The following is a 46,212-nucleotide window of genomic DNA, read 5'->3' as shown; positions in this document are numbered from 1 at the left end:
CTCGCCAAACTTACGACTGAGGCGATTCGTCAATTCTTCCGTAAGTGCATTGGTGTAGCCAACCGGAAAACTCTTCGCGTTCAGCTTGTCTATCGTCACTTCGATACGCAGCATAAATCCCCCTCAGTTAAATATCGATAACCAGCCAGTATTCAGCCTCATCAAACATCTCTTCAACCAGTCGATTGAGGGTGGCCTTCTCACTTTTACTCGCGTCCGTGTTGATGCCGTTCGCTTGCATAGGCTTAACTTTGACCTCAGCTTTAGGGAAGATGCGATGCACGCGCTTGGTTAGTTCAGCCAGGATCAAGTCATTGGCACCCGGTATATCTTTTACATTTCGCTTATCGTAAACCAGTTCAACTTTCATGATTTTGCACCTCATTAACTAACTGGTTATTTATACAGTATTTTGATTGGGGAGTTCAATCTGTTTTTACGAACACCGATCGATAAGATACCAAATATTTACTTCTTCACTTCAACTCCTATCCTTTTATAATGATCTGCACTGGTGGATACACTCAAACCTTAGCAGTGAACAATAAACCGGATAACGAACCGGATAAAAAATACAACATACAAACAAAAATAACATAAAATTCAATGGGTTAATTACACTTATGGCTATTCTGAGCGAGTATGAGTGGCAGGCAATTATTCTTAGTCTGAAGGTTTCCTCGGTGGCGGTGGTGTGCAGTTTGCCATTAGGCATTTTAATGGCATGGATTTTAGTGCGTTGCCGTTTCCCTGGGAAATCGTTGTTAGACAGTATTATTCACTTGCCACTGGTGCTGCCGCCGGTGGTGATTGGCTATTTGTTGCTGGTCAGTATGGGCCGGCGTGGTTTTATCGGTGAGTGGCTTTATAGCTGGTTTGGTATCAATTTCAGTTTTAGTTGGCGCGGCGCGGCGTTGGCCTCGGCGGTGGTTGCCTTCCCGCTGATGGTCAGGGCGATCCGGCTGGCGCTGGAAGCGGTCGATACCCGTCTGGAACTGGCGGCTCGGACGCTGGGCGCGAACCCGTGGCGAGTGTTCTTCACCATTACGCTGCCGCTTTCTTTACCCGGCGTGATTGCCGGTACGGTTCTGTCGTTTGCCCGTTCTTTGGGGGAATTCGGTGCGACTATCACCTTCGTTTCCAACATCCCCGGCCAAACCCGCACTATTCCACTGGCAATGTACACATTGATTGAAACTCCCGGCGCTGAAGCCGCTGCTGCGCGCTTGTGCGTCATCGCCATTATTCTGTCGTTGGTTTCATTGCTGCTATCCGAGTGGCTGGCCCGCTGGGGTAAAAAGCGCATGGGGGTCCCATGCTAGAGCTGGATTTCAGTCAACAACTGGGCGATTTACATCTGCACGTTGCCACGGATTTACCGGCGCAGGGTATTACCGCGATTTTTGGTTTGTCGGGTGCCGGTAAAACCTCGTTGATCAATGTGATTGGTGGCCTGACCCGCCCGCAGCAAGGCCGAGTGGTGCTCAATGGCCGGGTGCTAGTGGATGCAGAGCGTAAAATCTATCTACCGCCGGAAAAACGCAAAGTCGGCTATGTGTTTCAAGATGCGCGCTTATTCCCCCATTATCGGGTGCGGGGTAACTTGCAGTACGGCATGGCCCAATCAATGTGCGGGCAGTTCGATACTATTGTCGGCCTGCTTGGCATCGAGCCGTTATTAAGCCGTTTTCCACTGACCCTGTCTGGTGGTGAGAAACAGCGTGTTGCTATTGGTCGTGCCTTATTGACCGCCCCTGAATTGCTGTTGATGGATGAGCCATTGGCCTCACTGGATTTGCCGCGTAAACGTGAACTGCTGCCTTATCTGGAGCGGTTGGCGCAAGATGTCAACACCCCGATATTGTATGTCAGCCACAGCATGGACGAGATTTTGCGTCTGGCGGATCACGTGGTGGTGATGGATGCCGGTAAAGTTCGGGCCGTCGGTGGGCTGGAGGACGTGTGGGCCAGCAGTGCACTGCGTCCGTGGTTACAGCGGGAAGAACCAAGCAGCATATTGCGGGTGAGTGTGATTGGTCACCATGACCGTTATGCGATGACGGCATTGGCGTTAGGTGATCAGCGGTTGTGGGTGGGTAAGCTGGATGGGCAAGAGGGTAACTCAATGCGTATCCGGATTAACGCGGCGGATGTCTCTCTGGTATTGCAGCCGCCGCAAAGCAGCAGTATCCGCAATATTTTGCCGGTAAAAATAAGCGAATGCCTTGAAATTGATGGGCAGATTGATGTCAAACTGGCGGTTGGCGATCAATGGCTATGGGCGCGGATTACCCCCTGGGCGCGAGATGAGCTAGGTCTGAAACCCGGTCAGTGGGTTTACGCGCAGATAAAAAGCGTGTCGTTTAATCGTAAAAATTAAGTATTATCAATAGGTTAATCTGCCAGTCATCGAGGCGTTTGAGGTTAATGACAAAGCTATTTATCGCCCTGTGAGTGAAGGATTTACCGCACCTAGGGGCACTCCGGTGGCTTACGCCACTACGACCCCAACGGCACGATCCTCCTTCATTTAACTTTGTCAGCAGTCTGAAGCGCCCGCCACCAAGGCGTTTTTTTCGGCTTAACTATCAAGCCAATACATGCTGACGGATAACTGCGGCAATGCCCGGCTGTTCGTTATCGGCAATGACCAGATCAGCCCGTTGCTTGATGGCATCAGCGCTGTTGCCCATCGCCACCCCTTGAGATTCAACCCATTGCTGTAGGCGCTTCCCTTTGCTGTTGCCCGTCTGCGCGATATCCACCTGATCATGCCATGACCATTCGCAGGCCAGTCCCATCTCATCTTCAACCCGGGTTGCAAATGCTTTTAGTTGCTCGATATCTGCGTGGGAAGTCGCAAATTTCCAAATGGCGCTAGCACGGTGGGCGGCATCGAACAAGCTATCGACCTGGAGCAGTGTTGGGCGCTGGGCCGGGGGTAATGACTCGGCCCAACCGAGGGAGCGAACTACATGCCCGCTGGTTTGCTGGTAAAGCATGGCGTCATCGACATACATCAGCCCGTGGATACCGCTTTGTTCCAGCAACTGCAACACCTGAACAGCTTGCTGAGGTTGCAATGGGTTTGAATCCAGCACTTTTTTAGCATGATAATCATAGAGATAGGTGCCGTTACAGCAAATGGCGGGAGTATCCAGTTCTAATACCTGATAAAACGGGTGAATAGCAACATGATGGCGGCCAGTGACCACCACCACTTGAATGCCTTCAGCACGTGCTTGTGCCAGTGCGGACAAGGATTCAGGCAGAATACGTTTCTTGTGGTCCAGTAGTGTTCCGTCCAGATCCAGTGCAATTATGCGATATGTCATGGCAGCCCCAGTTTTATTAAAAGGTATAAATAGTATGTTTGAATATTATTTTCTGATGGTACACCGGATAGTGGATTGATTAAACCAGGCTTGGGAGTGGGTAGCATAATCAGCTAACAATAAGCAGGATAAGATGTAAACCGCGCGAGGTCTGCCAGTTGTTATGTCAGCATTGTCAGGTAAGCTAAGCTAAAATAGCCCGTTACTAATTGATATTTGGTTGAGGTCGAATTTGGTGAGTCAGACAAACTCGGCGAAACAGTATTGCCCAACAGGTTCGACTAAGGAGTAGAGATGAAGCAAGTGGTTTACGTAGCAAGCCCAGACAGTCAACAAATTCATGTCTGGCAATTAGATCCCGCCGGTGCATTAACGTTACTGCAAACGGTGGCAGTACCGGGTCAGGTGCAGCCGATGACAATCAACCCAAATCAGCGCCATCTGTATGTCGGGGTGCGCCCTGAATTTGGTATTATCAGCTACAACATTAGCGACGATGGCACATTGACTGCTGCCGGTATGGCCCCCCTACCGGGTAGCCCAACCCATATTGGCACTGATTTACAAGGCCGTTTCCTGTTCTCTGCTTCTTACAGTTTCAATTGTGTCAGCGTCAGCCCAATTGATGAGCATGGTGTCGTACAGGCCCCTATTCAGCAACTGAATGATTTGCCCGCACCCCACTCGGCGAATATTGACCCGACTAACCAGATCTTATTGGTGCCGTGCCTGAAAGAAGACAACGTGCGGTTATTTGATTTGAGTATTGAGGGAAAATTGACACCACATGCGCAGGCAGATGTTCGGGTTGCCGCAGGGGCGGGGCCGCGTCATATGGCGTTCCACCCGAATCAGCGAGTCGCTTATTGCGTGAACGAGCTGAATAGTTCAGTAGATGTGTATCAAATCAGCAATAACGGGCAGGAATACCAATTAGTGCAGACATTGGATGCCATGCCTGCTGATTTTACCGGTACCTGTTGGGCGGCTGATATCCATATCACGCCAAATGGTCGCCATTTGTATATCAGTGATCGCACTGCCAATCTGCTGGGTATTTTCAGTGTATCTGAAGATGGACGTGAAATTGCGTTGGTAGGGCATCATCTGACGGAAGCGCAACCGCGCGGTTTTAATATTGACCACAGCGGCAACTTCCTGATTTCCTCCGGCCAGAAATCTGATCATATTGAAGTGTATCGTATCGATCAGAATAGCGGCGAACTGACAGCGCTAAATCGTTATCCGGTAGGGAAAGGCCCAATGTGGGTCAGTATCGGTATGCCAAGCGCATAAATGATTCAGTAAACGGCCCGAAAGGGCCGTTTTCATATCAAGTAGCAATCAAAGTTCTGGCCTGCAAGTCTTGGCGTAAAGCTAAAGGCGGCTCACCACCGCAGACGCGACGGCATCGGTCAGTTGGGCCAATGCTGGTGGCGAGATAATATAAGGTGGCATCAGGTAAATCAGTTTACCAAAGGGCCTGATCCACACCCCGTGTTCGACAAAACTACGTTGTAAATCAGCAACATTAACCGGTTCTTTCATTTCCACCACCCCGATGGCCCCCAACACCCGTACATCAGCCACTGTGCTGTGCTCTATCAGTGGCAGCAAAGCGTGTTTCAATTGATTTTCTATAGCAGCAACCTGTTGTTGCCAATAATTTTCTGCCAATAAACTCAGGTTGGCTGCAGCCACCGCGCAGGCTAATGGATTTGCCATAAAGGTCGGGCCATGCATAAAGCACTTGGCATCACCGTTACTGATGGTTTCTGCGACTTTGCGGGTGGTCAGTGTGGCAGATAAGGTCAGATAACCGCCGGTGAGCGCCTTACCCAGGCAGAGAATATCGGGCACGACTTGCGCGTGTTCGCAGGCAAAAAGTTTTCCGGTGCGGCCAAAACCGGTGGCGATTTCATCGGCAATCAACAAAATTTGATGCTGAGAGCACAGCGCTCTGACCTCACGTAGATAGGCGGGGTGATAAATTCTCATCCCGCCAGCGCCTTGTACTATCGGCTCGAGGATCACGGCCGCAATCTCACCTGAGTGTTGCGCCATCAGCGCGGCAAAATCAGCGATATCTTCAGGATCCCACGCGCTGTCGAAGCGGCATTGTGGTGCAGTGGCAAACAGATTTTCGGCTAAATAACCCTGATACAAATTGTGCATTGAATTCTGAGGATCACAAACTGACATCGCGCCGAAAGTATCACCATGGTAGCCATGGCGTAACGTCAGTATTCGTTGCCGGGGTTGCCCTTTAGCTTGCCAGTATTGCAGTGCCATTTTCAGCGCAACTTCTACCGCCACCGAGCCTGAATCCGCTAAAAATACACATTCTAAGGCGGGTGGCGTCATGGCGATGAGCTGTTTGCAGAGATCCACTGCGGGGGGATGGGTAATTCCGCCAAACATCACATGTGACATTTTATCCAACTGCTGATGCACCGCCTGATTCAGTGCCGGATGGTTATAACCATGAATAGCCGCCCACCACGATGACATCCCGTCGATCAGACGCCGACCATCTGCCAGTTGTAGTTCAACACCGGCGGCGGCAACCACCGGATAACAGGGAAGAGGGGCCGTCATCGAGGTGTAGGGGTGCCAGATATGGTGTTGATCAAAAGTCAGGTCAGAAGGTGTCATTAGAATCTATGGTAAACCAATTCATTACAAGAATGGTTGACAGTATAGCGAGTTTATTTACACTGACGAAACTTTTTTCTCTTCATTGGAGAAGCCACAATGGCAAATTATATTCGCTGGACAGTCGGGCAAGCCCTGGCCCTGTTTGAAAAACCACTGCTGGATTTATTGTTTGAAGCACAGTGTATTCATCGCCAGAATTTTGATCCGCTTCAGGTGCAAGTGAGTACCTTGTTATCGATTAAAACCGGTGCCTGCCCGGAGGACTGCAAATATTGCCCGCAGAGTTCGCGTTACAAAACCGGGTTAGACAGTGAGCGCCTAATGCAGGTTGAGCAGGTGTTGGAATCAGCAAAAAAAGCCAAAACAGCCGGTTCAACCCGTTTTTGTATGGGAGCCGCGTGGAAGAATCCTCATGAGCGGGACATGCCCTATTTGGAGAAAATGGTCGAGGGTGTTAAGGCCATGGGCCTGGAAACCTGTATGACGCTAGGGATGCTGGATAAACAGCAAGCTCACCGGCTGGCAGAGGCGGGGCTGGATTATTACAACCACAATCTGGATACCTCGCCGGAATTCTACGGCAGCATTATTACCACGCGCAGCTATCAAGAGCGGCTGGACACTTTAAGCGAAGTGCGTGATGCCGGTATCAAAGTGTGTTCCGGCGGGATTGTCGGGCTGGGGGAAACCGTGCGTGACAGGGCCGGATTACTGGTACAACTGGCGAATTTACCCAAGCCACCTGAAAGTGTGCCGATCAATATGTTGGTTAAGGTGAAAGGTACCCCATTGGAAAATAACGAAGATGTGGATGCTTTTGAGTTTATCCGCACCATTGCGGTGGCCCGTATCATGATGCCGACTTCTTACGTGCGGTTATCTGCCGGTCGCGAGCAAATGAATGAGCAAACGCAGGCGATGTGCTTTATGGCGGGGGCTAATTCCATTTTCTACGGCTGTAAATTGCTGACGACGCCTAATCCGGAAGAGGATCACGATCTGCAACTGTTCCGCAAGTTGGGGCTGAATCCACAGCAGACGGCCACCGAACACGGGGATCGTCAGCGGCAGCAAGTATTAGCCGATCAATTGCTGGCCGATCAACTATTACACGGTGATTCATTGCCTGGCGAGCGTGTTCAATTTTATAACGCGGTAGTCTGATGAGCTGGCAACGTAGGATAGCACTGGGGCTGCAACAGCGGCGCGACGCCTCGGCCTACCGGACCCGTCAGGTGAATGAGGGGGCCTGCGGGCGCTGGTTGCAGTCCGGCGAACGCCAATATCTCAACTTCTCCAGTAATGATTATTTGGGGCTAAGTCAGGATCCTGATGTGATTGCCGCCTGGCAGCAGGGGGCGCAACGCTATGGTGTCGGCAGTGGTGGTTCTGGTCATGTTACTGGCTATAGCCAACCCCACGCCCGATTAGAACAACAATTGGCTGACTGGCTAGGCTACCCGCGCGCATTGTTGTTTATCTCCGGCTACGCTGCCAATCAGGCGGTGTTGGCGGCGTTAACCGAGGCAGATGACCGGATATTGGCCGATAAACTCAGCCATGCCTCTTTGCTGGAAGCGGCAGCGCACTCGCCGGCTCAGCTACGACGTTTTGCCCATAATCAACCTGATTCGCTACAAAATCTGCTGGATAAGCCTTGCTCGGGCCAGACCTTGGTGGTGACCGAGGGGGTGTTTAGCATGGATGGTGACAGTGCTCCTCTGGTTGCGTTACAGCAAAAGACCGCGGCTGCCGGTGGCTGGTTGCTGGTAGATGATGCACACGGCATTGGTGTTTGCGGCGAGGAAGGGCGTGGCAGTTGTGAGCAGCAAGGGGTGAAACCCGAACTACTGGTGGTCACTTTTGGCAAAGCATTTGGCTTAAGCGGTGCTGCGGTATTGTGTCAGGAGCCAGCTGCCGAGTACTTGCTGCAATACGCCCGCCACCTGATTTACAGCACGTCGATGCCTCCGGCGCAGGCTTGTGCTCTGCAAGTCGCATTAGTCCGTATTCAGCAAGGTGATGATTTACGTCAGCGGCTTCAGCAACGTATTGCGCAATTTCGTTGTGGTGCGGCAGATTTATCGCTGCAATTAGGTGTTTCTGAAACGGCTATTCAGCCGCTGTTGGTGGGGGGCAACCAGCAAACATTGGTTTTGGCGGAGCAATTGCGTGCTGCGGGTTTATGGGTAACCGCCATGCGCCCACCGACCGTGCCACCGAGGGGGGCCAGATTGCGTATTACCTTGAGTGCCGCTCATCAGAGTGATGATATTGACCGGTTGTTGGAGGGGCTTTATGGCGTTTGCCACTGAAAATCCGCAGTTACTTTTGGTTGAAAAACAGATCGTTGCTAGTAAACCGAGTTTCGTTAATAAATCGGCTATTGCCGCTGCATTCAGTCGGGCTGCTGGCAGTTACGACATGGCGGCAGATTTACAGCGTAAAACCGGTGATACCTTACTGGCGCTTGGCTATCAACATTCCGGCGTTGCGCTGCTGGATGCCGGATGCGGTACCGGCTATTTCAGTCGCCGTTGGCGGGAGTTGGGCAAGCAGGTGATGGCACTGGATTTTGCCGCCGGTATGTTGGATCACGCTCGTCAACAGCGGGCAGCCGACGACTATCTGCTGGCTGATATTGAAAATATTCCGCTGGCTGATCAATCCGTTGATATTTGCTTCAGCAATCTGGCGGTGCAGTGGTGTGCGGATTTATCTGTGGCACTGGCGGAGCTATATCGGGTGACTCGCGCTGGTGGAATTATTCTGTTTTCTACCTTAGCTGGCGGTTCGCTTGACGAGTTGGGGCAGGCGTGGCAGCAGGTGGATGGCAAACGCCATGTGAATGATTTTCTTCCCTTTCAGCATATCAGTGCGGCCTGTCAGGGCTATCGCCACTCCCTGACACCGCAGTGGTATCAACAGCAGTTTCCGGACGTAATTACCCTTATGCGCTCGCTGCAAAGCATTGGTGCCACGCATTTACATCATGGACGCCAGGCCGGATTAAGTGGCCGTCAGCGTCTGTCGGCACTGCAACGGGCTTACAACACCCAGTCTGGTTATTATCCGCTGAGTTATCATTTGGTCTACGGAGTTATCTATCGTGATTAAACGTTGGTTTATCACCGGCACTGACACCGATGTCGGCAAGACCGTCGCCAGTTGTGCATTATTGCAAGCCGCAGCCCAGGAGGGGTATCGTACTGCGGGTTATAAGCCGGTCGCTTCTGGCAGCCAAATGACGGCTGACGGAATGCGTAACAGCGATGCTTTGGCCTTACAGGCAAACAGCAGTGAGGCGCTTGATTATTCACAGGTGAATCCGCTCACGTTTCTCGAAGCCACCTCACCGCACATCGCCAGCGAAAGTGTAGGGCGAGAAATTCATCTGTCTGTTTTGTCGCAAGGTCTACGTCAGCTTGAGCATTTAGCTGAGTGGATACTCATTGAAGGGGCTGGCGGCTGGTTTACCCCACTGTCATCACGGGTGACTTTCGCGGATTGGGTCCGGCAGGAGCAATTACCGGTAATTATGGTGGTCGGCATCAAATTAGGCTGTATTAATCACGCATTGCTGACCGCTTTAGCTATCCGGCAAGCCGGGCTAACGCTGGCGGGGTGGGTGGCTAATGAGGTGATACCGGCGGGCGGGCGACAAGCTGAATATAGGGCCACATTAATACGGATGATCAACGCGCCGTTGTTGGGGGTGATTCCTCATCTTACCGATCTTACGGCATATCCGCTGAGCGAACGCCGCTGTCTCGGCAGCTATCTGGATTTGAGTTTATTGAGCGCAGCAGAGATAAATCTAACGCTAAGCTAATTAAAAGGGCTAATAGACATTATTAGCCCGGTACTTTGCGGCGTAAGCGGCCAGCCGGTATGGGGAGCGAGCCTAAGCCATATCAACGGGTTAAATGCTCAATAATCATGTTTTCATCCAACTGTTCTAATGTCCCTTGAGCCACATTTCGACCGTTCGCCATTAAATAAAATCGATCGGCAACATGTTGAATAAAGGGTAAACGATGCTCAACCAATAATACCGTCAGGCCAAGGCTTCGGCTGAGTTGATGCAGGATATTGCCGATATCCTCACTCAGTAGCGGTAAAACACCTCTTCCCGGTTCATCAAGAATCAATAGTTCCGGCTCTGCAACCAGTGCTCTGGCAATGGCCAACTGCTGCTGTTGATTGCGGGTTAACTCCCCGCCCCGCAGGTTACGTTTATCATGTAACTGCGGGAACAAGTCAAAAACCCAGCCTGGAATAAGGTGCGATTTATGGCGGCCAGCCAACACGGCGATCAGCATATTCTCTTCAACACTGAGTTGAGAGAAAATCTGTTGTCCTTGTGGCACATAGCTTATGCCTAGGGCAGTGCGCCCCTCGACCGGTTGCTGTAATAGGTTCTGCGGTGGCTGGTGGTTAGGCTGCCAGATTATGGTGCCACTCTTAATCGGTAGGTGCCCCATAATGCAATTAATTAACGTGGTTTTGCCTACGCCATTGCGGCCAATCAGGCAGGTACATTGGCCGCGGGGCAATTCCAGATTTATATCCCAAAGAATATGATTCTGGCCGTAGTATTGATTTACAGCGGTTAAACTTAGCATCAGTGCTTCTCCTCAGCTGATTCCTCGTCCATCTGGATGTTTCACAGAGAGATAAAGCAACTCTCGGGCCAAGTGGCCATACTAAGACGTAAAATCCGTATGTTAATGGGCTGTAAATGGTTTTAGCGTTGAATGGTGAACTAAAACTACCGGGGTAGCAGAGAAAAGGGGGGTACGCGGTAGATACCTTGCACTCAAGCGGTGCTACGACGCAGGTAATGGTGCAGAAAAAACACCTTGATCAGCAGCGATTGAGCCACAGTGTGAATTAGAGAAAATTATGGAGTTAGCAAGAGGAACGGTTAGCTCTAATTGAAATATGCAGCGAAATAAAAAGGAAAAAAAAAACACTAAAAAAGCCAATTTGTCCCTATTCCATCCCTAAGCTTTGCTTTTCGCCAGCTCCCAGCCTCTATGGGGTTGAATGAGTTATCCACCATTCCTGTGGATAACCTTGTGCATTAGCCATAGAAAACTAATGACAGGCGAGAGCGGGCGCGGCTTGGGCTCCGGTTGTCTGGATTCTCTGCTTTTTACTAATTTCGTTTATTTTCAATAGATTAATTAAAATCAAGCGCTCAAAAATTATAGCTGTCGTTGATGAGTAATCTTTAATCAATTATCTATCCCTAATGTGTTTATGTTAATGGTTGGGGATAAAAATACTTTTACAGTGCAACGGTCCTTTAGCTATCACTGTAACGAGGCAAACAATACTCTGGTTAAAGAAATTCCTCCATTTTGCTGCTTGAAGCTGGTTTTATATCCAGTATCATAGAGGTGGCAAAATTCTATGGGGCTTGCATAATTAGCCTCCTGATAGCGTGTGTTTCTCCGACGGGTAACAAACTCATGAGTAAATCATTCAAACTACATTCTGAGTTTAAGCCAGCCGGTGATCAACCTGAAGCCATCCGTAAACTGGAGGAGGGGCTGGAAAATGGTCTGGCCCACCAGACGCTGTTAGGGGTAACGGGGTCAGGTAAAACCTTTACGGTCGCCAATGTCATTGCTGATTTGAATCGGCCGACCATGGTGTTAGCGCCGAATAAAACCTTGGCAGCACAGCTTTATGGTGAGATGAAGGATTTCTTTCCCGATAACGCGGTCGAGTATTTTGTCTCCTATTATGACTATTATCAGCCCGAAGCCTATGTTCCAAGCTCCGATACCTTTATCGAAAAAGACGCTTCGGTAAACGAACATATCGAGCAAATGCGGCTATCGGCCACCAAAGCCTTGTTGGAGCGGCGGGATGTGATCGTGGTTGCCTCGGTCTCCGCCATTTATGGCTTGGGTGACCCCGATTTATACCTGAAAATGATGCTGCATTTGACCAAGGGCATGATTATTGATCAGCGCTCTATTTTGCGTCGCTTGTCGGAACTACAGTACAGCCGCAATGATCAGGTGTTTCAGCGTGGTACCTTCCGGGTGCGCGGTGAGGTCATCGATATCTTCCCGGCAGAATCGGATGAATGGGCGCTGCGGGTCGAATTGTTTGATGAAGAGGTTGAGCGGCTGTCGATATTTGATCCGCTAACAGGTCAGTTACAACATGAGGTTCCACGTTTTACGGTTTACCCTAAAACGCACTACGTGACCCCCAGGGAGCGTATTTTACAGGCCATGGAAGAGATTAAAATCGAACTGGCCGATCGGCGTCGGGTGCTGTTAGCCAATAACAAACTGCTGGAAGAACAGCGGATTGCGCAGCGGACCCAGTTTGATCTTGAAATGATGAATGAGCTGGGTTATTGCTCCGGTATTGAAAACTACTCGCGCTACCTTTCGGGCCGTGGGCCGGGTGAAGCTCCGCCAACACTGTTTGACTATCTACCGGCTGATGGTTTGCTTATCGTCGATGAGTCCCACGTCACTATTCCGCAAATCGGCGGCATGTACAAAGGTGACCGCTCACGCAAAGAAACACTGGTGGAATATGGCTTCCGCTTACCATCAGCATTGGATAACCGCCCAATGCGCTTTGAAGAGTTCGAAGCGCTGGCACCACAAACCATCTATGTTTCGGCCACACCGGGTAAATATGAACTGGAGAAGTCAGGTGGCGATATCATTGAGCAAGTGGTGCGGCCAACCGGCCTACTTGATCCATTAATTGAAGTACGGCCGGTTGCTACACAGGTCGATGATCTGTTGTCAGAGATCCGTATCCGTGCTGCGATTAACGAGCGGGTACTGGTGACCACGCTAACCAAACGTATGGCCGAAGACCTGACCGACTATCTCGCAGAGCATGGCGCTCGCGTACGTTACCTGCATTCGGATATTGATACCGTGGAACGGGTCGAGATTATTCGCGATTTACGTTTGGGTGAGTTTGATGTACTGGTGGGGATCAACTTGTTGCGCGAAGGTTTGGATATGCCAGAGGTTTCACTGGTCGCCATCCTTGATGCCGATAAAGAAGGTTTCTTACGTTCGGAACGTTCCTTGATCCAGACCATTGGGCGTGCGGCGCGTAACCTTAATGGTAAAGCGATTCTCTATGGTGACCGGATCACCGCCTCGATGGAAAAGGCCATTGGTGAAACGGAACGGCGTCGCGCCAAACAGCAAGCTTACAACGAAGAGCGTGGCATTATCCCACAAGGGCTGAATAAGAAAGTTGGCGATATTCTACAACTGGGTAAGCCTTCTACTCGCGGCAAAGGGAAAGGGCGGGGCGGGAAAGTGGCGGATACCAGTGACTACCTACTCTTGCCACCGAAAGCGCTTGATCAGAAAATCCGTGAGCTGGAAGCTAAAATGTACACCCATGCGCAAAATCTGGAGTTTGAGCAGGCAGCAGAATTGCGCGATCAAGTCCATAAGTTGCGCCAGCAGTTTATCGCCATATCTTAATCATCAACGGCTCACTTGGTGGCCGTTGATGATGGATGTGACAAATTGGGAATTTCTGCTTGTCGCATCAGCCAATCCTGATTAATGTGTGCGGCTGATAAAGTCATCACCTAATAAAGCGCGAGACAAATAATGAGCGACCACTTATCCAAAGATCCGCTACACGGTATTACCCTGGAGCAATTACTGACTAAGCTGGTAGAGCACTATGGCTGGGAGGAACTGGCATACCGTATTCAGATCAACTGTTTCACCAGTGATCCCAGCATTAAATCTAGCCTGAAATTTTTACGCCGTACCCCATGGGCACGAACTAAAGTAGAGGCGCTTTATATCCACATGAAAGACAATGCGGCTTGGCAACAACAATCCCGAGAGTAATTCCCCGTTGATCAGCCTGCGCCCCCTAATTGTTGCAGGGTATCTTCCAGTGCCTGGCGTAATAGCTCACGGTCATGGCGGTAAGGAATATCTTTGGCTTCCAGTGGTTGCTGGACAATAATTCGGTCCGTTACGCCGCTGATATCAATTTGTGGGCTTACAATTGCTGCATCAATAATTTTGCGGCCAATCTTGCTTTCCATTATCGCCATTTTTTCTTGCAGTGATAGCGCGGCGGCGGCCACACTGACCTCACGCCCCAGATTACCAATGTAAATCATGCTGGCAGAACTACGACGCAAGGCTTGGGTTAAGTCATCCAGCAGCAGTAATGGCATCAGGCTGGTTAAAAAACTGCCTGGGCCTATCAAAATGACATCGGCCTGGCTGATAGCTTCAACCGCTTCCCGTGTCGCAGGTACGTGGGGGGAGAGCAGCATCTCTTGTGGCATTTGCGCCAACTGATCAATATTCACTTCACCATAAACCGGGTGACCTTCACTATCGATAGCCAGCAAATCGACCGGTTGCTCGGACATAGGAATCAGCCAGGCATCCACTTTCAGTAAGCTACGCACCAGATTGATGGCTTCTATGGGCCGGATACTGAGATGGTCCAAGGCTTTGAGCATTAAATTGCCCAGGTTGTGGCCCGCCAATTCACCATTACCGGTAAAGCGGTATTCAAACATCGCGGAAGCCACACTCGGCTCAGTGATCAATTGATTGAGGCAATTACGGGTATCACCCCAGGCGATCCCGCCTTCTGAACGGCGAATACGTCCGGTCGAACCGCCGTTATCGGTAGTGGTAACAATACCGGTTAAGCGTGAACCCAGCGGGGAGAGCGCTGACATCACTCGCCCCAGGCCATGGCCTCCGCCTAAAGCAACCACCCGATCGAGATCCGCTAAGGTGCGATTTCGCATATTTTTCCTGTCTAACTATTGTTGCCTGGCTCTAATAGCGTAGCTAATGGTGAAATTGCTGCATAAGTTAACGGATTTACCGTGAAAACGCGATAAAAGCCATGATTTTCGTGATTTTAAACAAAGTATTAGCCACAGATTAAATTAGGCTAAATAACAGGGGTTTTTATTACATAAGTCGTTGCATATAAATATATATAGCGGAAAAGGGTGATTGGCTATCCTGTCGTTTTAGCGTTAGAATCTTTAGGAAAAGTGGGGCTTTTAGCTAGTCAGTTGCTGTTAAGCACCTTACTTTTAAAAACGTTTTTTAAACCATCGTTCGCGAGACAGCTTGTAAACTGTTACCGGACACAAACTCCTAGCCTTGGCGTCTAAGTTGTCTCGTTTACGAACAATATGATGCTCTGGCCGTGGCCTTAAGCCACCAGGGTGCAAGGTAGAAATGCCCGCATCTCCCGTATTTGGAAAGGTGTTATGGTACAACTCACTGACTCTTTTGCGCGCAAATTTTATTATTTGCGACTATCGATCACCGATGTGTGTAATTTTCGGTGCACCTATTGCTTGCCGGATGGTTATCGCCCCGACGGATTAAAAAGTTTTCTGAGCCTGGACGAGATAAGCCGCGTCAGCCGCGCCTTTGCTCTGTTGGGAACGGAAAAAATTCGTCTCACCGGCGGCGAACCCTCTATGCGGCGCGATTTCACCGATATCATTGGCACCATCCGGCAAAATCCGGCCATTCGAACCCTAGCGGTGACTACCAATGGCTACCGCTTAGCCCGTGATGCCGCCCAATGGCGGGAAGCGGGGCTGACCGCGATTAACGTGAGTGTTGATAGCCTGGATCCTCGGCAATTTCATGCCATTACCGGGCAAGATAAATTCCATCAGGTCATGCAAGGTATTGACGCCGCTTTCGATGCCGGTTTTGAGAAAGTCAAAATCAATGCGGTACTGATGCGGGATGTCAACGATCGTAATCTGAGCGCATTCCTTAACTGGATAAAGCCCCGACCGATTCAACTGCGGTTTATCGAATTAATGGAAACCGGCGAGGGCGGCAATCTATTCCGCAAACACCATGTTTCTGGTGAAGTCATTCGCCAGCAATTACTCCAGCAAGGTTGGCAACAGCAAGAGCGCGCGCGCAGTGATGGCCCGGCTCAGGTATTTTATCACCCGGACTATCTGGGGGAGATCGGCCTCATCATGCCATATGAGAAAGACTTCTGCGCCAGTTGTAACCGCTTGCGCATTTCAGCGCTGGGCAATCTGCATTTATGTTTATTTGGTGAGCAGGGCATTACGCTGCGTGATTTGCTGGGCAGTGATGACCAACAAGATGAATTAATGGTGCGCATCCAGAGTGCGTTGCAAACCAAAAAGCAGACTCATTTTTTGCACCAGGGTAACAGCGGCATGACGCAGAACTTATCGTTTATTGGTGGTTGATCCCCTATAGGTAAGTGATTCGGGTGAGCGAGGGCAGCTAACAGCCCTACAACGTCAAGAACGAAGGGAATATTTATGACTCAACTGACCCACATCAATGCTGCAGGGGAAGCCCACATGGTGGATGTTTCCGCTAAGGCTGAAACCGTACGTGAAGCACGAGCGGAGGCTTTTGTTGAAATGCAGGCAGCAACGCTGACGATGATTATCGAGGGTAGCCATCACAAAGGCGATGTGTTTGCCACCGCCCGTATTGCCGGGATCCAGGCGGCCAAGCGGACGTGGGAATTAATCCCATTATGCCATCCGTTGCTGCTAACCAAAGTGGAAGTTCAACTGCAAGCGCAACCGGAGCATAACCGGGTGCGGATTGAGTCCTGTTGTCGTCTGACCGGTAAAACCGGCGTGGAAATGGAAGCCCTGACGGCGGCTTCAGTTGCCGCCCTGACGATTTACGATATGTGCAAAGCGGTACAAAAAGACATGATAATTGGCCCGATTCGCCTGCTGGCAAAAAGTGGCGGGAAATCCGGTGATTTTAAGGTGAGCCCATGATTCAGATTCTATTTTTTGCTCAGGTTCGTGAACTGGTGGGGACTGACCGCTTACAATTGGCTGCGGAGTTTCCAACGGTAGAGGCTCTGCGCCAATCCCTGTGTCAACGGGGCGAGCGCTGGCAGTTGGCCCTTGAAGAAGGCAAATTGCTCACTGCAGTGAATCAATCGCTGGTCAACGCCCAGCATCCACTGGTTGCGGGTGATGAAGTCGCTTTCTTCCCGCCGGTCACCGGGGGTTGATGATGGACCATACTCGCATTCGCGTCGGATCTGAAACATTCAATGTCGGCGATGAATATAACTGGTTGTCACAGTGTGACGAAGACGGCGCGGTGGTGACTTTTACCGGCAAAGTGCGTAACCATAACCTGGGTGCGAGTGTCAGAGTGCTGACACTGGAACACTACCCTGGTATGACAGAAAAGGCATTGGCTGAAATTATTACCGAAGCGCGCAGCCGTTGGCCATTACAGCGGGTCGCGGTTATCCATCGGGTGGGGCCATTATTCCCCGGTGATGAAATTGTCTTTGTCGGTGTGACCAGCGCTCACCGTAGTATGGCGTTCGATGCGGCTGAATTTATTATGGACTACCTGAAAACTCGCGCCCCCTTCTGGAAGCGAGAAGCCACTGCTGAGGGTGAACGTTGGGTTGAATCACGTGACAGTGATCATACGGCGGCCAAGCGCTGGTAAACTGTACGTAAACCCGTGTAAAGATCAACGCTAAATACCTATTTTTACTCCCTTGTTTAGGCTGCTTCTGTGGTACCCTTAAAAGGTCGGTGGGCTGTCAACTGATAGCCTGTATCATCATTTATATGCATAAGGTAACCACCATGGATCGCTATCCACGCTCTAATGGTTCAATTGTCGAACGTGCCAACTCGGGCATTCAGGCATATATGGCGCAGGTATACGGTTGGATGACCTGTGGTCTGTTATTAACGGCGGTTGTCGCGTGGTACGCAGCGAATACCCCTGCGATAATGAATTTTATCTTCTCAAGCCAGATCACCTTCTTTGGGCTGATTATTGTTCAGTTGGGTCTGGTGTTTGTTATTTCGGGCATGGTTAACCGTCTAAGTGGTTCGATGGCAACCAGTTTGTTCATGCTGTATTCGGCCCTAACCGGTCTGACACTTTCCAGCATATTGATAATGTATACCGGTGCTTCGATTGCCAGTACCTTTATCATTTGTGCTGGTATGTTTGGTGCCATGAGTTTCTACGGCTACACCACCAAGCGTGATTTAAGTGGTATGGGCAGCATGCTGTTTATGGGCCTGATCGGTATCGTACTGGCATCTGTTGTTAACATCTGGCTGAAAAGCCCGGCGTTAATGTGGGCTGTGACTTATATCGGTGTATTGGTGTTTGTCGGTTTGACGGCTTACGATACCCAAAAACTGAAAAATATGGGCGCGCAGTTGGATGCCAATGATAAGGATAGCTTCCGCAAGTATTCTATCGTGGGCGCACTGACCTTGTATCTTGATTTCATCAACTTGTTCTTGATGCTACTGCGGATTTTCGGCAACCGTCGTTAAGCAGGTGGTTTGATATTTTGAAGAAGGGCACCGGTTTGGTGCCCTGAGGTTAATGACAAAGTGCTCGGAGCGGTGACAACAAGCAGATCGTAAAGACGCCGTGAATACATCCATGTAGGCTCGAGCCGCGCCATCCCTGACGCGGACGCTTTACTTCTCTACCCGTCCTCACCTCGTAAGATCGAATCGTCGAGGTTTGTCAGCAGTCTGAGGGCACCGGTTTGGTGCCCTTTTTGTTTTTTTTGGCTAAGGCTCCGCCCCTCAATTCCAATTCACGCCTTTAGGCTATTCTCCGCCTAAACATCCCGTAGGCCGCACTCCCCGTCGTGGCGGTTATCACTAACAACGGCCACAAACTGTGCCAGATAATATCGAAACTGGCATCCTTGAGATAAATCTGTTTGGTGATATCAGTAAAGTGGCGGATAGGATTGATCCAGGTGATATTTTGCAGCCAGACTGGCATATTCTCCACCGGAGAGACATAACCAGAAAGCAGGATTGCGGGCATCATAAACACAAATACGCCGATAAAAGCTTGCTGCTGAGTGGAACATAACGATGAAATCAGCAAGCCAAAACCGACCAGCGATAAACCATAAAGCAGCATGGTGCCGTAAAATAACGCCAGTGAGCCGGCAAACGGAATTTGGTAAAAAAAGATGCCGATAAACAACACGATACTGGCCTGGAAGGTGGCGACAATCAGTGCTGGTACTGCTTTGCCGATAAAAATCTGCCAGGTAGTTAGCGGGGAGACCAATAGCTGCTCCAGTGTGCCTTGCTCGCGCTCACGCGCCACGGACAGTGACGTCACAATCAGCACGCCGATGGTCGTAATCATCGCAATCAATGATGGAACCACGAACCATTTGTAGTCCAGATTCGGGTTATACCAATTTCTAATCACTAACTCGCTGTTATTGGGTTTGACCTGGCCGTGGGTTAATTCTAATTGGTAGTCTTGCACGATTTGCTGAATATAGTTTGCCGCTATCTGGGCGCTGTTAGAATTGCGCCCATCTAATACCAACTGTAGCTGAGTGGTCTTGCCGTTCGCCAAATCAGCACTGAATTGTTCCGGGAAGCGGATCAGCAGCAGTGCTTTCTGGTTATCAATCACAGGCTGAATCTCTTGCGGGCTGTGCAGCAGTAACACATGAGAAAACGCCTCTGCTTTGGCAAAGCGTTGGGTGAGTTCTACCGAGGCCTTGCCGCTGTCTTCACTGTAAATAGCGATAGTGGCATTGGTTACTTCCAATGTGGCGGCGAATGGGAACAAAATTACTTGCAATATCACCGGCATAATTAATATCGCACGGGTTTGTGGCTCCCGTAGTAGCGACTGTAACTCTTTAATAATCAATGTATAAAGGCGATGAAACATATTTTACTCCCTTCCTTTAATCTAACCGACGATGAGTTTTCCATGCGGTCAGGCCGATAAACACGGCAGCGGAGGCTATCAGGAACAACACATTAATTATCAGTACGGTACCGATATTCCCGGCCAGAAACAGGGTTTGTAAGCTACTGACAAAATAGCGAGCAGGAATGATATAGGTCACTGCGCGGACAATCGCGGGCATGCTATCAATTTGGAAAATAAAGCCCGACAGCATTACTGCCGGCAGGAATGCGGCATTCAACGCTATCATTGCGGCATTGAACTGATTGCGAGTGATAGTCGAAATCAGCAGCCCCATCCCCAGTGTGCTGGCTAAAAATAGACTGGTAATGACAAATAATATCCCCAGTGAGCCACGGTAAGGCACACCAAGAATGAATACCGACACCACCATGCACAGTATCATGGCAATCATACCGAGGACGTAATAGGGAATAAGTTTCGACAATAGCAACTCACTGCGCGTGACCTGAGTAGACAGCAGCGCCTCCATGGTGCCGCGTTCCCATTCACGGGCGATCACCAGCGAGGTGAGGATCGCACCAATTACCGTCATGATAATGGTAATGGCGCCGGGAATAATAAAGTGTCGGCTGATGGCGGCGGGGTTAAACCAATAACGCATTTGAATTTCAATCAGTGGATCATTTTTTTGCCCCAGATTTTGCGCCTGCTGCTGTTGCCAGATTTGCCACACACCCTGTGCGTAACCTTGTACAAAGTTGGCGGTATTAGGTTCACTGCCATCAGTAATGACTTGAATCGGCGCTTTGCTCTCTGGCCGTGCCAGTTGCTCGGAAAAATCATTGGGAATAACAATTAACCCGCGAATTTTACCGGCTTGCATGGCCCGGATCAGCGCCTGCCTGTCATGACTGATTTGCGGTGAAATATAAGGCGAACTGGCGAACGCGTTAGCCAGATCCTGTGCCGGTTTGCTCTGTTGTTCCATTAAAATGCCGACATGCAGTTTGCTGGAGTCCAGATTGATGCCATAGCCAAAAATAAACAGCAGCAGCAGTGGGATAACGAATGCAATCAATCCGCTACTCGGGTCACGCAGAATTTGCCGAGTTTCTTTACGACATAAGGCACGCAGGCGACGCCAGGAAAACCCAGTGTCATGATAAGTTTCACTCTTATCTGTCGGCGATTTATTGACCGGCAACAGAGGCGACTCGCTCATGGCTGTTGCTCCTTATCATTTTGCTGGTCATAGCGCTGAACCAACCCGATAAACGCCTCTTCCATGGAGGGGTTAAGATTTTCATCACTGGCCACTTGCTGCTTGAGTTCATCCGGTGTGCCAGCCGCAATAATTTTGCCGCGATAAACCAGGCCGATACGGTCACAGTATTCGGCTTCATCCATAAAATGGGTGGTCACCATCACGGTAACCCCTTTATCTACCATGCCATTAATATGCAACCAGAACTCACGGCGAGTTAGAGGATCGACACCGGAGGTCGGCTCATCAAGAAACAGAATGTCCGGCTCATGCATTAAGGCACAGGCCAGCGCCAGCCGTTGTTTAAAACCAAGCGGCAGGGAATCCGGCGTCTGTTTGAGGATCGGGGTAAAGTTAAAGGCTGAGGTCATATCTGCTATTTTGTCGCGCTGTATTTTACCTTGCAGGCCATAAACACCGGAGAAAAACTTCAGATTTTGTTCAACGGTCAGATTACCGTACAGCGAGAATTTCTGCGCCATATAACCCAAATGTTGCCGTGCTTTACCCGAACTGGTTTTTAGATCCATCCCCAGTACCAACGCCTTACCCCCGCTTGGTACCAGCAAGCCACACATCATTTTAAAGGTGGTCGATTTACCGGCACCGTTCGGCCCGAGCAAGCCAAATATCTCACCGCGTTTCACCTTAAAATTGACATGGTCAGTTGCGGCAAAATCACCAAATTTTTTGGTTAATTCTTGCGCTTCAATAACCGTTTCATCATGGTTGCCGGCAACTTGAGGCATGATTTTCGCGAGTGCCGACTCACTGGCGGGGCCGCCGCCCAGCAAATCGATAAAGGCGTCTTCAAAGCGCGGCTCGGCCTCCATTATCTCTGCATTGGGTTGATTTAGCTGTGACAGTATTTGACTGTGTTCGACATCCGGCTTGAGGATCAGCCGCACATATTTCCCTTGAATGACCCCATCACTGACTTGCGGTAATGTCAGGGCATGTTGTAGCAGTTTTCGATGGGTTCCGGTCTGAGCTGCGACCAAAATTGTCCGGCCACTCATCCGTTGTGTTAGGTTCTGTGGCGCGCCGTTATACAGTAATTTCCCTTCATTAAGCAGTAATACTTCGCGGCATTGCTCGGCCTCATCCAGATATGAGGTACTCCACAGGATGAGCATGCCATCACTCGCCAGCTCGTGAACCATCTGCCATAACTCGCGGCGAGAAATAGGATCAACGCCCACCCCCGGCTCATCCAGCAATAGGACTTTTGGCTGACCGACCAAGGTGCAGGCCAATCCCAGCTTCTGTTTCATCCCACCGGATAGCTTACCCGCTAACCGTTTTGTAAAGCGGGTCAAATCGGTAAACGTCAGCAGGCGCTCAAAAGTCTGGCGGCGCAGTTCACCGGTGACACCACGCAGATCGGCATACAGTATCAGGTTCTCCATCACCGTAAGATCTTCATATAAACCAAACTTCTGCGGCATATATCCGAGAATGGAATGTAACTGGCGATCGTTTTCCAACGGGTCCAGCCCGACCACCGTTATCTTGCCTTGACTGGGTTTTAGCAACCCAGCCAGCATACGCAGCAAGGTCGTTTTACCGGCACCGTCCGGCCCGACCAACCCCGTGACTGCGCCACTGCGGATCTCGGTCGTCAGGCTGGCAACTGCGGGACTGACCAATCCGGGGAAGCGTTTTTCAACGCCATCCAGTGTAATAAGGTGCTGGATCCCATTCATAGCTCATGCCACCTTAAGGTTGTGCAAAACGGACGGTAACCGGCATACCTTGTCGTAGCGACTGATCAGCATCTGTGATGATAATGCGCAAGCGATAAACCAGATCGGTACGTAGGTCCGGAGTTTCCACACTTTTAGGGGTGAATTCAGCCGTCGGTGAGACAAAACCTATTTTACCGTGATAAGGCTTGTCCGGGCGGCCATCGGTGAAGACTTCAACCTCCGTACCGGGGATGGCCTGATCCAAATGAGGCTCACTGACATAGGCTCTTACCCAAACTGGATCGGTCAGTGACAGCGTAAATACGGTATTACTGGCGGATAAAATTGTCCCCGGTTCAACCGCGCGGGTCAGCACAGTACCGGCTGATGGAGCGAGTAGGGTGGTATCTTGCAGATTGAGCTGGGCTTGCGCCAGTTCGGCTTCACTCTGGGCCAGCTTCGCTTCAGCCTGAGCAATTTCCTGTGGGCGGTTGCCGCTCAGATATTGTGCGAGTTTATCTTTCGACGCTTGTAGATTAGCCTGTGCCTGATTACGTGCGGTACGGGCGTTCTCCAGCTCGTTTGCTGATGTGGCTTTGCTGGCCCACAGCCCTTGTTGCCGTTTCAGGAAGCTGTCGGCATAATTAAATGCGGCTTCTCGCTGAGAGACTTCAGATTTTACCTGTGCAATTTCTTCGTCCCGATATCCTGCTTTCAGTAACGCCAACTGTGCTTGTGCACTTTGCACATTGGCTTGAGCCTGTTTAAGTGCATTGAGATACGGGCCATCATCCAGTTTTCCCAGCGTTTGCCCCGGTTGGATTTTATCCCCTTCATCGACCGCCAGAGAGGCCAGACGACCGCCAACCCGGAAGCCCAGATTCACCGTGCGAATATCCACATTCCCGTACAACGTCAATGACGCGTCTTGTTGTTGACGGTAATAATTCCACCCGTAACCTATCGCCGCCAGCAGGGCGACCATGACAATGGCCACTATAATCTTCTTGCGATTCATAATGCTCCCTATCTGCTACTGATTTTTACTACCACCATTAGATTTTATAACAACAATGACAGTACTGATAAATATGTAAAGCAATCGGCTATGAAAGCCCGATATTTATGAGGCGAAGAACGTTAATGATAAGCAATAAATCAATTTCGTTAAGGTTTCTGTTACTAAAAATCTTAAGAAACGTGTAAATATCCCTTTTCTTGCTAAACATCTGTTACAATCAACGGTAATGGTGCACTGCAGTTTGTGCCAATCCTCGTGGTAATGCCTCAATTCATGCCTCGTCTGATAATCTTCCCTTGAAACTGCACCTGACGTTATCGCCAGGATTGGGGAGATCTGGAGCTTCTTGTAATATGTCATTTGATTCTCTCGGCTTAAATGCCGACATCCTGCGTGCTGTTGAAGAGCAGGGCTACCTTGTGCCGACACCGATCCAACGTCAGGCAATCCCTGTGGTACTGGAAGGCCGTGATTTAATGGCCAGTGCGCAAACCGGTACCGGTAAAACCGCGGGTTTCACCTTACCGCTGTTGCAACTGCTGAGTCAGGATCAACAGCCAATTAAAGGCCGTCGCCCGGTACGGGCGTTGATTTTAACCCCGACCCGTGAACTGGCTGCGCAGATTGATGAAAGCGTACAGAGCTACAGCAAGTACCTGAAGCTACGTTCGCTGGTGGTATTTGGTGGCGTTAGCATTAACCCACAGATGATGAAATTGCGTGGTGGTGTCGATATTTTGGTCGCTACCCCTGGCCGTTTACTGGATCTGGAACATCAGCACGCGGTTGATCTGTCCAAGATTGAAATTTTGGTATTGGATGAAGCCGACCGCATGTTGGATATGGGCTTTATTCACGATATCCGTCGTGTATTGTCAAAACTGCCTGCTAAGCGCCAGAACCTGCTGTTCTCCGCGACCTTCTCTGATGAGATCAAAGGTTTGGCCAGCAAACTGCTGAACAATCCAGCTTCAGTTGAAGTGGCTCGCCGTAATACGGCTTCCGAACAAATTACGCAAAGCGTTCATTTTGTGGATAAAAACCGCAAACGTGAATTGCTGTCTCAGATGATTGGCGAAGGTAATTGGCAGCAAGTATTGGTGTTTAACCGCACCAAACACGGCGCTAACCATTTGGCCGAACAACTGAATAAAGACGGTATTACTGCAGCCGCAATTCACGGTAATAAGAGCCAGGGAGCGCGTACTCGTGCACTGGCTGATTTTAAAGACGGTAAAGTCCGGGTGCTGGTGGCAACTGATATTGCCGCTCGTGGACTGGATATCGACCAGTTACCCCATGTGGTTAACTATGAGCTGCCGAACGTACCAGAAGATTACGTGCACCGTATTGGCCGTACTGGCCGCGCGGAACGTACTGGCGAAGCGATTTCACTGGTTTGCGTTGATGAACACAAACTGCTGCGTGATATCGAACGTTTGCTGAAACGTGAAATTCCGCGCATCGCGCTGGAGGGTTATGAACCGGACCCCAGCATTAAAGCTGATCCGATTCAAAATGGCCGTCAGGGTCGTGGCGCGCAACGTCCTGGAATGGGCCGTGGTGGTAGTAGTGCAGGCCGTCCACAGAACAGTGGTGGCGGTGCAGCAGGTCGCGGCGACAGTCGTAACAGCCGTCCACGCAGTCAGGCTGATGGTCAACGTCGTCCGGCGGGGCCAGCTTCACGTGGTCGTAGCAGTAAACCCAGTGAATAAGCTGTAAACACTATTCGCCGATGAAACCGCTTCTTTGAGGCGGTTTTTTTTCATCTAAATCGGTGCAGTTACAGGGTTATTCCTTGTTTTATGCCCCGATCCCCCCGTATTATTGCCGGTCTTTTTTACGGTTATACTGTGTGAGATTTGCAATCAGAGGGCAGGTAAGTGTGATGGTATGGATAATGGATCAAGGTAATTAGCATGCGGGTAATACTGGCACCGATGGAAGGTGTACTAGATTCACTGGTGCGCGAATTACTCAGCGAAGTGAATGATTATGACCTTTGTATCACTGAGTTTTTACGGGTGGTCGATCAGCTATTGCCTGCAAAATCCTTCTATCGGCTGTGTCCTGAATTACACCATCAAAGCCGTACTCAGTCCGGCACGCGGGTACGTATCCAATTATTAGGCCAATATCCACAATGGCTGGCAGAAAATGCTGCCCGTGCGGTAGAACTTGGCTCCTATGGCGTGGATTTAAACTGCGGCTGCCCCTCCAAGTTAGTTAATGGCAGCGGCGGCGGTGCCACCTTGCTGAAAGATCCTGAACTGATTTATCAGGGTGCAAAAGCGATGCGTGAAGCCGTGCCTGTGCATTTACCGGTCACAGTCAAAATCCGCTTAGGTTGGGATTCTGGTGACCACCAGTTTGAAATTGCCGATGCGGTGCAACAAGCAGGTGCAACTGAATTAGCGGTACATGGCCGGACTAAAGAAGATGGTTATCAAGCCGAGCGCATTAACTGGCAGGCGATTGGCGAGATCCGTCAGCGGCTAAGCATCCCGGTGATCGCCAACGGTGAGATTTGGGATTATCAAAGTGCGCAGGAATGCATGAAGGTCACCGGCTGTGATGCCGTGATGCTAGGCCGTGGTGCGCTAAATGTGCCAAATCTGAGCCGAGTTGTGAAGTATAACGAACCGCGAATGCCGTGGCCGGAAGTGGTAAAACTGCTGCAAAAATACGTGCAGTTACAAAAACAGGGTGATACGGGGTTATATCATGTGGCGCGAATAAAACAGTGGTTAGGTTATCTACGTAAAGAATATATTGAAGCTACAGATTTATTCAGCGAAATCCGTGGGTTAAAAACATCAAAAGATATTGCGCTGGCGATTCAACGTATTTGATTTTTAAGTATTTTCTGGCACTCCCTCCAGATCAACATAACACAGTCGGTTTATTGGCGAAAAGCGATCAGGATATTGCTCCAATATTACCCACGGTAAATTAATGAGAGTATTACGGGATAAAATATCACCCGGCTATTTCTTCTTACGCCCGATAAATTTTGCTATACCCAACAGGAAGATGGCACCCACAAGGACGAGCAACGCATCGACCCAAAATGTCAGTGATGCCAGATTTTCATCGTGAATATCAGCTAAACCTGCTGCTATCAAAAATACACCAAAGAGAATACCAAAAATTGTTGTTCCCATATTAATACCTGTGAATCAATTATACTTAAAATTTATGCTGGCAATTATAGGGCAATAATTAAACCATCAGGTGTTTTTTTATCATTATTGATATTCTGTTTAGATTAATACACTAATATTGGCATTAATTAAAACCGCATTCTGGGAAAACCACCAAAATTGAATTATCGTAGTGAAGGCACCTCAGTCATAACATAGTGAGTGTTTTACAAAAAATCATTGTTTTTCAACATAATCCTGGTAATGACTATCAGCGCATTTTTCGTTGAAAAATGTTTACTACTGAAGAGTGATTAGACAGCTTTATTCTTTGTAACAATCATTTGAAAAATGTGTGGTGCTTGGAGCATTACTGTAATTTATAATGCGCCGGAACAACCACCATTATTCCCGATAACCTATCTAAGCTGACGAATATGCATGTGAAAATCCGTTTTGCACTAATAAGTTTTTTACTTTTATCTGGCGGTATCAACGTTGTTCCGTTAGCCATTGCCAGTGCTGGAACGGCTGAAACTAAAGGGAAAGCGCCTTTGGAGCTAGCATCCGGCAGTGCGATGGTTGTTGATTTACAAACAAATAAAGTGATTTACGCCAACAATGCGGATGAAGTGGTACCCATTGCTTCAATAACCAAGTTGATGACCGCAATGGTGGTATTGGATGCCAGATTACCTCTTGATGAAATTATCTCAGTAGACATTCATCAAACTAAAGAAATGAAAGGGGTATTTTCTCGGGTACGGGTAAACAGTGAGATCAGCCGTAAAGATATGTTGCTGCTGGCATTGATGTCGTCGGAAAACCGGGCGGCAGCCAGTCTGGCTCATCACTATCCAGGTGGATATAACGCATTTATTAACGCAATGAACGCCAAAGCTAAATCTTTGGGAATGACGAAAACCCGTTATGTCGAACCCACCGGCCTGTCGATTGATAATGTATCGACGGCGCGCGATTTGACTAAGTTGTTGATAGCGACCAAGCAGTATCCATTGATTGGTCAGTTAAGCACCACGACAGAGAAAATGGCCACTTTCCGTGACCCTAATTACACACTGCCGTTCCGTAACACTAACCATTTGGTTTATAACGACAAGTGGAATATCCAGTTAACTAAAACCGGTTTCACTAATCAGGCCGGACACTGTTTGGCAATGCGTACCGTCATTGGTAATCGTCCTGTCGCACTGGTGGTATTAGATGCGTTTGGCAAATATACGCATTTTGCCGATGCAAATCGTCTGCGCAGTTGGATGGAGACCGGCAAGGCAGCACCGATACCAGGGGCTGCGAAAAGTTATCGTCAGCAAAAAGATGCTCAAGGGCGTTTAGCTCAGGTGTCAGAATAAGTATAGCTAACGGTGGTTGAAGGGCTGAATTCCGGCGATAGCTGACCGGAATTCAGATAATGCCTTATCTTGTTCAATCGTCGTCGCCTTATTTTCGGTCCGTTATTTTTTTTGCCAGTATTTAAGTTTTGACGTTTTACCAATCCCCGGATTAAAACTGTTGGTCGGGTCTATCTGTTGGTAAAATTTCTTCAATGCCGGTTTTGCTATATAGAGATGGCCTACATTGTGTTCAGCCGGATATTCCGCGCCTTTATCATTCAGCAGTGTCAGCATTTTTTGTTTTAATGCTTGAGTATCGACACCTTTTTTCACGATATAATCCTGATGGAAGACATGGCACAGGAAGTGACCATAATAGAGCTTAGCAACCAGACATTGATCGATTTCTGCCGGTAACGTCTCAAACCACTGTTCTTCGTTACGCCGTAAGGCAATATCCAGTGCCAGGATATCTTCCACTTTGTCAGTGTGAACGGCGTGGTAGCGAACCGCAGCACCTGCCGCAGCAAAGCGGTGTAAAAAGGCTTTTTTACCTTCGTCAGCAGTACAGGTAATAAAGTTACCCTCAGCAGTCGCAAAAAAGTCTTTCAAAAATTGCTGTGCCTCAGAAATTCCTTCTCCTGACATTTTCAGCATTAAATGATGCTCGTATTGATGACGGTATGTTTTAAGGCGTTTAGGTAAATGGCTGGGGAGGATTTGGCTGAAGCCTTGCATGACTCGATCCGTTAAATGGTCGATTAGAAAAGGAACTTTACTAAGGCGAGCATCAATTTTGCCTTTTATGGTAAAAAATCGGGGCATATTATTGGTGCCCATACTGTTGATCATGACAAATGTATCTTTGCCGTACACTTCGGCAATATCAAAAATATCACGATGCATGTATTCACCGGCAACCGGTAAATTCTTAAAGTCCCGCAAAATCGCCCGACGTAATCTTGTCAATACTTCCGTCTGGTTGGTACCGATATAAAAGACTTGCTGCTGTTTTTCGCAAGGAAAGGTATCCAACCGTACGGCAAATACAGCCAATTTACCGGCACATCCAGAGGCTTCAAATAATCGTCTTGGATCGGCATTAAAACGAGAAGGGGTGGGTGCATCAATATCCCTCACTCGTGTGGCATATTCATGGTCTGAGGTTTGTTGCCCGTCCTGTTCAATATCACTGGCGCGATATTCACTTCTTTCGAGCCGTTGCAAAATCTCTTCTGGTGTATTGCCTAAGTTAATCCCTAAATGATTAATTAATTGCAATTCACCTTGTTCATCAATTTGTGCGTACAGTGCCATTTCGGTGTACGCTGGGCCTCGTTGAACCAATGATCCTCCCGAGTTATTACAAATACCGCCGACCACCGAAGCGCCGATGCAAGATGATCCTATTACTGAATGGGGTTCACGATCATAAGGTTTGAGGCGCTTCTCTAGTTGATTCAGGGTACTACCAGGAAAACCAATGACTTGTTTTCCATCATCCAGTAACTGGATTTGATTAAGACGCAAAGTATTCAATATAACAATTGGGCGGTCGTAATCATTACCACTGGGTGTTGAACCTTCAGTTAGTCCGGTATTTGCTGCCTGCATGATAACAATGGTATCGGCGGCTACACAGGCTTGCAGCAATTGCCATTGTTGCCATAAGGTTGAAGGGAACACCACTGCGAGGGCGGCTCCTGCGCCAGAACGGAAACCAGTACGATAACGCTCAGTTTGCCGTTCGCCGGTTAGCAAGTAGTGCACCCCTACAATCTGCTGTAATTGATTCAGCAAGGTTTGCATTTTTTCATCATTGGATTGATTCATTGGTGCGACTCCCTGTAATTGCATTCACTTGTCATAGCGCCGAGTTTTACCATTGTTTTCAGATCGCCATAGAACAAATATTTTTGTGTTATGAAGTAAACATGAGAGAGAGGTGGCTTTCCGGATAAATCATTTTATTTGTGAGTACCCTCACATTATAGTACTGAAATTCCTTTCAGCCTTCGCGGTTTAAACATGATCCACATTAATGATTAAATCAGCGTCCTATTCAGTGAAGGCGAAGGTTAATCCGTTTGATCTATCAATATGAATTTTGATCATTTCGCGATGAGGTATAGGATCGGATTTAATAATTACACGGATTAGTAAGGTATTTTATGAGTGCCCATTTTGTTGGTAAATATGAAGTTGAGTTGAAATTCCATGTATTGAGTCTCAGCCAATTGCATGAACAGTTAGCAATACATCAGGCAACCCCATTTACCCTTAATAATCACGAAAAAGATATCTATCTGGAAGCTAACGGCGCTGATTTGGCGGCAAAACAGATAAGTATGGTTTTACGGGAGATGAATCCCTCGGGTATTCGTTTGTGGATAGTCAAAGGGCCGGGAACAGAGCGTTGTGAAGCCAGTAATGTTGAAGATATCGCCAAAGTACAAAGTATGCTGGCAACGTTAGGGTATCAACCAGCATTTACACTGGAAAAACAGCGCAGTATCTATTTTATCGGGAAGTTTCACGTCACAGTTGATAGCCTGGCGGGGCTCGGCAATTTTGCCGAAATAGCCATTATGACGGATGATACCGCAGCCTTGGATGGCCTAAAGGCTGAATGTCGGCATTTAGCCGATACCCTAGGATTATTGCCAGAACAACAAGAAAACCGGTCATACCGGCAGTTGCTGGGTTTTTAGCCGTGGTAAGGTGGGTTATTCGACAATGCAGGCCGTGATACATACCACGGCCAAACAGGTTTATTTCTTCATCAAAGACTTTAGATTGGCGAATGGATTGTGGGTGGCGGCTTCTTGATCATTCTGCGCATCATCACCGGCAATCACGGTCGAACCATATTGATCCGCTTCGGTGTATTTAGAGTGTTCATGGTCATGGCAAAAAAGACATAACATCTCCCAATTGCTGCCATCTTCGGGATTATTGCTATGATCATGGTCCATATGATGGACCGTCAGCTCTCGCAGATTGGAGTAAACAAACTCCCGCGAACATTTACCGCAAACCCACGGAAAAATCTTCAGTGCTTTCTCCCGATAACCACTTTCCAGACGGGTGTAATTCTTCGGTATATATGCCATGTAAACCTTCAATCCTGCGGGAAATAATAGGGTTATTTTAGCCTGAAATCAGGCAGCAGACTATCAACTATTGGTTATAAATATTGAGATGACAGCCTATCATTACAGTAAGTTTCCATAGGAACATATTGAATCGATTATAAAAATACAGGGTTTAGATAATAATCGCATTTGGCAGATTTTTGAGACTTTTGTTGATGATTTATAGCGATAAGACGTTTTACACTATCATCATGCTTTACCCGCAACATGTTTACTACCGGCATGTTTTACATTATCAGTATAAAGTTATTAGCATGAGATTATCCGTAACCCGCTAATAGGCTTATTTTACGGCAGGCAATAGCAATATAGCGCGTTTAGTCTGAAACCCCTTGCCGATACAGTTGAGGCGATATGAAAGAATCTGAGGTACTGGCCGAAGTTAGTAATGAAAACCAGACATTAGTTGCTGTGGTGCAGCAGGACCAGCGGGTGGTGTACTTCTATATTTATCCGCAGGAGGCGTTTGAAGAACGTTTCCCAGTTCGTGCCTGCTGGGTGAGGAATCTGGTAGCCGCGCCACAATCGGCTGATAATGCCGCCGTTGAACAAGGATTGGCACCCCGATTAGCTGCCGAGTTTTGCCGTAATGTGGCTGGAGAGGCTGAACTTGACGCACAATTTATTACCGTAGTCTGGTCAGAAAGTGACGATGGTGCGGCACTATGGTATCAAGGCCAATTGCTGGCGATTATTCCCGGCTGGAGTTTATATATTGATCACTCGGTTTGTTATTCTGCCAGCTGCATTAAAGATAACCCACTGACATTACCTTTGGGGTCAGCTTCAACCAATACTCAATATGCCAATGCGCAAAATACACGTCAATTTTGGCGGACCTGGCAGCAGGAAGACGGGAATCCGTGGCCCGCGTTACAGGCTGAATATATTCAGTGCTATACACAACACTTTGGCCCATCAGTGAAATACTATGCTATCGACCAAGGACAGTGGCCGCCGATGGCTATCTCCCAGCACGAAAAAGAGGGGATATATTACTTTCTAACCTTGGGGGTGAGTATTCGTCCTCAGCCGTGGGTCGAGATATTATTCAATGATGATGCGGCTAAATATCGGCGTTTAGAAATGGCAATAGCGATTGATGGCCAATATCTTGATGAGGACAACGCTATTCATATGGCCAGCGCACTGGCTGGATTTGCCCAGGTTCCCTGGAGCAAGATAACCTGGCTGGGTGAAGGACACACGCTGGGATCCGCTGTCGCCCCTCAGGGTTATGAAGGATATATTTTATCCTCAGATTTATATGCTGACACAAACACCCTTACATTGCCTCTCCAGCAAGGTGACCCGGTCAATATATATTGGGCCAGCCCTGTTTTCACCAGTGAAAGGGAGTTCGCACATAGTGTGCCAAATGGCGGTTATGATTTACTGAAAAAATTACAACAACAGGGCATTAACCATATTTTCGCGCCACGCCAGCCAGTTATTTAATTTGTGTCGGGTATGGCTGATCTGATTTGCAGATTTTGTTATTCGGGTCTTAACTTAATCGTGATGACGGCTGTTTTGGTACGCTAATCTTACGGAGTCATCAAATCAGCTATCAGCAAAAAATTAATTTTATGGAGGCAGTTATGGGCATACTATCATGGGTTATTTTTGGTCTGATCGCCGGTATTTTGGCTAAATGGATTATGCCCGGAGAGGATGGCGGTGGCTTTATTATGACGGTAATCCTCGGGGTGGTCGGTGCATTGGTAGGGGGTTATATCAGTACCTTCTTCGGTATGGGAAGAGTCGATGGGTTTAATTTAGGTAGCTTTGTCGTCGCCGTTGTCGGCTCGCTGGTTGTATTGTTTATCTACCGAAAATTAAGGAGTTAATTCCTACGGTAATCCCCATGACGGTGATTTCGAGTCACGGTAATCACTGAGCATATAAAGAGAAAGGTGGCTATTTTGTCACCTTTCTCTCATAACTCAACTTCTGGTTTCCTACTCCTCAATCAACGGGTTGAACAGAAATTGGGGGACATCGGATAATAAATATAATGATTTCTTCTTTTTAATTTATCTGAATCGTTCAAATGTCCATGTTATGCCTTATCAGTAATTTACTGTGAATAAAGGTACTGGTAATGGCCTATTATCCCTGGTTTTTTATTTATTTTGCAGTACGGCATACTTTGGTTATTAATCAGATTTACATTGAGAAAATCGATGTTGATCTATACAATATGGCCCGCTAGACGTGAAAGAAGCCTTTTGTTTTTCTTGCGATATTCGCGCACGTCTACTCTAAATAATAGGAATAGGGCAGTAATATGATGAACAACGATGTGCTCCGTAGTGTTCGCTACATGCTTAACGTCAACGATACCAAGATAGCAGAAATCATTAAGCTGGCTGATTTTGAAGTGAACAATGCGGATGTCGTTAATTTTCTTAAAAAAGAAGACGAAGCCGGTTATCAGGATTGCCCTGATCTGGTAATGGCACATTTCCTTAATGGCCTGATTTTCTTTAGGCGCGGTAAAGATGATAAGTTCCCTGCACCAGCGATAGAGCCAGTCATCACCAACAATATCGCGCTAAAAAAGCTGCGTGTGGCATTTGAGCTAAAAGATACGGATATGCATGATGTCTTCAATGCGGTTGAGTTCCCAGTGTCCAAACCTGAGTTAAATGCACTGTTCCGTAAACAAGATAGTAAGAATTTCCGCCCTTGCGGTGATCAAGTTTTACGTTATTTTCTGAAAGGTTTGACATTACGCATACGTGGTCCTAAAAAGTAAAATTAATTATATTAATATAGATGACTCATAACAAAACAGGAGTGGCAATTCGTCATTCCTGTTTTTAGTTTTATTTACCGTATACTCCATTTAATCGATAATTCCCCAACAATCTCTAAATTAACTCACATCTGTTTCCTTCTGCTTTTTAATTGCTCGATCTAATTGCACTCTTGGTCTGTTGCACTATCTATGCCCGCGCGTTGCGCATTATTGGTGCAGACAATTGGGTTATATATCAGGTTATTTGACCATAATATCTATAATATTCAATTAAATTATCAAGATATAAAACTGGCATGGCGTTTGCGCAGAGTAATTCAATCTTGTGTGTTTTTACTCAACGACCAGAGGTTAACGCTATGCAACATCGTAACTTGATTAAGGTTTTCGCACTCTCAGCTTCGGTTATCAGTCTGGGGGTGGCATTTGGCACGCTAGCAGCCGACACCATTAAAGTGGGTATTATGCACTCGTTGTCCGGCACGATGGCTATCTCTGAAACACCACTGAAAGATATGGCTCTGATGAGTATCGATGATATCAACGCTCATGGCGGTGTATTAGGTAAACAACTGGAGCCGGTTATTGTTGACCCCGCATCTAACTGGCCGTTATTTGCTGAGAAAGCGCGGCAATTGTTAACGCAAGATAAAGTTGCGGTAGTGTTTGGTGCCTGGACCTCAGTTTCCCGCAAGTCTGTATTACCGGTATTTGAAGAGTTGAATGGCTTACTGTTTTATCCGGTGCAGTATGAGGGGGAGGAAATGTCGCCAAACGTCTTCTATACCGGAGCTGCGCCAAACCAGCAGGCTATCCCCGCCGTGGAATACTTATTAAGTGACGATGGTGGTGCGGCGAAACGCTTTATTCTGTTGGGTACTGATTATGTTTATCCGCGTACCACCAATAAAATCTTACGTGCCTTCCTGCACACTAAAGGCATTCAAGATAACGATATTGAGGAGATTTATACCCCCTTTGGTTACAGCGATTACCAAACTATTGTGAGTAATATTAAGAAATTTTCTGCTGATGGCAAAACAGCGGTTATTTCCACCATCAACGGTGATTCTAATGTTCCCTTTTACAAAGAGTTAGCTAATCAGGGAATTAAGGCGACAGATGTGCCGGTTATTGCTTTCTCTGTGGGGGAGGAGGAGTTACGTGGCATTGATACTAAACCACTGGTGGGTAACTTGGCGGCCTGGAACTACTTCCAATCAGTGGATAACCCGACTAACAAGAAGTTTGTCGAGCAGTGGAAGGCTTATGCCAAAGCACACACGCTGCCGAATGCGGATACTGCCGTCACCAATGACCCCATGGAGGCGACTTGGGTAGGCATGCATATGTGGGCGCAGGCGGTAGAAAAAGCCAAATCAACCGATGTGGATAAGGTCCGCGCGGCTATGGCTGGGCAAACCTATCCGGCACCTTCAGGTTTCACTCTCACGATGGATAAGACCAATCACCATCTACATAAACCGGTGATGATCGGCGAGATTGAGGCTAACGGGCAGTTCAATGTGGTATGGCAGACCGATGCCCCTATCCGCGCTCAACCGTGGAGTCCATTTATCGTCGGAAATGACAAAAAACCGGACCATCCAGTGAAAAGTACTCAGTAACGGTGACTCTTCGGAGTCAGCTTGTATTGACGACGACAGACTGACTCCGGATCTCTTTTGCCACCTATCAGTGATGAGTGAGCCTATGAAATTGTTAATTCCTGTTTGGAGTAGAGCCGCCAATGGTTTACTCAGGCCGATAATTGGCTTGTTACTGAGCATTTCAACCTTGGCAATCGCCGGGCCGGCCCATGATTTTGCTGCGGCCAACCGCTCACAACAAGCCACGATGTTACAGCAGTGGGCGGCAGCGCCAGATGTCAGCCGATTACCCTTATTGCAAGCACTGAAACAAGAAACCTTGATGATAGATAGCGCAGGGCAGGCCTTTGTCCAAACTAACCTGGGTTTCACCCCGCTAGAAGGGGCGTCGCAACCGGCAAGTGCTCCCAAGAAAATCTGGCTCAATAACCGGTTACGTATCCTGATTGCCAATGCGCTGACAGCTCAACGGCTGGTCAGTGAAGATGGCACAGTGCGCCTGCAAGCGGCACTGGAATTACAACAACAGGCGCAAAGTAGCCAGTTGCCATTACTCAATCAACGTCTGAAATTGGAGACTGATAGCCATGTTAAACAGGCACTGGGCATGGCATTGGCCAATTTACAACTGACTGACCACAATTCGCTGGTGCGTCTGCGTGCGGTACAACTGTTGGGACAATCCGGTTCGCCACAGGCTCAGTCACGGTTACAAAGCTTAACTGATGTCAACCTTGAGCCTGATGCGCAAGTTCGCGCTGCTGCGGCCAGTAGTTTAAAACAGGTGCAAAACCGTCTATGGGTCGGGGATATCATCGGGCAAGTGTTCAGTGGGTTATCACTGGGATCCATCTTATTGCTGGCGGCGTTGGGGTTGGCTATTACTTACGGTTTATTGGGGGTTATCAATATGGCTCATGGTGAAATGCTGATGCTAGGGGCCTATTCCGCTTATCTGGTGCAATCATTGTTTCAACAATTTGCCCCGCATTGGCTGGCACTGTATCCGTTGGTCGCTTTACCCGTCGCCTTTTTTATGACTGCTGGGATCGGCATGGCATTAGAACGTACGGTCATTCGGCATCTTTATGGTCGTCCGTTGGAAACGCTGTTGGCAACTTGGGGGATCAGCTTGATGCTGATTCAGAGTGTGCGGATGATCTTTGGCGCGCAAAATTTGGCAGTGGCCAACCCTGCGTGGCTATCTGGCGGGGTACAGTTGTTACCTAATCTGGTTTTACCGTGGAATCGCATTGCGGTGATTGTATTTGTAGTGATTGTTCTGCTGCTGACTTGGCTATTGCTGAATAAAACCCGCCTTGGCTTACAAGTGCGGGCGGTGACGCAAAATCGAGCAATGGCCGCCTGTTGCGGAGTGGCGACCGGGCGGGTTGATATGATGGCATTTGGCCTGGGTTCTGGTATTGCCGGGCTGGGTGGCGTTGCATTATCGCAATTGGGTAATGTCGGCCCGGAATTAGGGCAAGGTTACATCATCGACTCTTTCCTGGTGGTGGTGCTCGGTGGTGTTGGGCAATTAGCCGGCAGTGTTGTGGCGGCGCTGGGGCTGGGCATGCTGAATAAAATTCTGGAACCACAGATTGGCGCAGTACTAGGTAAGATTTTGATTTTAGTGCTGATCATTTTGTTTATTCAAAAACGACCACAGGGTCTGTTTGCCCTTAAGGGCAGGGTGAGTGACTAATGAATCAACCTTTGGCTATTACTCTGACGCAAAAAGCACCGGTTATCAGCCTGTCATTAGGTGCCGTGGTGGTAATTATGCTGATTATCCTGCCTTTTCTGGCGTTGTTGCCTGCGGATAATCCACTGGCTATATCAACCTATACCTTAACGCTTATTGGCAAAATTCTATGCTATGCGGTGGTGGCTATCGCGCTTGATCTGGTGTGGGGATATGCCGGATTACTGTCATTGGGGCATGGTTTGTTTTTCGCTCTTGGGGGTTATGGCATGGGGATGTACCTGATGCGTCAGGCATCAGGTGAGGGTTTGCCTGCATTTATGTCTTTTTTGTCATGGTCTGAATTGCCGTGGTTTTGGCGTGGTAGCCAATACTTTATTTGGGCATTGTGCTTGATTGTATTGGTACCCGGTTTACTGGCTTTTATTTTTGGCTATTTTGCCTTTCGCTCCAAAATAAAAGGCGTCTATTTTTCCATCATGACTCAGGCATTGACGTACGCGGGGATGTTACTGTTTTTTCGCAATGAAACGGGTTTTGGTGGTAACAACGGTTTCACCGGTTTCACCACCATGCTGGGTTTTCCGGTATCAGCAACCTCGACCCGTATTGCTCTGTTTCTGGCGACATTGACCCTGTTAATTGCCAGTCTGGCGCTGGGCTTTGCATTGGCACGTACCAAGTTTGGCCGGGTACTGACCGCAGTGCGCGATGCCGAAAACCGTCTGACATTTTGTGGTTATGATCCAACGGGTTTCAAGTTATTTATCTGGACATTATCTGCCGTACTCTGTGCTTTGGCAGGGGCGCTATATGTGCCACAGGTCGGTATCATCAATCCCAGTGAAATGTCGCCGACTAACTCGATTGAAGCTGCTATCTGGGTCGCACTGGGGGGGCGTGGAACGCTAATCGGCCCGGTACTGGGGGCGGGGATCGTCAATGGTGCAAAAAGTGGGTTCACGATGGCGATGCCGGAATATTGGCAATTCTTCCTCGGGTTAATATTTATTTTGGTCACGTTGTTCTTGCCGAAGGGTGTTATCGGATTACTGCGACGGGGGAAAGACAAATGAGCCGGTTTCAAATTACGGAACAACTGATTTATCCCGAAATAATTACTCAGGAGCCTGGTGCTCTAGCACATGCGGCTGATAAGTACCGCCAGCAACGTGATCCGGTGCTGACATTGGAAAATATTAATGTCAGTTTTGACGGTTTTCATGCGTTGCGTGACTTGTCATTGCAAATCGGTGTCGGGGAGTTGCGCTGTATTATTGGCCCTAATGGTGCGGGTAAAACCACGCTAATGGATGTGATAACCGGTAAAACGCGCCCACAGACTGGCAAGATGATGTATGACCAACATCATGATCTTTCAACTATGAATACTATTGAGATTGCCCAGGCAGGGATTGGACGAAAATTCCAAAAACCCACGGTGTTTGAAGCGCTAAGTGTTTTTGACAATTTAGAATTGGCGCAAAAAAGTACCAAAACCGTTTGGGCAAGTTTGCGTGCCAAGCTAAACAGCGAGCAGCGGGATCGCATTGACGAAACGCTGGCTATGTTGCGCCTAAGTGATATGCGGCAGCGGCAGGCTGGTTTGTTATCTCATGGTCAAAAGCAGTTTCTTGAAATAGGCATGTTATTGGTACAAGACCCCCACTTGCTGCTATTAGATGAGCCAGCAGCCGGGATGACAGATGCAGAAACGGCTTATACCGCCGAGTTATTTAATCAATTGGCAGGGAAGCATTCACTGATGGTAGTGGAGCACGATATGGGGTTCGTCGAGACCATTGCCGATCATGTCACGGTGTTGCATCAAGGGCAGGTTTTGGCCGAGGGTTCATTGGCAGAGGTGCAGGCTAACGAGCAAGTGATAGAGGTTTACTTGGGGCGCTGAGTCGCTCTGACTCTGTGTAGCTTCTCCCTCATTTGGGTTGACCAAACGTCGGGGGATCGCGCCTTGATTCACTGCGGCTGAGTGGTTCTGGCTTTGGGTTGTTCCTCCTCATATCACATTAATTGAGTATTTAAGGGCGATATATGCTGCAAGTGAATGAACTGGATCAATATTATGGTGGTAGCCATATTTTGCGTGGCTTGTCATTCGAGGCTGCGGTAGGAGAGGTGACTTGCCTGTTGGGCCGTAATGGCGTCGGCAAAACGACGCTACTCAAATGCCTGATGGGGCTGGTGCCGCTCAAAAACGGTAACATTTGCTGGGAAGGTAAAAACATTAGCCATCAGTCGCCACATCAGCGGGTAAAAGGCGGTATTGCTTATGTGCCGCAAGGGCGAGAAATTTTCCCGCGATTAACGGTAGAAGAGAACATTTTGTTGGGGCTTTCGCGTTTCCCCGCAAAACAGAGCACAGCCGTACCCCATCATATTTATCAACTCTTTCCCGTATTACACGAAATGAAACATCGCCGTGGCGGGGATTTATCAGGTGGGCAGCAGCAGCAACTGGCAATTGGCCGGGCATTGGCTTGCCAACCCCGTTTGCTCATTTTGGATGAACCAACCGAGGGAATTCAGCCCTCGGTTATCAAGGAAATCGGCGTGGTTATTAAACAATTGGCCGCTCAAGGGGATATGGCCATCCTATTGGTTGAGCAGTTTTATGATTTTGCCGCAGAACTGGCGGATAACTATTTAGTAATGTCCCGTGGCAAAATTATCCAGCGAGGGCGCGGCATCGATATGGAACGGGATAGCGTCCGTGGGCTGGTAGCCATTTAACTGACGGTTACGGCAGACGCGTTTCGTCGATTGGCAGTGAATCAGATGCGCCCCATTCAGCCCAAGAGCCGTCATACAGTGATACTGATGGTGCGTTGACGGCCGCTAACCCCAAAGCAACCACTGCGGCGGTGACTCCGGAGCCGCAACTGGTAATAATGGGTTTGTTTACATCAACCCCTTGGGCGGCAAAAATGCTCGCCAGCGCGGAGGGTGATTTCAGATTGCCATTTTCCACCATGCTCCCCCAGGTCACATTAATACTGCCGGGGATACGGCCAAGGCGCAGGCCGGGACGAGGTTCTGGCTCCTGTGCTTTAAATCGGCCCGCCGGGCGAGCATCTAAAATCTGTATCTCATTATTTCCCAGTGCCGCAACAACCTCATCAACGTTTTTGACTGCTGCGCTATTGAAGATTGCATTGAACGTCTGGCGGGTAGGTTTAGCTGGGCCAGTTGCTAATGGATAACCTGCCTGTTGCCAACCACTGATGCCAGCGGCCAATATGTGCACATTTTTTACACCAAATGTGCGGAATGTCCACCAAACCCGTGGCGCAGAAAACAGGTTGCCATCGTCATAAATGACGAGAGTATGCTGCTCACTGACCCCTAATTGGCCCACCCGCTCACTGAATACCGGTGGTGATGGCAGCATATGAGGTAAGCCGGTGCTGTGGTCGGCTATTGCATCAATATCAAAGTATACGGCACCGGGAATATGCCCTTGCTCAAACTCAGCCTGAATATCTCTTTTAGGTATCAATCCAGGCGGTGACATTCTGGCATCCAAAATAACGATATCGGCATCATTAATATGCCCGGCCAGCCATTGCGGTGTAACCAGAAAAGGTGAGTTCATAGCCAATTACCTATCAAAATTATAAAGGAGCGATGAGTTGAGTGCTTTATCGTGGTGTTCACTATATAACGAATTCACGCTATTGAAACCCTGACCCGCCAGTTAGCACATTCTTAGCTATATAGAGCACAGTGCGGCCCGTTCCACCTTGAACGAAACCGCATGGTCATGGCGTCTACTATTCCTAAACCTCAATTACCATTTGGTTCATCATGATTTGCCCGCTTTGCCTTGGTATGAGTTGTGCCAGATTTATCCGGAAAATCGCCTTCAATATCAGCATCGCAGCGGCCAATTCGTCGTAAACGGCTATACTCAATGGTTTGCAGCCTTTGCTTTTACTGCGTTGGAAATAGAAATACACCCTTTTTACGATAGCGAGCATAAAACTGTTATAGAGGAAGAGCGGCATGACGTGATTGAAAGCCGTGGTGGTCACTCCCCGTCAATGTAAAGCAACTCGCAATGTAAAGTAGAATGCTGTTTCTGATGGTGAAATTTTTTTGCGACCGCTCTGATTATCTAAATTTGACTGTTGTTATACCCAGTATTTTATGTAATCTTAGCGGAAAGCCTTGCCGGTGAAGCTTTGTTTAAACGCTTAACTATCATATTGTTATGTATAAAACAGATGAGCCTGTCAGTTTGGTGTGACGGTAATAATATATTTAATATCAATTGGTTATTGGGTTTGTTGTGGACTAAATCTACTCTAGTTATTGATTTGTTAATGAACGATAACCACTCCATAGTAGGCAGGTATTCACGTTTCATCAGCATTAACGACTCAATTCTCATTAACTCTTGGGCATATAGAGGTAAGCATGGCAAAGACCCTAACCCGTGGCCGGATTTTTGCGCTGGTTGCAGTGATGCTGGCAGCATCAAGTGGTGTATCTCAAGCGGCAGATACTGTTCGTGTTGGCTCAAAAATTGACACTGAAGGCTCACTACTGGGCAATATTATTGTGCAGGTTCTGGATGCTAACGGGATAAAAACCACCAATAAATCACAGTTGGGTACCACCAAAGTGGTGCGTGGTGCTATTACCGCAGGTGAGATTGATATCTATCCTGAATATACCGGCAATGGTGCATTTTTCTTCTCCGATGAAAAAGATCCGGTCTGGAAAGATGCTAAAGCAGGCTATGAAAAAGTAAAAGCATTGGATTACGAGAAAAATAAACTGGTATGGCTTTCACCCGCGCCGGCAAATAACACCTGGACCATTGCGGTACGTCAGAGTTTAGCTCAAGCGAATAATTTGAAGACGCTGGAGGATCTGGGTAAATGGATTAATGCCGGTGGGAAATTCAAATTGGCAGCTTCGGCCGAGTTTATTGAACGCCCAGACGCCTTACCTGCTTTCCAGCAAGCCTATGGCTTTAAATTGAATCAAAACCAACTGCTATCATTGGCCGGTGGCGATACCGCTGTGACGATTAAAGCTGCCGCTGAGCAAACCTCAGGCGTTAATGCGGCCATGGCTTATGGTACCGATGGTCCGGTAGCGGCGTTGGGATTACAAACTCTGGAAGACCCAAAAGGTGTGCAGCCTATTTATGCGCCAACGCCTATTATCCGCGAAGCCACACTGAAAGCGCATCCCACGATACCTGCGTTGCTCAATCCGGTATTTGCCACTCTTGATGGTCCTACGTTACAAAAACTGAATGCCCGTATTGCGGTTGAAGGCCAGGATGCGAAAAAAGTGGCAGCTAATTACCTGAAAGAAAAAGGGTTCGTTAAAGGATAATGGCGCGTATACGGGATGGCGCTATCAAATAAACAGGTAGCCCGTTATCACGATAAAGGTTATCTGTCATGGAGATGGATGTTTATGGTTGTAAAAAACCGGGTACTGTTAGCACTGGTTATTTTATTGGTTTTATCAGGCGCAGGGCTTTCTTTTGTTAGCCATGCGCCTAACCGATTGATTTCCGGGCAAGGTATCTCGTTGATATCGCTGGTAACCGGTTCAGTTTGGTGGTTGCTAATCCCTATGGTTTTGCTGTTTGCTTTTGCTTTCTTTAAACAAAATGTGGTGCTGCATTGGCTAACGGTTTTATGTGCCGAGTTATTGCTGTTTGGTTTGTTGTTACTTGCAGCTACAACGGCCACACACCTTGCCGGAGGTGAAGAGAGTCTGGCCCGCACATCGCTGGGAGGCGGTTTCTGGCTGATGGGTGGGGTGAGTATATTGATCGCGGTCGATAGCTTGTCTCGTGCCATGGTTAATCCTGTTTGGCGTAGTTTGGCTAATGTCTTGCTGGTTCTGCCGGTCGTCATATTGTTGGTGACGGGTCAACTGGATCAACTGTCATTAATGAAAGAGTATGTTAATCGCCAAGACGTCTTTGACGATGCTCTGTGGCAACATCTTCAGATTTTGTTAACAACACTGGTACCCGCTGTACTGCTGGGTATTCCCCTTGGCCTGTTCTGTTTTCGCTCTCGCCGCTTTCAAAGCATTATTTTTTCCACCTTGAATATTATTCAAACTATCCCATCGATTGCCTTGTTTGGCTTGCTGATTGCGCCTTTGGCAGGGCTGGCTGCGGCTATCCCCTGGCTGGCAGAGCACGGTGTTAGTGGTATCGGTTTGGCACCGGCTATTATTGCGCTGGTACTTTATGCCTTGTTGCCATTAGTCCGCAATGTGGTTGCCGGACTTGAGTCCGTTCCTGACAGTGTTGTGGAGTCGGCCCGAGGCATGGGGATGACCCGCAGCCAGCTATTCTTTCAGGTGCAAATCCCCATTGCGATGCCACTTATTTTGTCTGGTATCCGTATTATTGCTGTGCAAACGGTTGGGCTTGCCGTGGTGGCGGCACTGATCGGCGCAGGCGGGTTGGGGGCAATTGTATTTCAAGGTTTGCTCAGCAGTGCATTGGATTTGGTGTTACTGGGCGTTATACCGGTGATAGTGATGGCGGTTGTAGTCGATTCACTGTTTAAATTCATCGTTATTTTTATGGATACTTCAGGTCGATGATTCATTTCCATCAGGTAAGTAAATATTTTGCCGGTAAACGGGCGGTTGATAATTTGACGTTACAGATTGCCAAGGGGGAATTTACCGTACTGATTGGTACCTCGGGTTCCGGTAAGTCGACCACACTGAAAATGATTAACCGGCTGATTGAACATGATGAAGGGCAGATCCATTTTGCCGGTGAAGAAATTCGTAACTATAAACCTGAAGATATACGGCGGCGGATGGGTTATGCCATCCAATCCATTGGATTATTCCCACACTGGACTGTGGAGCGCAATATTGCCACGGTGCCACAATTGCTGAAATGGCCACAGGATCGTATTCGCCAACGGGTGATTGAGTTACTTGAGCTGTTACATCTGGAACCAGAACAATTTCTCCATCGCTATCCTCATCAACTGTCTGGTGGGCAACAGCAGCGGGTTGGTGTTGCCCGAGCCTTGGCGGCTGATCCGGAAGTATTATTGATGGATGAGCCATTTGGGGCGTTAGACCCAGTAACCCGTTCTGCATTGCAGTTTGAGATCACCCGCATTCATCAATTATCGGGCCGGACGATTGTATTGGTCACTCATGATATTGATGAGGCTTTGAGTTTGGCAGATCGTATAGTCCTGATGGATGAAGGGCGAGTTATTCAGCAAGGGACCCCTCTTGAAATGTTGACTCATCCAGTCAATGACTTTGTTCGTGATTTCTTTGGTCGCAGCGATCTTGGGATTAAGTTGTTGTCATTGGGATGGGCTGAACAACGGGTCAGGCGCGGTGAAACCCTGATAGGGCCATCGATACTGGGTACCACTAGCCTGCGTGAAGCACTTTCCCTGTTTGTATCCCGTCAGACAGATAAATTGCCGGTTAGCGATGAAAATGGGTTGCCATTGGGTGTGCTTTACTTTGCTGATTTGGTGGCTGATAAGGGGGGCGCGTGAAGCTTGAGGCAACCGGTGAGGTAAAAAAGATAACCGTTGAGAATGCTAAGACAGGATTGCTGAATGGGTTGAAAGACCCACTCTGCTGGGCGTTACTTTTATTAGCTGGATTGGTTTTTGGCATGACCTCTCTACAAGGTTTCTTTGCCGCTTTATTCCCTGACCTGGATAGGCCGGTCTATGTACAAGATACATTCTGGTCACTGGTAGTTGCTCATGTCTTACTGGTGCTGATTTCCAGTATTATTGCTGTTCTGATGGGGGTCAGCGCCGGTATTGCGGTAACCCGCCCCGCGGGGAAAGAGTTTCGCTCGGTGGTGGAAACCGTGGTTGCGATGGGGCAGACTTTTCCACCGGTTGCTGTACTGGCCATTGCTGTGCCGGTGATGGGGTTCAGCGAGAAACCGGCGATTATCGCGTTGGTGCTTTATGGGCTATTGCCCATTTTACAAGGCACGATCACTGGTATTGAGTCGGTTTCGCGGGGTATCTGCGAAGTGGCTGAAGGGGTAGGAATGAGCGCTCGGCAGATTTTATGGCGGGTTGAGCTGCCTCTGGCAGCACCGGTTATCGTTGCAGGTATCCGGACCTCAGTCATTATTAATATTGGTACTGCGGCTATTGCTTCAACTGTGGGGACCAAAACCTTGGGTTCTCCGATCATTATTGGACTTAGTGGTTTTAATACCGCCTATGTTATTCAGGGTGCCGTGGTGGTCGCCCTCTTGGCAATTATTACTGATATGATTTTTGCCCGTTGGAATCGGCGATTATCACGCTGGCGGGCAGTACAATCTCTTCCGATAACCAGGCATGACTGAGGGTTTGATTTTTGCTGTTCTCATCAAGAGTCGGTGCCTATGCTGATTTCACGTCCTATGTATGGTGTCCAGCCGCAGGATGTACACCCATTTTGGCAGCTATTATTGCAACAGTTGCGCCATCATGAGGTTAGCGGCATAAGCGAGCAATTAGTCTGGCTTTCCGATTTACTGCAACATTGACGCGATCCTAATTTGCTTTTGCGCCAGATCTGTGGCTTTCCATTGGTGACCTTATTACGACAACCGGTGCAATTGGTGGGGGTATTTAGTTATGCATCACCTTATTGTTCAGGAGAGTATTATCGTAGCGTAGTTGTGGTGGGTCAATGTCTTTGGATATATCAAATAGAATAACTTAAATATCCATTAATCAATAGTCAGCAATTTATTATATTTATATATTATTAATT

The 46,212-nt window shown here is 48.4% G+C and carries 43 protein-coding genes, 3 pseudogenes and 1 riboswitch; of the genes and pseudogenes, 32 read left to right on the top strand and 14 right to left on the bottom strand.

What is annotated here, in order from left to right; all coding sequences use genetic code 11:
- Positions 1 to 127: 127 nt before the first annotated feature.
- Positions 128 to 370 carry a DinI-like family protein gene (locus AEP37_RS17060; protein ID WP_049614487.1) on the bottom strand — a complete coding sequence of 81 codons (243 nt, stop codon included), beginning with the start codon at positions 368 to 370 and terminating at the stop codon, positions 128 to 130.
- A 253-nt stretch (positions 371 to 623) separates the two neighbouring features.
- Between AEP37_RS17060 and modB the strand changes: the two genes are divergently transcribed.
- Together modB and modC are read left to right on the top strand one after the other, a co-directional pair.
- The gene (gene modB, locus AEP37_RS17055) at positions 624 to 1,322 is read left to right on the top strand and encodes a molybdate ABC transporter permease subunit (RefSeq protein ID WP_049614486.1); all 699 of its coding nucleotides are present in this window, start codon (positions 624 to 626) and stop codon (positions 1,320 to 1,322) included.
- On the top strand, positions 1,316 to 2,380 hold the full coding sequence (gene modC, locus AEP37_RS17050) for a molybdenum ABC transporter ATP-binding protein ModC (RefSeq protein WP_049614485.1): 1,065 nt from the start codon (positions 1,316 to 1,318) through the stop codon (positions 2,378 to 2,380). The genes modB and modC overlap by 7 nt, the downstream gene beginning before the upstream one ends.
- A 208-nt stretch (positions 2,381 to 2,588) precedes the next feature.
- On the opposite strand, the gene AEP37_RS17045 is transcribed toward modC, so the two are convergent.
- Positions 2,589 to 3,335, bottom strand: a complete 747-nt coding sequence (locus AEP37_RS17045) for a pyridoxal phosphatase (protein ID WP_049614484.1) — start codon at positions 3,333 to 3,335, stop codon at positions 2,589 to 2,591.
- A 294-nt stretch (positions 3,336 to 3,629) separates the two neighbouring features.
- On the opposite strand from AEP37_RS17045, the gene pgl reads away from it, so the two are divergent.
- Positions 3,630 to 4,631 (top strand): 6-phosphogluconolactonase, encoded by a 1,002-nt coding sequence (gene pgl, locus AEP37_RS17040; protein ID WP_049614483.1) that lies wholly within the window; start codon positions 3,630 to 3,632, stop codon positions 4,629 to 4,631.
- Positions 4,632 to 4,712: 81 nt separating this feature from the next.
- On the opposite strand, the gene bioA is transcribed toward pgl, so the two are convergent.
- On the bottom strand, positions 4,713 to 5,990 hold the full coding sequence (bioA, locus tag AEP37_RS17035; protein WP_049614482.1) for an adenosylmethionine--8-amino-7-oxononanoate transaminase: 1,278 nt from the start codon (positions 5,988 to 5,990) through the stop codon (positions 4,713 to 4,715).
- A gap of 99 nt (positions 5,991 to 6,089) precedes the next feature.
- Here bioA and bioB point away from each other — a divergent pair, with 99 nt between their 5' ends.
- Genes bioB through bioD form a run of 4 tightly spaced genes read left to right on the top strand, consistent with a single transcriptional unit; the run spans position 6,090 to position 9,825 of the window.
- Positions 6,090 to 7,157 carry a biotin synthase BioB gene (gene bioB, locus AEP37_RS17030; RefSeq protein WP_049614481.1) on the top strand — a complete coding sequence of 356 codons (1,068 nt, stop codon included), beginning with the start codon at positions 6,090 to 6,092 and terminating at the stop codon, positions 7,155 to 7,157.
- Complete coding sequence (gene bioF, locus AEP37_RS17025) at positions 7,157 to 8,308, top strand: 8-amino-7-oxononanoate synthase (protein WP_049614480.1); 1,152 nt, start codon at positions 7,157 to 7,159, stop codon at positions 8,306 to 8,308. The genes bioB and bioF overlap by 1 nt, the downstream gene beginning before the upstream one ends.
- Complete coding sequence (gene bioC, locus AEP37_RS17020) at positions 8,292 to 9,110, top strand: malonyl-ACP O-methyltransferase BioC (RefSeq protein WP_049614479.1); 819 nt, start codon at positions 8,292 to 8,294, stop codon at positions 9,108 to 9,110. The genes bioF and bioC overlap by 17 nt, the downstream gene beginning before the upstream one ends.
- Positions 9,103 to 9,825, top strand: a complete 723-nt coding sequence (gene bioD, locus AEP37_RS17015) for a dethiobiotin synthase (protein WP_049614478.1) — start codon at positions 9,103 to 9,105, stop codon at positions 9,823 to 9,825. Before bioC ends, bioD begins: the two co-directional genes overlap by 8 nt.
- A gap of 82 nt (positions 9,826 to 9,907) precedes the next feature.
- On the opposite strand, the gene AEP37_RS17010 is transcribed toward bioD, so the two are convergent.
- Entirely contained in the window at positions 9,908 to 10,618 is a 711-nt protein-coding gene (locus tag AEP37_RS17010) for an ABC transporter ATP-binding protein (protein WP_049614477.1), read from the bottom strand.
- Between the two features lie 852 nt (positions 10,619 to 11,470).
- Here AEP37_RS17010 and uvrB point away from each other — a divergent pair.
- Together uvrB and AEP37_RS17000 are read left to right on the top strand one after the other, a co-directional pair.
- A complete protein-coding gene (gene uvrB / locus AEP37_RS17005) occupies positions 11,471 to 13,483 on the top strand; it encodes an excinuclease ABC subunit UvrB (protein ID WP_049614476.1) in 2,013 nt (670 codons plus the stop codon).
- A gap of 132 nt (positions 13,484 to 13,615) precedes the next feature.
- Positions 13,616 to 13,864, top strand: a complete 249-nt coding sequence (locus tag AEP37_RS17000) for a VF530 family protein (RefSeq protein ID WP_049614475.1) — start codon at positions 13,616 to 13,618, stop codon at positions 13,862 to 13,864.
- Positions 13,865 to 13,875: 11 nt separating this feature from the next.
- Here the strand turns inward: AEP37_RS17000 and yvcK are convergent, their stop codons facing one another.
- Positions 13,876 to 14,793, bottom strand: coding sequence for a uridine diphosphate-N-acetylglucosamine-binding protein YvcK (yvcK, locus tag AEP37_RS16995; RefSeq protein ID WP_049614474.1), 918 nt, complete (start codon positions 14,791 to 14,793; stop codon positions 13,876 to 13,878).
- 346 nt (positions 14,794 to 15,139) lie between these two features.
- Positions 15,140 to 15,284, top strand: a riboswitch (molybdenum cofactor riboswitch).
- Here yvcK and moaA point away from each other — a divergent pair.
- The 5 genes from moaA (at position 15,271) to AEP37_RS16970 (ending at position 18,357) form a co-directional block, all read left to right on the top strand.
- Positions 15,271 to 16,251 (top strand): GTP 3',8-cyclase MoaA, encoded by a 981-nt coding sequence (gene moaA / locus AEP37_RS16990; RefSeq protein WP_049614473.1) that lies wholly within the window; start codon positions 15,271 to 15,273, stop codon positions 16,249 to 16,251. (Overlaps the previous riboswitch by 14 nt.)
- A gap of 75 nt (positions 16,252 to 16,326) precedes the next feature.
- The gene (gene moaC / locus AEP37_RS16985; protein ID WP_049614472.1) at positions 16,327 to 16,806 is read left to right on the top strand and encodes a cyclic pyranopterin monophosphate synthase MoaC; all 480 of its coding nucleotides are present in this window, start codon (positions 16,327 to 16,329) and stop codon (positions 16,804 to 16,806) included.
- Positions 16,803 to 17,048 carry a molybdopterin synthase sulfur carrier subunit gene (moaD, locus tag AEP37_RS16980; protein WP_049614471.1) on the top strand — a complete coding sequence of 82 codons (246 nt, stop codon included), beginning with the start codon at positions 16,803 to 16,805 and terminating at the stop codon, positions 17,046 to 17,048. The genes moaC and moaD overlap by 4 nt, the downstream gene beginning before the upstream one ends.
- Positions 17,049 to 17,050: 2 nt before the next feature.
- Positions 17,051 to 17,503, top strand: coding sequence for a molybdopterin synthase catalytic subunit MoaE (gene moaE, locus AEP37_RS16975; protein ID WP_049614470.1), 453 nt, complete (start codon positions 17,051 to 17,053; stop codon positions 17,501 to 17,503).
- 143 nt (positions 17,504 to 17,646) lie between these two features.
- On the top strand, positions 17,647 to 18,357 hold the full coding sequence (locus tag AEP37_RS16970) for a Bax inhibitor-1/YccA family protein (protein WP_049614469.1): 711 nt from the start codon (positions 17,647 to 17,649) through the stop codon (positions 18,355 to 18,357).
- On the opposite strand, the pseudogene AEP37_RS27945 reads toward AEP37_RS16970, so the two are convergent.
- The 5 genes and pseudogenes from AEP37_RS27945 to hlyD all read right to left on the bottom strand — a co-directional run bounded on the left by AEP37_RS27945 (position 18,311) and on the right by hlyD (position 23,699).
- Positions 18,311 to 18,471, bottom strand: a pseudogene (locus AEP37_RS27945) (gluconate 5-dehydrogenase). The gene AEP37_RS16970 and the pseudogene AEP37_RS27945 sit on opposite strands and share 47 nt — an antisense overlap.
- Before the next feature lie 166 nt (positions 18,472 to 18,637).
- On the bottom strand, positions 18,638 to 19,744 hold the full coding sequence (locus AEP37_RS16965; RefSeq protein WP_049614468.1) for an ABC transporter permease: 1,107 nt from the start codon (positions 19,742 to 19,744) through the stop codon (positions 18,638 to 18,640).
- Between the two features lie 16 nt (positions 19,745 to 19,760).
- On the bottom strand, positions 19,761 to 20,951 hold the full coding sequence (locus AEP37_RS16960; protein ID WP_049614467.1) for an ABC transporter permease: 1,191 nt from the start codon (positions 20,949 to 20,951) through the stop codon (positions 19,761 to 19,763).
- Positions 20,948 to 22,699 carry an ATP-binding cassette domain-containing protein gene (locus tag AEP37_RS16955; RefSeq protein ID WP_049614466.1) on the bottom strand — a complete coding sequence of 584 codons (1,752 nt, stop codon included), beginning with the start codon at positions 22,697 to 22,699 and terminating at the stop codon, positions 20,948 to 20,950. Before AEP37_RS16955 ends, AEP37_RS16960 begins: the two co-directional genes overlap by 4 nt.
- A gap of 13 nt (positions 22,700 to 22,712) precedes the next feature.
- Positions 22,713 to 23,699 (bottom strand): secretion protein HlyD, encoded by a 987-nt coding sequence (gene hlyD, locus AEP37_RS16950; RefSeq protein ID WP_049614465.1) that lies wholly within the window; start codon positions 23,697 to 23,699, stop codon positions 22,713 to 22,715.
- A gap of 356 nt (positions 23,700 to 24,055) precedes the next feature.
- On the opposite strand from hlyD, the gene rhlE reads away from it, so the two are divergent.
- Both rhlE and dusC read left to right on the top strand, forming a co-directional pair.
- Positions 24,056 to 25,417 carry an ATP-dependent RNA helicase RhlE gene (gene rhlE / locus AEP37_RS16945; RefSeq protein ID WP_049614464.1) on the top strand — a complete coding sequence of 454 codons (1,362 nt, stop codon included), beginning with the start codon at positions 24,056 to 24,058 and terminating at the stop codon, positions 25,415 to 25,417.
- 204 nt (positions 25,418 to 25,621) lie between these two features.
- Entirely contained in the window at positions 25,622 to 26,554 is a 933-nt protein-coding gene (gene dusC, locus AEP37_RS16940) for a tRNA dihydrouridine(16) synthase DusC (protein ID WP_049614463.1), read from the top strand.
- Positions 26,555 to 26,689: 135 nt separating this feature from the next.
- Here the strand turns inward: dusC and AEP37_RS25710 are convergent, their stop codons facing one another.
- Positions 26,690 to 26,866, bottom strand: a complete 177-nt coding sequence (locus AEP37_RS25710; RefSeq protein ID WP_049614462.1) for a hypothetical protein — start codon at positions 26,864 to 26,866, stop codon at positions 26,690 to 26,692.
- Between the two features lie 416 nt (positions 26,867 to 27,282).
- On the opposite strand from AEP37_RS25710, the gene pbpG reads away from it, so the two are divergent.
- The gene (gene pbpG / locus AEP37_RS16930) at positions 27,283 to 28,218 is read left to right on the top strand and encodes a D-alanyl-D-alanine endopeptidase (RefSeq protein ID WP_049614461.1); all 936 of its coding nucleotides are present in this window, start codon (positions 27,283 to 27,285) and stop codon (positions 28,216 to 28,218) included.
- A gap of 102 nt (positions 28,219 to 28,320) precedes the next feature.
- Here pbpG and dld read toward each other — a convergent pair whose 3' ends face one another.
- On the bottom strand, positions 28,321 to 30,033 hold the full coding sequence (dld, locus tag AEP37_RS16925) for a D-lactate dehydrogenase (protein ID WP_049614460.1): 1,713 nt from the start codon (positions 30,031 to 30,033) through the stop codon (positions 28,321 to 28,323).
- 338 nt (positions 30,034 to 30,371) lie between these two features.
- Here dld and AEP37_RS16920 point away from each other — a divergent pair, with 338 nt between their 5' ends.
- A complete protein-coding gene (locus tag AEP37_RS16920) occupies positions 30,372 to 30,911 on the top strand; it encodes a class IV adenylate cyclase (RefSeq protein ID WP_049614459.1) in 540 nt (179 codons plus the stop codon).
- 60 nt (positions 30,912 to 30,971) lie between these two features.
- Here the strand turns inward: AEP37_RS16920 and yajD are convergent, their stop codons facing one another.
- Positions 30,972 to 31,313, bottom strand: a complete 342-nt coding sequence (yajD, locus tag AEP37_RS16915) for an HNH nuclease YajD (RefSeq protein WP_049614458.1) — start codon at positions 31,311 to 31,313, stop codon at positions 30,972 to 30,974.
- Positions 31,314 to 31,709: 396 nt separating this feature from the next.
- Between yajD and AEP37_RS16910 the strand changes: the two genes are divergently transcribed.
- From AEP37_RS16910 to urtE, 8 genes are all read left to right on the top strand, one after another.
- Positions 31,710 to 32,813, top strand: a complete 1,104-nt coding sequence (locus tag AEP37_RS16910) for a suppressor of fused domain protein (RefSeq protein WP_049614457.1) — start codon at positions 31,710 to 31,712, stop codon at positions 32,811 to 32,813.
- Between the two features lie 143 nt (positions 32,814 to 32,956).
- A complete protein-coding gene (locus AEP37_RS16905; protein WP_049614456.1) occupies positions 32,957 to 33,205 on the top strand; it encodes a GlsB/YeaQ/YmgE family stress response membrane protein in 249 nt (82 codons plus the stop codon).
- 440 nt (positions 33,206 to 33,645) lie between these two features.
- Entirely contained in the window at positions 33,646 to 34,116 is a 471-nt protein-coding gene (locus tag AEP37_RS16900; RefSeq protein ID WP_049614455.1) for a YehS family protein, read from the top strand.
- Between the two features lie 362 nt (positions 34,117 to 34,478).
- Positions 34,479 to 35,747, top strand: a complete 1,269-nt coding sequence (gene urtA, locus AEP37_RS16895; protein ID WP_049614454.1) for an urea ABC transporter substrate-binding protein — start codon at positions 34,479 to 34,481, stop codon at positions 35,745 to 35,747.
- 85 nt (positions 35,748 to 35,832) lie between these two features.
- Entirely contained in the window at positions 35,833 to 37,434 is a 1,602-nt protein-coding gene (urtB, locus tag AEP37_RS16890) for an urea ABC transporter permease subunit UrtB (RefSeq protein ID WP_049614453.1), read from the top strand.
- A complete protein-coding gene (urtC, locus tag AEP37_RS16885) occupies positions 37,434 to 38,510 on the top strand; it encodes an urea ABC transporter permease subunit UrtC (RefSeq protein ID WP_049614452.1) in 1,077 nt (358 codons plus the stop codon). The genes urtB and urtC overlap by 1 nt, the downstream gene beginning before the upstream one ends.
- Positions 38,507 to 39,343, top strand: coding sequence for an urea ABC transporter ATP-binding protein UrtD (gene urtD, locus AEP37_RS16880; RefSeq protein WP_049614451.1), 837 nt, complete (start codon positions 38,507 to 38,509; stop codon positions 39,341 to 39,343). Before urtC ends, urtD begins: the two co-directional genes overlap by 4 nt.
- 143 nt (positions 39,344 to 39,486) lie before the next feature.
- Positions 39,487 to 40,185, top strand: a complete 699-nt coding sequence (gene urtE, locus AEP37_RS16875) for an urea ABC transporter ATP-binding subunit UrtE (RefSeq protein WP_049614450.1) — start codon at positions 39,487 to 39,489, stop codon at positions 40,183 to 40,185.
- A 7-nt stretch (positions 40,186 to 40,192) separates the two neighbouring features.
- On the opposite strand, the gene sseA is transcribed toward urtE, so the two are convergent.
- Positions 40,193 to 41,047, bottom strand: a complete 855-nt coding sequence (sseA, locus tag AEP37_RS16870) for a 3-mercaptopyruvate sulfurtransferase (protein WP_049614449.1) — start codon at positions 41,045 to 41,047, stop codon at positions 40,193 to 40,195.
- A gap of 124 nt (positions 41,048 to 41,171) precedes the next feature.
- Between sseA and AEP37_RS25080 the strand changes: the two are divergent.
- The 6 genes and pseudogenes from AEP37_RS25080 to AEP37_RS16840 all read left to right on the top strand — a co-directional run.
- Positions 41,172 to 41,501, top strand: a pseudogene (locus AEP37_RS25080) (fatty acid desaturase); the annotation flags it as partial.
- A gap of 370 nt (positions 41,502 to 41,871) precedes the next feature.
- Complete coding sequence (gene osmF / locus AEP37_RS16860; protein WP_049614447.1) at positions 41,872 to 42,804, top strand: glycine betaine ABC transporter substrate-binding protein OsmF; 933 nt, start codon at positions 41,872 to 41,874, stop codon at positions 42,802 to 42,804.
- Positions 42,805 to 42,888: 84 nt separating this feature from the next.
- Positions 42,889 to 44,043 carry an ABC transporter permease gene (locus AEP37_RS16855; protein ID WP_049614488.1) on the top strand — a complete coding sequence of 385 codons (1,155 nt, stop codon included), beginning with the start codon at positions 42,889 to 42,891 and terminating at the stop codon, positions 44,041 to 44,043.
- Positions 44,040 to 44,978, top strand: coding sequence for an ABC transporter ATP-binding protein (locus AEP37_RS16850; RefSeq protein ID WP_049614446.1), 939 nt, complete (start codon positions 44,040 to 44,042; stop codon positions 44,976 to 44,978). Before AEP37_RS16855 ends, AEP37_RS16850 begins: the two co-directional genes overlap by 4 nt.
- Before the next feature lie 122 nt (positions 44,979 to 45,100).
- Positions 45,101 to 45,799 (top strand): ABC transporter permease, encoded by a 699-nt coding sequence (locus AEP37_RS16845; protein WP_156168640.1) that lies wholly within the window; start codon positions 45,101 to 45,103, stop codon positions 45,797 to 45,799.
- Between the two features lie 57 nt (positions 45,800 to 45,856).
- Positions 45,857 to 46,123 (top strand): annotated as a pseudogene (locus AEP37_RS16840) (phosphate ABC transporter substrate-binding protein); the annotation flags it as partial.
- Positions 46,124 to 46,212: the final 89 nt, after the last annotated feature.

This window comes from Yersinia pekkanenii, assembly GCF_001152565.1.
GTDB classification, from domain to species: domain Bacteria; phylum Pseudomonadota; class Gammaproteobacteria; order Enterobacterales; family Enterobacteriaceae; genus Yersinia; species Yersinia pekkanenii.
Note: the sequence above shows the minus strand (reverse complement) of the source record. Positions and strands in the feature narration are given on the sequence as shown.

Coding starts and splice junctions, on each gene's coding strand:
- AEP37_RS16855 (WP_049614488.1), top strand. CDS start 42,889: ATGGTTGTAAAAAACCGGGTACTGTTAGCACTGGTTATTTTATTGGTT.
- modC (WP_049614485.1), top strand. CDS start 1,316: ATGCTAGAGCTGGATTTCAGTCAACAACTGGGCGATTTACATCTGCAC.
- AEP37_RS16920 (WP_049614459.1), top strand. CDS start 30,372: ATGAGTGCCCATTTTGTTGGTAAATATGAAGTTGAGTTGAAATTCCAT.
- AEP37_RS17000 (WP_049614475.1), top strand. CDS start 13,616: ATGAGCGACCACTTATCCAAAGATCCGCTACACGGTATTACCCTGGAG.
- yajD (WP_049614458.1), bottom strand. CDS start 31,313: ATGGCATATATACCGAAGAATTACACCCGTCTGGAAAGTGGTTATCGG.
- bioA (WP_049614482.1), bottom strand. CDS start 5,990: ATGACACCTTCTGACCTGACTTTTGATCAACACCATATCTGGCACCCC.
- AEP37_RS16900 (WP_049614455.1), top strand. CDS start 33,646: ATGATGAACAACGATGTGCTCCGTAGTGTTCGCTACATGCTTAACGTC.
- AEP37_RS16955 (WP_049614466.1), bottom strand. CDS start 22,699: ATGAATGGGATCCAGCACCTTATTACACTGGATGGCGTTGAAAAACGC.
- AEP37_RS16970 (WP_049614469.1), top strand. CDS start 17,647: ATGGATCGCTATCCACGCTCTAATGGTTCAATTGTCGAACGTGCCAAC.
- bioC (WP_049614479.1), top strand. CDS start 8,292: ATGGCGTTTGCCACTGAAAATCCGCAGTTACTTTTGGTTGAAAAACAG.
- pgl (WP_049614483.1), top strand. CDS start 3,630: ATGAAGCAAGTGGTTTACGTAGCAAGCCCAGACAGTCAACAAATTCAT.
- AEP37_RS17045 (WP_049614484.1), bottom strand. CDS start 3,335: ATGACATATCGCATAATTGCACTGGATCTGGACGGAACACTACTGGAC.
- urtC (WP_049614452.1), top strand. CDS start 37,434: ATGAATCAACCTTTGGCTATTACTCTGACGCAAAAAGCACCGGTTATC.
- urtB (WP_049614453.1), top strand. CDS start 35,833: ATGAAATTGTTAATTCCTGTTTGGAGTAGAGCCGCCAATGGTTTACTC.
- moaD (WP_049614471.1), top strand. CDS start 16,803: ATGATTCAGATTCTATTTTTTGCTCAGGTTCGTGAACTGGTGGGGACT.
- AEP37_RS16845 (WP_156168640.1), top strand. CDS start 45,101: ATGACCTCTCTACAAGGTTTCTTTGCCGCTTTATTCCCTGACCTGGAT.
- AEP37_RS17060 (WP_049614487.1), bottom strand. CDS start 370: ATGAAAGTTGAACTGGTTTACGATAAGCGAAATGTAAAAGATATACCG.
- yvcK (WP_049614474.1), bottom strand. CDS start 14,793: ATGCGAAATCGCACCTTAGCGGATCTCGATCGGGTGGTTGCTTTAGGC.
- AEP37_RS16910 (WP_049614457.1), top strand. CDS start 31,710: ATGAAAGAATCTGAGGTACTGGCCGAAGTTAGTAATGAAAACCAGACA.
- bioF (WP_049614480.1), top strand. CDS start 7,157: ATGAGCTGGCAACGTAGGATAGCACTGGGGCTGCAACAGCGGCGCGAC.
- moaC (WP_049614472.1), top strand. CDS start 16,327: ATGACTCAACTGACCCACATCAATGCTGCAGGGGAAGCCCACATGGTG.
- uvrB (WP_049614476.1), top strand. CDS start 11,471: ATGAGTAAATCATTCAAACTACATTCTGAGTTTAAGCCAGCCGGTGAT.
- AEP37_RS16965 (WP_049614468.1), bottom strand. CDS start 19,744: ATGTTTCATCGCCTTTATACATTGATTATTAAAGAGTTACAGTCGCTA.
- dusC (WP_049614463.1), top strand. CDS start 25,622: ATGCGGGTAATACTGGCACCGATGGAAGGTGTACTAGATTCACTGGTG.
- AEP37_RS16905 (WP_049614456.1), top strand. CDS start 32,957: ATGGGCATACTATCATGGGTTATTTTTGGTCTGATCGCCGGTATTTTG.
- dld (WP_049614460.1), bottom strand. CDS start 30,033: ATGAATCAATCCAATGATGAAAAAATGCAAACCTTGCTGAATCAATTA.
- AEP37_RS17010 (WP_049614477.1), bottom strand. CDS start 10,618: ATGCTAAGTTTAACCGCTGTAAATCAATACTACGGCCAGAATCATATT.
- AEP37_RS25710 (WP_049614462.1), bottom strand. CDS start 26,866: ATGGGAACAACAATTTTTGGTATTCTCTTTGGTGTATTTTTGATAGCA.
- rhlE (WP_049614464.1), top strand. CDS start 24,056: ATGTCATTTGATTCTCTCGGCTTAAATGCCGACATCCTGCGTGCTGTT.
- osmF (WP_049614447.1), top strand. CDS start 41,872: ATGGCAAAGACCCTAACCCGTGGCCGGATTTTTGCGCTGGTTGCAGTG.
- urtD (WP_049614451.1), top strand. CDS start 38,507: ATGAGCCGGTTTCAAATTACGGAACAACTGATTTATCCCGAAATAATT.
- hlyD (WP_049614465.1), bottom strand. CDS start 23,699: ATGAATCGCAAGAAGATTATAGTGGCCATTGTCATGGTCGCCCTGCTG.
- moaA (WP_049614473.1), top strand. CDS start 15,271: ATGGTACAACTCACTGACTCTTTTGCGCGCAAATTTTATTATTTGCGA.
- urtA (WP_049614454.1), top strand. CDS start 34,479: ATGCAACATCGTAACTTGATTAAGGTTTTCGCACTCTCAGCTTCGGTT.
- pbpG (WP_049614461.1), top strand. CDS start 27,283: ATGCATGTGAAAATCCGTTTTGCACTAATAAGTTTTTTACTTTTATCT.
- moaE (WP_049614470.1), top strand. CDS start 17,051: ATGGACCATACTCGCATTCGCGTCGGATCTGAAACATTCAATGTCGGC.
- AEP37_RS16960 (WP_049614467.1), bottom strand. CDS start 20,951: ATGAGCGAGTCGCCTCTGTTGCCGGTCAATAAATCGCCGACAGATAAG.
- sseA (WP_049614449.1), bottom strand. CDS start 41,047: ATGAACTCACCTTTTCTGGTTACACCGCAATGGCTGGCCGGGCATATT.
- bioB (WP_049614481.1), top strand. CDS start 6,090: ATGGCAAATTATATTCGCTGGACAGTCGGGCAAGCCCTGGCCCTGTTT.
- urtE (WP_049614450.1), top strand. CDS start 39,487: ATGCTGCAAGTGAATGAACTGGATCAATATTATGGTGGTAGCCATATT.
- modB (WP_049614486.1), top strand. CDS start 624: ATGGCTATTCTGAGCGAGTATGAGTGGCAGGCAATTATTCTTAGTCTG.
- AEP37_RS16850 (WP_049614446.1), top strand. CDS start 44,040: ATGATTCATTTCCATCAGGTAAGTAAATATTTTGCCGGTAAACGGGCG.